At 48.6% G+C, this 57671-nt stretch carries 52 protein-coding genes, 1 tRNA gene and 4 pseudogenes (1 of these 57 running past the window's edge); 30 read left to right on the plus strand and 27 right to left on the minus strand.

The genetic code is table 11. The annotated features are described in order from the left end of the window. Positions 1–449 (plus strand): annotated as a pseudogene (locus OOJ59_RS06445) (integrase core domain-containing protein); the annotation flags it as partial. A gap of 44 nt (positions 450–493) precedes the next feature. On the opposite strand, the pseudogene OOJ59_RS06450 reads toward OOJ59_RS06445, so the two are convergent. Together OOJ59_RS06450 and OOJ59_RS06455 are read right to left on the minus strand one after the other, a co-directional pair. Next, positions 494–781 (minus strand): annotated as a pseudogene (locus tag OOJ59_RS06450) (IS3 family transposase); the annotation flags it as partial. Between the two features lie 184 nt (positions 782–965). Further along, complete coding sequence (locus OOJ59_RS06455) at positions 966–1673, minus strand: PilZ domain-containing protein (protein WP_008814940.1); 708 nt, start codon at positions 1671–1673, stop codon at positions 966–968. A 246-nt stretch (positions 1674–1919) separates the two neighbouring features. On the opposite strand from OOJ59_RS06455, the gene OOJ59_RS06460 reads away from it, so the two are divergent. Beyond that, positions 1920–3127 (plus strand): IS3 family transposase gene (locus OOJ59_RS06460; protein WP_089617520.1). Its coding sequence is split into 2 segments (ribosomal slippage): positions 1920–2241 and positions 2241–3127, totalling 1209 coding nucleotides; the frame shifts between segments, so codons are not numbered across the junction. A gap of 327 nt (positions 3128–3454) precedes the next feature. Beyond that, a pseudogene (locus OOJ59_RS06465) lies at positions 3455–3879 on the plus strand (integrase core domain-containing protein); the annotation flags it as partial. 268 nt (positions 3880–4147) lie between these two features. Here OOJ59_RS06465 and OOJ59_RS06470 read toward each other — a convergent pair. The 3 genes from OOJ59_RS06470 to OOJ59_RS06480 form a co-directional block, all read right to left on the minus strand. Next, positions 4148–5437, minus strand: coding sequence for an EAL domain-containing protein (locus OOJ59_RS06470; protein ID WP_020303466.1), 1290 nt, complete (start codon positions 5435–5437; stop codon positions 4148–4150). Next, the gene (locus OOJ59_RS06475; RefSeq protein ID WP_008814943.1) at positions 5430–6017 is read right to left on the minus strand and encodes a helix-turn-helix domain-containing protein; all 588 of its coding nucleotides are present in this window, start codon (positions 6015–6017) and stop codon (positions 5430–5432) included. Before OOJ59_RS06475 ends, OOJ59_RS06470 begins: the two co-directional genes overlap by 8 nt. Positions 6018–6313: 296 nt before the next feature. Continuing rightward, positions 6314–9613, minus strand: coding sequence for an autotransporter outer membrane beta-barrel domain-containing protein (locus tag OOJ59_RS06480; RefSeq protein ID WP_020303467.1), 3300 nt, complete (start codon positions 9611–9613; stop codon positions 6314–6316). A 313-nt stretch (positions 9614–9926) separates the two neighbouring features. On the opposite strand from OOJ59_RS06480, the pseudogene OOJ59_RS06485 reads away from it, so the two are divergent. Next, a pseudogene (locus OOJ59_RS06485) lies at positions 9927–10058 on the plus strand (IS4-like element ISEc60 family transposase); the annotation flags it as partial. Between the two features lie 70 nt (positions 10059–10128). On the opposite strand, the gene OOJ59_RS06490 reads toward OOJ59_RS06485, so the two are convergent. From OOJ59_RS06490 to OOJ59_RS06500, 3 genes are all read right to left on the minus strand, one after another. After that, positions 10129–10668, minus strand: coding sequence for a recombinase family protein (locus OOJ59_RS06490; protein ID WP_131380329.1), 540 nt, complete (start codon positions 10666–10668; stop codon positions 10129–10131). Between the two features lie 214 nt (positions 10669–10882). Then, entirely contained in the window at positions 10883–11383 is a 501-nt protein-coding gene (locus OOJ59_RS06495; RefSeq protein ID WP_108168502.1) for a hypothetical protein, read from the minus strand. A gap of 1324 nt (positions 11384–12707) precedes the next feature. After that, positions 12708–13319 carry a hypothetical protein gene (locus tag OOJ59_RS06500; protein WP_057523672.1) on the minus strand — a complete coding sequence of 204 codons (612 nt, stop codon included), beginning with the start codon at positions 13317–13319 and terminating at the stop codon, positions 12708–12710. 101 nt (positions 13320–13420) lie between these two features. Between OOJ59_RS06500 and OOJ59_RS06505 the strand changes: the two genes are divergently transcribed. Continuing rightward, positions 13421–13726 carry an NIPSNAP family protein gene (locus OOJ59_RS06505; protein ID WP_071934064.1) on the plus strand — a complete coding sequence of 102 codons (306 nt, stop codon included), beginning with the start codon at positions 13421–13423 and terminating at the stop codon, positions 13724–13726. Positions 13727–13797: 71 nt separating this feature from the next. Beyond that, positions 13798–14460, plus strand: a complete 663-nt coding sequence (locus OOJ59_RS06510) for a restriction endonuclease subunit S (RefSeq protein WP_108168504.1) — start codon at positions 13798–13800, stop codon at positions 14458–14460. On the opposite strand, the gene OOJ59_RS06515 is transcribed toward OOJ59_RS06510, so the two are convergent. Beyond that, positions 14408–14917 carry a hypothetical protein gene (locus OOJ59_RS06515; RefSeq protein WP_223374964.1) on the minus strand — a complete coding sequence of 170 codons (510 nt, stop codon included), beginning with the start codon at positions 14915–14917 and terminating at the stop codon, positions 14408–14410. The genes OOJ59_RS06510 and OOJ59_RS06515 overlap by 53 nt on opposite strands. Positions 14918–15137: 220 nt before the next feature. Here OOJ59_RS06515 and OOJ59_RS06520 point away from each other — a divergent pair, with 220 nt between their 5' ends. Beyond that, positions 15138–16103: a 5'-nucleotidase gene (locus OOJ59_RS06520; RefSeq protein WP_108168505.1), complete on the plus strand. Its 966-nt coding sequence runs from the start codon at positions 15138–15140 to the stop codon at positions 16101–16103. Between the two features lie 48 nt (positions 16104–16151). Here OOJ59_RS06520 and OOJ59_RS06525 read toward each other — a convergent pair whose 3' ends face one another. Next, a complete protein-coding gene (locus tag OOJ59_RS06525) occupies positions 16152–17366 on the minus strand; it encodes a tyrosine-type recombinase/integrase (RefSeq protein WP_039026320.1) in 1215 nt (404 codons plus the stop codon). A gap of 295 nt (positions 17367–17661) precedes the next feature. Further along, positions 17662–17756, minus strand: a tRNA-Sec gene (locus OOJ59_RS06530). A 290-nt stretch (positions 17757–18046) separates the two neighbouring features. Here OOJ59_RS06530 and OOJ59_RS06535 point away from each other — a divergent pair. The 9 genes from OOJ59_RS06535 (at position 18047) to OOJ59_RS06575 (ending at position 28119) form a co-directional block, all read left to right on the plus strand. After that, complete coding sequence (locus tag OOJ59_RS06535) at positions 18047–19429, plus strand: glycoside-pentoside-hexuronide family transporter (protein WP_038635456.1); 1383 nt, start codon at positions 18047–18049, stop codon at positions 19427–19429. 10 nt (positions 19430–19439) lie between these two features. Further along, positions 19440–21758, plus strand: a complete 2319-nt coding sequence (gene yicI, locus OOJ59_RS06540; RefSeq protein ID WP_137346638.1) for an alpha-xylosidase — start codon at positions 19440–19442, stop codon at positions 21756–21758. 321 nt (positions 21759–22079) lie between these two features. After that, positions 22080–23633, plus strand: a complete 1554-nt coding sequence (locus OOJ59_RS06545) for a BglG family transcription antiterminator (RefSeq protein ID WP_137346639.1) — start codon at positions 22080–22082, stop codon at positions 23631–23633. Positions 23634–23659: 26 nt separating this feature from the next. After that, the gene (locus OOJ59_RS06550) at positions 23660–24130 is read left to right on the plus strand and encodes a PTS sugar transporter subunit IIA (RefSeq protein WP_003024008.1); all 471 of its coding nucleotides are present in this window, start codon (positions 23660–23662) and stop codon (positions 24128–24130) included. Between the two features lie 19 nt (positions 24131–24149). Beyond that, entirely contained in the window at positions 24150–24470 is a 321-nt protein-coding gene (locus tag OOJ59_RS06555) for a PTS fructose transporter subunit IIB (RefSeq protein WP_006687645.1), read from the plus strand. Positions 24471–24496: 26 nt separating this feature from the next. Further along, positions 24497–25588 carry a PTS fructose transporter subunit IIC gene (locus OOJ59_RS06560; protein WP_006687644.1) on the plus strand — a complete coding sequence of 364 codons (1092 nt, stop codon included), beginning with the start codon at positions 24497–24499 and terminating at the stop codon, positions 25586–25588. Positions 25589–25599: 11 nt separating this feature from the next. Then, a complete protein-coding gene (locus tag OOJ59_RS06565; protein ID WP_137346640.1) occupies positions 25600–26451 on the plus strand; it encodes a class II fructose-bisphosphate aldolase in 852 nt (283 codons plus the stop codon). Positions 26452–26531: 80 nt separating this feature from the next. Further along, entirely contained in the window at positions 26532–27392 is an 861-nt protein-coding gene (locus tag OOJ59_RS06570) for a ketose-bisphosphate aldolase (protein WP_137351247.1), read from the plus strand. 49 nt (positions 27393–27441) lie between these two features. After that, on the plus strand, positions 27442–28119 hold the full coding sequence (locus tag OOJ59_RS06575) for a D-lyxose/D-mannose family sugar isomerase (protein WP_160955956.1): 678 nt from the start codon (positions 27442–27444) through the stop codon (positions 28117–28119). 38 nt (positions 28120–28157) lie between these two features. Here OOJ59_RS06575 and OOJ59_RS06580 read toward each other — a convergent pair whose 3' ends face one another. Both OOJ59_RS06580 and xanP read right to left on the minus strand, forming a co-directional pair. Then, the gene (locus OOJ59_RS06580) at positions 28158–29864 is read right to left on the minus strand and encodes an AsmA family protein (RefSeq protein ID WP_160955957.1); all 1707 of its coding nucleotides are present in this window, start codon (positions 29862–29864) and stop codon (positions 28158–28160) included. Positions 29865–29985: 121 nt separating this feature from the next. Then, the gene (xanP, locus tag OOJ59_RS06585; RefSeq protein ID WP_268063364.1) at positions 29986–31377 is read right to left on the minus strand and encodes a xanthine/proton symporter XanP; all 1392 of its coding nucleotides are present in this window, start codon (positions 31375–31377) and stop codon (positions 29986–29988) included. Between the two features lie 226 nt (positions 31378–31603). On the opposite strand from xanP, the gene gltS reads away from it, so the two are divergent. Continuing rightward, positions 31604–32809, plus strand: a complete 1206-nt coding sequence (gene gltS / locus OOJ59_RS06590; RefSeq protein ID WP_137346643.1) for a sodium/glutamate symporter — start codon at positions 31604–31606, stop codon at positions 32807–32809. A gap of 39 nt (positions 32810–32848) precedes the next feature. Here gltS and recG read toward each other — a convergent pair whose 3' ends face one another. The 5 genes from recG to gmk are packed head-to-tail and all read right to left on the minus strand — an operon-like array spanning position 32849 to position 38713. Beyond that, positions 32849–34930 (minus strand): ATP-dependent DNA helicase RecG, encoded by a 2082-nt coding sequence (gene recG / locus OOJ59_RS06595; protein WP_087857223.1) that lies wholly within the window; start codon positions 34928–34930, stop codon positions 32849–32851. A 5-nt stretch (positions 34931–34935) separates the two neighbouring features. Then, positions 34936–35625, minus strand: a complete 690-nt coding sequence (trmH, locus tag OOJ59_RS06600) for a tRNA (guanosine(18)-2'-O)-methyltransferase TrmH (RefSeq protein ID WP_042311553.1) — start codon at positions 35623–35625, stop codon at positions 34936–34938. A gap of 4 nt (positions 35626–35629) precedes the next feature. Beyond that, the gene (gene spoT / locus OOJ59_RS06605) at positions 35630–37741 is read right to left on the minus strand and encodes a bifunctional GTP diphosphokinase/guanosine-3',5'-bis pyrophosphate 3'-pyrophosphohydrolase (RefSeq protein ID WP_038635422.1); all 2112 of its coding nucleotides are present in this window, start codon (positions 37739–37741) and stop codon (positions 35630–35632) included. 18 nt (positions 37742–37759) lie between these two features. Next, the gene (gene rpoZ, locus OOJ59_RS06610; RefSeq protein WP_000135058.1) at positions 37760–38035 is read right to left on the minus strand and encodes a DNA-directed RNA polymerase subunit omega; all 276 of its coding nucleotides are present in this window, start codon (positions 38033–38035) and stop codon (positions 37760–37762) included. Between the two features lie 54 nt (positions 38036–38089). Then, positions 38090–38713, minus strand: coding sequence for a guanylate kinase (gene gmk / locus OOJ59_RS06615; RefSeq protein ID WP_151217029.1), 624 nt, complete (start codon positions 38711–38713; stop codon positions 38090–38092). Positions 38714–38976: 263 nt separating this feature from the next. On the opposite strand from gmk, the gene ligB reads away from it, so the two are divergent. Beyond that, positions 38977–40656: an NAD-dependent DNA ligase LigB gene (ligB, locus tag OOJ59_RS06620; RefSeq protein WP_160955958.1), complete on the plus strand. Its 1680-nt coding sequence runs from the start codon at positions 38977–38979 to the stop codon at positions 40654–40656. Here ligB and OOJ59_RS06625 read toward each other — a convergent pair. Next, on the minus strand, positions 40653–41270 hold the full coding sequence (locus OOJ59_RS06625; RefSeq protein ID WP_038635410.1) for a trimeric intracellular cation channel family protein: 618 nt from the start codon (positions 41268–41270) through the stop codon (positions 40653–40655). The two genes, ligB and OOJ59_RS06625, sit on opposite strands and share 4 nt — an antisense overlap. A gap of 443 nt (positions 41271–41713) precedes the next feature. Between OOJ59_RS06625 and OOJ59_RS06630 the strand changes: the two genes are divergently transcribed. Together OOJ59_RS06630 and OOJ59_RS06635 are read left to right on the plus strand one after the other, a co-directional pair. After that, positions 41714–42385, plus strand: a complete 672-nt coding sequence (locus OOJ59_RS06630) for a hypothetical protein (protein ID WP_160955959.1) — start codon at positions 41714–41716, stop codon at positions 42383–42385. A gap of 13 nt (positions 42386–42398) precedes the next feature. After that, positions 42399–42839 carry a hypothetical protein gene (locus OOJ59_RS06635; RefSeq protein WP_085049109.1) on the plus strand — a complete coding sequence of 147 codons (441 nt, stop codon included), beginning with the start codon at positions 42399–42401 and terminating at the stop codon, positions 42837–42839. Between the two features lie 101 nt (positions 42840–42940). On the opposite strand, the gene OOJ59_RS06640 is transcribed toward OOJ59_RS06635, so the two are convergent. Next, entirely contained in the window at positions 42941–43804 is an 864-nt protein-coding gene (locus tag OOJ59_RS06640) for a YicC/YloC family endoribonuclease (protein ID WP_006687630.1), read from the minus strand. Positions 43805–43929: 125 nt separating this feature from the next. Between OOJ59_RS06640 and rph the strand changes: the two genes are divergently transcribed. After that, positions 43930–44646, plus strand: coding sequence for a ribonuclease PH (rph, locus tag OOJ59_RS06645; protein ID WP_003024054.1), 717 nt, complete (start codon positions 43930–43932; stop codon positions 44644–44646). Between the two features lie 65 nt (positions 44647–44711). Then, on the plus strand, positions 44712–45353 hold the full coding sequence (gene pyrE, locus OOJ59_RS06650) for an orotate phosphoribosyltransferase (RefSeq protein ID WP_160955960.1): 642 nt from the start codon (positions 44712–44714) through the stop codon (positions 45351–45353). A gap of 89 nt (positions 45354–45442) precedes the next feature. Here pyrE and slmA read toward each other — a convergent pair whose 3' ends face one another. The 3 genes from slmA to coaBC all read right to left on the minus strand — a co-directional run bounded on the left by slmA (position 45443) and on the right by coaBC (position 47812). After that, positions 45443–46039 (minus strand): nucleoid occlusion factor SlmA, encoded by a 597-nt coding sequence (gene slmA, locus OOJ59_RS06655; protein WP_160955961.1) that lies wholly within the window; start codon positions 46037–46039, stop codon positions 45443–45445. A gap of 116 nt (positions 46040–46155) precedes the next feature. Then, complete coding sequence (gene dut / locus OOJ59_RS06660; protein WP_006687626.1) at positions 46156–46614, minus strand: dUTP diphosphatase; 459 nt, start codon at positions 46612–46614, stop codon at positions 46156–46158. After that, positions 46592–47812, minus strand: coding sequence for a bifunctional phosphopantothenoylcysteine decarboxylase/phosphopantothenate--cysteine ligase CoaBC (gene coaBC / locus OOJ59_RS06665; RefSeq protein ID WP_087857269.1), 1221 nt, complete (start codon positions 47810–47812; stop codon positions 46592–46594). Before coaBC ends, dut begins: the two co-directional genes overlap by 23 nt. Before the next feature lie 171 nt (positions 47813–47983). On the opposite strand from coaBC, the gene radC reads away from it, so the two are divergent. From radC to mutM, 4 genes are all read left to right on the plus strand, one after another. Beyond that, entirely contained in the window at positions 47984–48649 is a 666-nt protein-coding gene (radC, locus tag OOJ59_RS06670) for a RadC family protein (RefSeq protein WP_038635368.1), read from the plus strand. A gap of 218 nt (positions 48650–48867) precedes the next feature. After that, entirely contained in the window at positions 48868–49104 is a 237-nt protein-coding gene (gene rpmB, locus OOJ59_RS06675) for a 50S ribosomal protein L28 (protein WP_003024071.1), read from the plus strand. Positions 49105–49124: 20 nt separating this feature from the next. Beyond that, complete coding sequence (gene rpmG / locus OOJ59_RS06680) at positions 49125–49292, plus strand: 50S ribosomal protein L33 (RefSeq protein ID WP_003024094.1); 168 nt, start codon at positions 49125–49127, stop codon at positions 49290–49292. A gap of 98 nt (positions 49293–49390) precedes the next feature. Continuing rightward, entirely contained in the window at positions 49391–50200 is an 810-nt protein-coding gene (gene mutM / locus OOJ59_RS06685) for a bifunctional DNA-formamidopyrimidine glycosylase/DNA-(apurinic or apyrimidinic site) lyase (protein WP_160955962.1), read from the plus strand. 48 nt (positions 50201–50248) lie between these two features. Here the strand turns inward: mutM and coaD are convergent, their stop codons facing one another. Beyond that, positions 50249–50728 (minus strand): pantetheine-phosphate adenylyltransferase, encoded by a 480-nt coding sequence (gene coaD, locus OOJ59_RS06690; RefSeq protein ID WP_003024099.1) that lies wholly within the window; start codon positions 50726–50728, stop codon positions 50249–50251. Positions 50729–50736: 8 nt separating this feature from the next. Continuing rightward, a complete protein-coding gene (gene waaA, locus OOJ59_RS06695) occupies positions 50737–52014 on the minus strand; it encodes a lipid IV(A) 3-deoxy-D-manno-octulosonic acid transferase (protein ID WP_069323706.1) in 1278 nt (425 codons plus the stop codon). Positions 52015–52410: 396 nt separating this feature from the next. On the opposite strand from waaA, the gene OOJ59_RS06700 reads away from it, so the two are divergent. The 4 genes from OOJ59_RS06700 to OOJ59_RS06715 are packed head-to-tail and all read left to right on the plus strand — an operon-like array spanning position 52411 to position 56432. After that, positions 52411–53535: a glycosyltransferase family 4 protein gene (locus tag OOJ59_RS06700; protein WP_160955964.1), complete on the plus strand. Its 1125-nt coding sequence runs from the start codon at positions 52411–52413 to the stop codon at positions 53533–53535. Beyond that, on the plus strand, positions 53528–54325 hold the full coding sequence (gene rfaP / locus OOJ59_RS06705; RefSeq protein ID WP_038635354.1) for a lipopolysaccharide core heptose(I) kinase RfaP: 798 nt from the start codon (positions 53528–53530) through the stop codon (positions 54323–54325). Before OOJ59_RS06700 ends, rfaP begins: the two co-directional genes overlap by 8 nt. Before the next feature lie 30 nt (positions 54326–54355). After that, positions 54356–55375, plus strand: coding sequence for a glycosyltransferase family 8 protein (locus OOJ59_RS06710; RefSeq protein WP_087857219.1), 1020 nt, complete (start codon positions 54356–54358; stop codon positions 55373–55375). A gap of 46 nt (positions 55376–55421) precedes the next feature. Beyond that, positions 55422–56432, plus strand: coding sequence for a glycosyltransferase family 8 protein (locus OOJ59_RS06715; RefSeq protein ID WP_121529709.1), 1011 nt, complete (start codon positions 55422–55424; stop codon positions 56430–56432). A gap of 27 nt (positions 56433–56459) precedes the next feature. On the opposite strand, the gene OOJ59_RS06720 is transcribed toward OOJ59_RS06715, so the two are convergent. Both OOJ59_RS06720 and rfaQ read right to left on the minus strand, forming a co-directional pair. After that, complete coding sequence (locus OOJ59_RS06720; RefSeq protein WP_069323710.1) at positions 56460–57404, minus strand: glycosyltransferase family 8 protein; 945 nt, start codon at positions 57402–57404, stop codon at positions 56460–56462. Continuing rightward, positions 57405–57671, minus strand: the end of a protein-coding gene (rfaQ, locus tag OOJ59_RS06725; protein WP_160956537.1) for a lipopolysaccharide core heptosyltransferase RfaQ. 789 nt of this gene lie beyond the right edge of the window; the window shows 267 of its 1056 coding nt (coding positions 790–1056); its start codon lies off the right edge, out of view; the stop codon is at positions 57405–57407.

Consider the following 57671-nt stretch of genomic DNA (forward strand, 5'->3'; position numbering starts at 1 on the left):
AAGCTGAAGTCGGAACTCTTGTTCCAGGCTGTCCGTTTACCCAATGTGATTGATGACTTCAATCGTGAAGCCTTGCTATTGAGGTTGATTTTTCCCTGCCAGCTATCCTTGTCATAAGAACGCTGGAGCAGCTCATTAAATGGAAAGGAAAACCGGCTTCAATTCGTTGTGATAATAGTCTAGAGTATATAGGTAATACACTGATAACATGGGCTGAAAAGCAAGATATTCGACTCAATTTTATTCAGCCGGGCAAACCTTAGCAGAATGCCTATATTGAGCGTTATAACCGGACAATACGCTATGACTGGCTGGGACAGAGCCTGTTTTCATCATTGAATGAATTGCAGGACTATGCGACAAAATGGCAATGGTTCTATAATCACGAACGACCGAACATGGCACTGAATGGTTTTACACCGATGCAGCATATTCATTACATGAACTGATTCTACTTATCGCCTCCGCTAAAAATAGAGGAATTACCATTTCAGGCTTCGCGAAGTATGTCGCTGCCTTTTGGAGGATAGCCAGTTCCTCAGCTTGTTCCGCCAGCTGTCGCTTTAACCGGACATTTTTTGCGGCCACCTCACTTTCACGTTCTGAAGAGGTCATTTGTTGCTGTTGCTTACTACGCTAGGTATAGAGCTGCAATTCATAAAGACTGAGCTTGGCGGACAGCAGCGACGCCAATGCGTTCCGCAAGCTTTAGGGCTTCGTTGCGGTATTCAGACGTGTGCTGTTTGCGGGGCTTTTTATTTGTTGATGCTAGTTTTGTCATGAGTCACCTCTGGTTGAGAGTTTACTCACTTAATTGCGTATCCACTATTGCTGGGTAGGATCATGGAATATGCCGATCCAGAACTGGCGACTGGCAATGAGTCGTTTTATAATCGAGTTTAGTGACCGTCTGAGCCGTCACCTTTAATACAGTGACAGTTACACAAAATTACGGATAGGCTCAACTAATAGTATCTATTATGTCCCTTCCGGATATTATTGGTTAAGTCTAATATTACCTGATTTATGGTATTACGTTGATAGTCATTTTGAAAAAGAAACTCGCAAGATATTTTAGTTACGAAATTAATTATTTTATCGTCATGTATGATAGTGTTATATGAAATAGATGCTATCCTTAATGAGATATTCAAGCTTACCTTCTTTGGGAGGGAAATTACTGAATTTTTCAGGATACCTCCATCAACTAAAAATCGCATATTTGGTTGAAAACTTATTAGAGCGCATCCCCCCAATGATATATCAGAGATATCATATCTATAGCTCTCACCGTTTCTGAACTTACCATAGCAATAGAAATTGTCAATTTTTCTCAGGGTAAATCGCCGTTCTTTACGGCGTTGAGTAATAATCATTTTGATAGGTATGCTGGCTTCCATATATTCCCCTTGGGCACCATATCTTCCTATGCTCTTGGATAAAATGTTTATTTGACCTATATCACTATACAGTTTAAGTTCAATGACTTCATTTATTATAAAACTATCTTCGCAATAAAATGAGAAAGAGTCGACTCCAACACCAACGTTTGATATCCTTGCGACACCAACCTCCCCACCCTCAACTACCATTACCCCTGAAGTTTTTTTCTTCATCTCATCACGCAGAATAGCAATCTTTTCATATTTATCATTTATGTCTAATTGGTGCATAGTTAGTTTCCTTACCCACAACAATATTAGAATTATTTTTAATTAGATCAAAATATAGTCTAAGAATCATACACTGCGTACTGTTTTTTTGTATTATTTATGATCTAAAAAACATATAAATATCTAATAATAGATTGATATTTATCATTTTTTTATGATGTAGCCCCCTGAAACACCGGACAGTAGCTGTATCTCCAGATAAGAGATAGGCTTGAATATATGTCTAACACTAACGCCAATTTTGAGATGACCGGGATCCTGTTAGGGCAAGAAGTCCGTAAACGTAAAACTCCTCAGGAGAAGATCGCCATTATCCAGCAGACGATGGAGCCGGGTATGAATGTCTCCCATGTCGCCCGCCTGCATGGTATCCAGCCCAGCCTGCTGTTTAAGTGGAAGAAGCAATATCAGGAAGGCAGCCTCACCGCCGTTGCGGCTGGAGAGGAAGTCGTTCCTGCTTCTGAGCTTACTGCTGCTCTGAAGCAGGTCCGGGAGCTTCAGCGCCTTCTGGGCAAGAAAACGATGGAAGTTGAGATCCTGAAAGAAGCCGTGGAGTACGGTCAGTCGCGAAAATGGATAGCGCACGCGCCCTTGTTGCCAAAGGACGGGGAATAGCCATGGTCAGCCGGACCATGGGCGTGTCGCGTGCGCAACTGTCACTGCGGATTAACCGTTCTGCCGACTGGCAGGACAGGCGCTGTAACCGGCGTAATGAAGAAGCAGACGCAGAAATACTGTCGGCTATCCTCAACATTATCAGCGATATGCCGAGTTATGGTTATCGACGCGTGTGGGGCATCCTGCGCAAGCAACGTCGCACAGAGGGACAGCCACCTGTGAATGCCAAACGGCTTTACAGGATAATGAGCGAGCATAACCTGTTGTTGTTGCATCACAAACCAGAGCGACCGAAGCGTGAACATAAGGGCAAGATAGCGGTGGCAGAAAGCGATATGCGCTGGTGTTCAGATGGCTTCGAGTTCGGCTGCGACAACGGCGAAAAACTGCGGGTAACGTTCGCGCTGGACTGCTGCGACCGTGAGGCCATAGACTGGGCAGCAAGCACGGGAGGCTATGACAGTTCGACCGTGCAGGATGTGATGCTGAGGTCGGTGGAAAAGCGCTTCGGCGACAGGTTGCCCGACACAGCGGTGCAGTGGCTGACGGATAACGGTTCAGCGTATACCGCGTATGAAACGCGGAGGTTCGCGAGAGAGCTGAATCTGGAGCCCTGCACAACAGCGGTGAGCAGCCCGCAGAGTAATGGCATGGCCGAACGGTTCGTGAAAACGATGAAAGAAGACTATATCGCGTTCATGCCAAAACCGGATGTGAGAACAGCACTGCGAAACCTTGCAGTAGCGTTCACGCATTACAATGAAAACCACCCGCACAGCGCGCTGGGATATCACTCCCCGAGGGAATACCGGCGGCAGCGGACATCGTTAACTTAAGATACAAAAGCTGTTCGGAGATGGAGGGTCAAGATCATTTATCATTTTTTTATACATTATTAATGACAACTAAGTATCTATTTTTCCCTTGCATCAGAGCATATGCTGAGTCTTATTTGTTCCCTATCCAATATCCGTATGAAGAGCTTTTTGACCCCCTCCCGGAAATCCCCTCGAAAAATCGGTATGTTCATAAGTATAATTTTCTACTAACTTGATTTAAAAAGGATTTCTATGACCCGAAGGGCAGCTAAGCTCAACGATCACGTTTTACTGACAGTCAGATCATCGCCATTCTTAAACAAGCTGAAGTCGGAACTCTTGTTCCAGGCTGTCCGTTTACCCAATGTGATTGATGACTTCAATCGTGAAGCCTTGCTATTGAGGTTGATTTTTCCCTGCCAGCTATCCTTGTCATAAGAACGCTGGAGCAGCTCATTAAATGGAAAGGAAAACCGGCTTCAATTCGTTGTGATAATAGTCTAGAGTATATAGGTAATACACTGATAACATGGGCTGAAAAGCAAGATATTCGACTCAATTTTATTCAGCCGGGCAAACCTTAGCAGAATGCCTATATTGAGCGTTATAACCGGACAATACGCTATGACTGGCTGGGACAGAGCCTGTTTTCATCATTGAATGAATTGCAGGACTATGCGACAAAATGGCAATGGTTCTATAATCACGAACGACCGAACATGGCACTGAATGGTTTTACACCGATGCAGCATATTCATTACATGAACTGATTCTACTTATCGCCTCCGCTAAAAATAGAGGAATTACCCTTCACAACCTGCGGGGGACAGTTTCAGATTGAACCTCACGATTCACTCTTACGGATAATCCGTGGCTACGTTGTCCCCGACAGTTTGTACCCTGAAATTGTTCTCAACACACAGTCGGGTAGGGAACTGCTGATAAGACAGCAGGTTTCTTCGCACGTCTTACTGCATACTGGCTGAAACAATCACAGGAACAGCCTCATGTCGCACTGAAAAATCGTGTACAGCGTCTTTAATTTCTTAAAATCACCTCAAGTTGGGATGATAAAAACTGATTATAAACATCCACGACATGGCATGGAGCCGTTTTCATCCATCCAGCCTGAACTTCTGGCCGACTGATTAAATATCCCTGAACACCATTAGCACGCGCAGGACCAATTGCTTGATTTAATTGTTCAGATGTTTCTATCCCCTCAACTACAACCAAACCTGCATAGTTCTTGCACAGACATACGAGGTTTGCTAGTTCAGAGCTCTCTACACCGGAGCAAGATATTGAAGAACGTTGCAATACGGAACGATCAATTTTAATGATATCAGCATGGGCTATCGCTATAAACTCCAGCGTAGTCATCCCTGTGCCAACATCGTCTAAAGCAATGCGAACTCCTGTCTTTTTAAGGAGTCCCAATAGTCTTATTGCGTCGCTAATTTTACTAATCTCTGCAGTTTCCGTAATCTCGAGGATCAGGCGGCTCGCTATATCTGGCATTTCTTCTAGCTGTTCTATCAGATGATGCCAAAACGCGTTATTATTTAGTGATACCGCAGAGATATTAGCCGCAATATGTTGATTAGGCTGATAGCGCAAGAGTTGAAGAATGGTACTGACTACACTATAGTCAAGGTGAGAAATGAGTTTCAGTCTTTCTAGTGCATTTATAGCATCTTCTGGAGCATATGTAGGTTCTGCAATATGACGTAATAGAGCTTCGCTATATATACATACAGTTTCCCCATTAATAAAATGAACAATCGGCTGGAATACAAGTATTAACGATCCGTTACGTAGCCCATTCAATAGATTAGCGGCGTGTTTCATATCGGAACGAAAACGTTGACACCAAGCAGTCAATATTCCTGGTACTAGTGCTGGTCGTCGCGTGGATTGCTCAGCAAGGAATGAACTACGATCCGTAAATCCGTATTGTGTACCATTGATCCGTAGAAATTTAACTTCAACGCGTAGATAAACTTGGCCTTGAATTGTATCAATGCACTCTGCACCGACAATAGCGAAAAGAAATTGTGCAAGTTTATCCTCCTGTCGATCGGTAGAGTAGTTTTCTACATGGGTAACTTCGGATAACACATTTGTTGGCAGCATAGATAGATCTATAGTAACAACCTCATCCTGCAACTCTATAGCAACAGCTGGCAATCCGCCGTCTATTAACCTTTGCCGTACCACTGATATACATTGCAGATGGGTCTCTGGTCCAAATGCTGCAGCGATATCACCAAGATTAGAAATCCATATAATAATAAAATCAGTTGACTGAAACCGATTATTAAACATTATTTATGTCCTTCATTGTAGGGGCTTTCCTATATTTTTGTAATTTTTCAGTATTATTTAAAAAAAGGATAAGATGGTTTATTGAGCTAAATCCGAGCTTTTCCAATATATGATATTTATGTGCATAAACGGTTTTAGTCGAGCAATTAAAGTCTTTGGCTATCGTTATTATTTTTTTGCCTGAAATTAAAGATGAAAGAATACCACATTCTTTTGCAGTTAATTTTTTTATATTATGTGATCCCTTCATATTATTAAAAAAAATTTTTTGCCTCATTGAATTTAAAAGAATATGTTCCAAAGATTTTTTGAATTCATTTATCTCAGCAGAAAGAATAATTATTCTATTTCTTTCTCTACAATTTTCGTATTTCTTTATTAAAGGATGGTTAAGTATATCCCATGTCACTCTATCATTAATTATAAAGCAATCACACATTCCAAACAGTTGCTCGTCGAAGAGATCGACACCGTCACTAATACGAACTGGAACTTGCCCAATTAGTTCTTTTATCAAGAAAGATAAGCCAATCTTCAGATATGAATCCTGCGTCAAAATTAAAATCTGTAATGGAGACATTTTTACCTCAAAAATATGCGGTCTCAATGACAACCAATGTTAAAAATAACTCTCAGCGAAATTCTCAATAATGTGATAGACATCAATCTACGTCGAAAAATTGTACACACTATGTATAACGTGTAGTTTATTATAGTTTTTCCGGTTTACGATTGTGAAAATTTGCTTTTCTATGAACAATCAAATATTGCTGAATCCGCTCCTCCATCAGAAAGAATTTAATTATTCAGATGACAAAATTATATTCAAATTTTTTCAGAATGTGGCAAGGGATTCCTTTCCCTTACCATAGTTAATTAAAACTTAACGTTAATACCAATCATCCCTTGATATGAATTGAAATCCTTATTTCCTGTTACATAGGAAACATTAGCCCAAAGTCTGGTATTATCGCTAATTGTTGTTTCAACCCCTGCTTTCGTTTCGAACGAATTTTTACCACCTATAGCCGCTGCACGTTGTCCATCAAGATTTGGACTTTGTAAACGGTTTAAGTTCCTGTAGTTAAGCTCAACATACGGCTGAATGAAGGTCCCGCTTGTATGGGTCGTAGTACTGGCCCGTACACCCAGACGAGATTCAACCGCATCTTTGTTTCCTTTAATATTAGTACCTGTTTTTTCAGTGAAATCATTTGAGGTAACACCTAAATAGGTAACCTGGGCCTGTGGAGTCAGCCAGAAACTGGTTTTATCATTGCCAGCTACACGCCATGCATAACCAGATTCAAGAGAACCAGTAATGCCACGAAGCTTATAGTCCTCTTTAGATAACTGATCTCCCGAGACACTGGCATTAAAGTCATTCCAGCGTAACCAACTGTCGGTATACCATCCTGAATTATCAAGGGCATTCTCGAACCAAGTGAGATACATACCAACGCTATAGCCTGAAAGTTTCCCTTTCGATTGATAATCCGTCACTGAAGAGGTTGTCTTATTATTACTATTACCGTACCCAGCCATCAGACCCAAATGATATCGTTGTTGATTAGTATCCCAACGCGCAATATCGCCACCTAATTCAATAGTAGTGTCATAAATTCGAGTATCTAATTGACCAGAACTATTACTTTCTGTCCGTTTCCCAGTTGAGCGAATCCATAGCGACGAGGCTAATTCATCTTCAGCAGTGGTTTTCACTAATCCACTTTCACCAATACGATCATGCAACGTCATATTAAACATATGATTAGCACTCCAGGCATTCGCGGCATAGCTTGCACTCTCTGGCCGTAATACAGGGGTATGGCCGCCAGTTCCGCCCGTAGCACCGGTTTCACCTGTTGCCCCGGTTTCACCCGTAGCCCCGGTTTCACCCGTAGCCCCGGTTTCACCCGTAGCCCCGGTTTCACCCGTAGCCCCGGTTTCACCCGTAGCCCCGGTTTCACCCGTAGCCCCGGTTTCACCCGTAGCCCCGGTTTCACCTGTTGCCCCGGTTTCACCTGTTGCCCCGGTTTCACCCGTAGCCCCGGTTTCACCTGTTGCCCCGGTTTCACCCGTAGCCCCGGTTTCACCTGTTGCCCCGGTTTCACCCGTAGCCCCGGTTTCACCCGTAGCCCCGGTTTCACCTGTTGCCCCGGTTTCACCTGTTGCCCCGGTTTCACCTTTCATTGCGAAGCTTTCCAGGTACCAAGCCCCATCATCGCTATGTTTATTCAGCAGGTACTCATAATTCCCTTTTACAACCCTGCGCTGCAGCAGAAACTCGCCATCTGATTGACCATTGACCTTTATAAGTTCAAGTGATTCCTGGCCTGTTGGCTTGTTCATGTTAAGGTTGTTAATCCATACATAATCATAACCACGGTCAATAGTATCACCAGTGATTGTGACAGTATCCGTATAAGATTTACCATCCCCTCCATTATTGGTACTTACTCCTTCTCCAGTAAGGTACGAGTCCATCAGCCATGTATTACCACCAGTAGTGAAATTCCCGTCGATGGTTAGATGGTCCCCAGCTACCCCATTGGCCATATCTATTTCAGAGTTCTTCGCCAGCACATTACCCTTGAGAGTAAATGAGGAAATACTATTATTTCCCGTCGAATTCCCATTGTTAACGTCATGTGCGATCAGGGACGAATTGTTAAGATTCAAGGTAGTGAAACTAGCGGTAGTACTACTGGCATTTTTTTCTAATTGCCAAGTCGCATCGTCTGCAATATTAACATCCAATTTTGATGCATTAGATGTATTGATCAGACCTTGCATTCTCCCTTGAGAAAAATTGAAAAGAACGTTACTTGCGCTGGAGGCTGAACCAGCCACATCCAGAATATAGGCATCCTTTCCGTTATTAGAAATGAGATTGCTATCTTCCCCTCTCACACTCAACTGGTATAAATTCTGCCCACCGGCAACATTAATAAGATCGGAACCATTGTTACCTGTCTTATTCACGATGAGATTGTTAAAATTAGTGATTGTTTTAGCTGTAGCCTGACTGGCATTACCGCTAATAGTTATAGCCTCTTTGCCTGATTTTATTTCAGTACGGGATGTATTTTCATTAGCATCTAATAAAGCACCCTGCCAGATGATATCAATACTGGCATCATTAGGTGCTTCGGTTGTATCCAGGAACATTTTACCGCTGGAGTATAACTGCCCCTCTCCGGTACCTATCGCAGCACTTTTACCTAACCGTATGGCATTAGCGCGAGATGAGCTACTAACTATCTTTATATTACTGTCATGGAGGTGTACCTGAGGGGTGACGTTATTAATTTCCGAACCTGATATGTAAATCCCAATAGCATCATTCTTGCCATTCTTAATATTGAGATTAAGTGTATCGGATACACTCACATATCCTGCGGCACCGTTCCCCGAGTTACGAGATGCGCCTTGAATAGCCCTGATACCAACGACCAATGGATACGAACTAGCTAAAAACCCCGTATTGTTCGTAGAGGCCATATTGATATCTAAGTTATCAAATAGCGCACGTGAATACATTCCATTGAAGTTCTCTTGTTCACCCGCATTTACGCTTGATCCGGCTACCACTCCGTAATGTTCAAATCTCTCGCTATATGATGTCCCGTTTGGTAAAGACAGCATCGTTAGGTTCATTGTTCCTATTTTTACAGTAGCCCCATGTGATGAACCAACCCCTACCTTCGCTATATTATCACCTTCCGGTTTAGCGGCATTAGTATCAAGATTAGCTATAGTAAGATCTATTGTCTTATTTGAAGCATCAAAAGTAGAAACATAGGCTGGGCTAGTACCACCAACTGCAATCCCCGCACTGCCTTTTATCGTAAAACTTAAGTCATTTAAAATAGTGATGTTTCGGTTGACTCCCTGACTATATTGCAGGATACCGGTATTCCAAATACTAGTATTGCCTATTTCACTGCCTATAGATTCAACGCTACATCCCGCAGTATTGATCGAATTATTTACAGTGATCGTGCCGTTAGCATTCGTGCTACACTCGGCTGAAATTGCATTTTGAGATAAGAGTAAAGCACCAATAATCAATGAACTACGCAATGAGCCTAATTTTGTCTTGCGACCCAGTTCTGAGCAAACAACCCATTCTCCATGGGCCACATTCCAGACTAATTTGTATATTTTGTTCATTTATTTTTCCGAAAATAGGTTGTGACATCCATTAACATTTTTACATCATATGCAATGGTTTACTATCTCATTAAGATAGGAATTACCTATTAATATTATTTAATTATTTATTTTATTATGTTTGTAAAATCATGATGACTGTGATTTTGTAGACTTCCCTATTTTTAGTGCCCCCCATTGAGGATCTCCAGTAAGTTTTTGTCTTGTATAGATAACAGGGGGGATATCCCCTGACAAATCCACAGAAAAGGAGACATGCATAGTATGTTGCGATCTAATTGATTGTAATAACAATTTCAAGGAAATCACCACTATGTCTGCGCGTTCATTATGCCGAAATTTTTTTAAAAATATACTGGAGCCTCTGCATCTTTATCGTCAAAAAGCACTGATTGAGGCAACCAGTGCTGTAATAAATGGTGCATCTCTTACGCTTACACACGTTCAGATTGCGCATTCTGACAATCAGAGCCATCGCCGAGACTTTCCAGAGCGATTTCAACTGCACAATTTTATCAAACGTCGGAAACGCCATATTCACGCGCTAAGGCACTGACACTGGTTCCATTATTCTTTTTCTCGATAATCGCTCTACGGGCTTCTGGGGCGATTTTCGACGGTCTTCCCAGCTTCTTACCTTCAGCTTTTGCCCGCGACAAACCCGCCTGCGTCCGCTCAATCAGTAGATCACGTTCCATCTCCGCAACCGCTGCCAGCATCGACAACAGAAGCTTACCCGCTGCGGAGGTGAGATCAGTCGTGCCAAGCTGGTGGACAATAACCTTGATATTACGGTCAGCCAGCGCCCTTACCGTTTGCAGGACGTCAATCGCATCACGCCCCAGACGGTCTAGTTTTGCAACTACCAACGTTTCACCATCGCGGATTTTATTGAGCATTTCAGAAAATGCTTTACGTTGCATTGCCGGAACCTTCCCGCTAACAACATCGGTAAACCAGTAATCAATTTGCCACCCAGCCTGCCCAAGCTCCAGCCGTTGGTTCTCAGTATCCTGCTGCGATGTCGAAACACGTCCGTAGCCAAAAATCGCCATAGTCATCTCCTCATCCGGCCCCCGCCAGAAAACGAGGCCAACATTAGGATGGCCTGCCAGAAAAGCCAAGGCTATTTTTCCAACAGTGTGAAAGCGTGCGATTGGGAGGTGTCAGAAAACGGTCGTTTGTTGGCAGCAACTTTTTGAAGAATCGAAAATACTTAGCCTGAATGCGAGATAATGGCGGTATCATTAATAAACCCAAGCGCCTGAACTACTTGTCGTCAGAGTATTTATCCTGCCATTCCGATAGCCAAATAGTGCGTTCTCTCATCCAGCTAAACAGTCTCATACAAACAAATACCCCGCACAATCCGCCTACAACTAACGCAGCGCCATTGATGGTGTAGTAAAGTAATGGTGAAGTGAAAAAATATGGATTGAATGGTTCAACAACTGAAACAAACAAAAGTGCGAACATAACGGGGAAAATCCATCCCTTCTCCCTGACAAATAAAGTCAAAGAATACTTAAACCTTACTGGTCTACGTTTTTTGTCGTTTCGATATAATTCCGGGAAAGCGTTCATATGTGCACCAATACCAAAAAGCAAGGAGGCAATTCCAAGAACACCAAACATCAGGAATCCCGATATCTGCAAAAGAAAGCAAGAAAATGAATGCTCCCACGCCCTATCAACCCAGTCCAAAAACTCACAGCGGGCCCTATAGAACTTCTTATGTGTTTGGATGCTTATCCAGCGTTTATGGTTCATACGCCCCCTCAATGCCTGCCTGATCATTATGTCACTATACTGGTGAAGAATACGCGGCGAAGTATGCTCATTTCGACAGATCTCTCCAGACTCATTGAGATAGTGCCACAAATTTCGAGCCAGTAAATCCACTACCCCTGATAAAAAACACGCCACAGGGCTTCCCAGCGCGTTGAATGCGCATGTCACCGCATTTGCAACACTATGTGCTTTACCTTGAAAGTTACAGGGGAATCGAAGCACACCCTTTCCATGTAAAAATCACCTTGTTTTTATATACTTACCATGCACATAGCGACTGCGTTCAGAATACGAACGCAGTTATCTGATATATAACTTTTCTTGAAAAAAACGGTGTGTTAGCTTGTCTCCCGACACCTACCACATACGGTAAACCGGTCCGGGTTGGTGGAGCTTTACCGCGCATCTGCGGATAACGTTAGGACGGGAACTCTGCAAAACGTTGATTGTGGTAGGTAGGGCGCGAAAGCGTTTGATGCAGCCAAGCAGAGGGTGAAAGTAGCTATCGGCGGATTCTTGAGTAGCTACTTTTGCGCATAATGCATCTTTCAAGAAAGGTCGTCACACCACGAGGAAGACTTGATCTTCATCTGGCAAGGGGAACCGAGCAAACCTACAGGCTATCTTCTCAGATGGCCTTAGGGTTGATATGTCCGGCTTCCCCCCCCGAGGAAGGGTTAAACATATAAAAACAAGTTGTGTTTTAACATCTTTAAAAATTGTGGTTTTCTATGCTTTAAACCTTTCCCTTCAAAAGTAAACATGTCTCTTCTATCTCACCTTCGAGACAAACAAATCCGAACCGAACGTTGTTAACGCACAAAGTGCTCGCGGTGTAAATGCAGCCGGATAAGTTGGGCGCGGGAAAGTCGATCTCCTAGATCGGCAAGCGTCCCTCTATGGCGTTGCGTTCAAAAACTTCGGCAGAGGCAGAATCATCCTTATAGAGGCAAACAGCCTCCAAAGTTGAGTTGCGCGGCAAAGCTAAAGCTCGCCCAGATTTCTCATTGATTGCTCGATCTCCGCAACCCATTTATCAGGGCAAGGATAAACCCGGCTTTCGATGCTGATCCGATTAGGTGATACGCGACGGGTTAGCCCATGCAATGACTTAACATGCGCTATCCAGCATGTTTTGACTGTTCTCCCTGTTCGGGATTTAACATCATCAGCAATCTGCCGGTAAGTCGCCATAAACGTCCGTGCTCCTTTGGTTGATATCTTTTCTACACGATAGCAAGTGGCTATACACTAAAAGTTACTTTTAGTGTATTGTTCAATATAGGTGTTAAACATATCCACCTTACTGTTTATCAAGATTATACAACTCACATTGTGCATCAACGGCTTGCTGTAATGCTTTAATTGTTTCGCTCGATAAATTCGGAGATAAAGCCAATGTGTTTATTGCAACCTTTTCTCCATACTCTTGGCATTGAAGAACAAAAGAATCCCCAAAACTAATCCCAGAATTCGTAATCGTAGACGTAATCAAAGAGAGATCTTCTGTCGATACATCTGGCGCACTCTTTAAAAACTGCAACGCCTGTTGCTTGCGGTTAATGGCATCAATACGTAAAGAAGCATAGGCCTGAGACTGTTGTATATCCAGTTCGCTGGGTTTTGTTATATAGCTAACTAGCTTGGCACTACCATAAATTGCAACCATCACGACCAGAATTACCAAGGAATTTCTGATAACACTTTTACGACTTTTTTCTTTTTCCCTATCCTTTTCATCCATTGCGATCGATAGATCTAGGTAGCGATCCGAAAGATAAATAAAGAAATCATTATGTGAGAAACGAACATGTTCAATGTTAACCTCAATCAATTTATATACTTCAATAACTTCATCGTCGGTCAGCGATTTTCCATCCTCAACCGAAAATTTAAGAACCTTCTCCAATTCCACTTTATCCTCCACAACATTAAGTTTATTTATTTTCAATAAACATCTGACAGACGGTTATTGTCAGCTTATAGCAGAACAACATAAACCATCAATTACTCAATATCGTTTTACTTCAAAAACCTCCTCACTTATATTACAGATCCAAGTGGAATGAAAGAGTAATACACCAGCGCCACGGGATCGACATTGTTTCGTTTGGCAACTCGCTTCATGACCCGGATTGCTACTACCCGATTCGCGGCTTTGATAGCGCCGAAAGCATGGCAATGGTTCTCGGTTCTTTCTACGCAAGCGCCGACTGGCGCAACGGCCCACGCCAAGACATCGTTGGCAGCATAGAAACCAGCATGAAAACAGTGATCAGCCTACCATCAGAAAGCGTGGAAGGGCTGCGAGTGCAATCATAGGTCATATGGCTTCACCAGACGCGTTTTGAGCGTCTCCAAATGATGAAACTTTTTTATTAAATGGTTGGGAGTTGAAAGATTTAAAAGACATAGCATTTATCCAAACTGGACCATTTGGAACCCAGCTTCATAAGGAAGATTATGTTGAAAATGGTATACCACTAATTAACCCTACAAATATTAAAAATGGTATTATCATTCCCAACTTTAAACTATGCGTAGATCGCCACAAATATGACAAACTAAAAGAATATCATTTAAAAAAAGGTGACATTATAATGGGCCGAAGAGGAGAAATGGGTCGTTGTGCACTGATTAATGATAAAGAGGATGGATGGTTTTGCGGCACAGGAAGCCTTTTTATTAGATTAAAAACGCCAAATGAAATACTTTCTTTTTATTTGAACGAATATTTATCTAGCGATTCGATTAAGAACTTTTTACAGAAAGAGTCTCGTGGGGTTACGATGGCGAACCTGAATAAAGATATAGTTGGGAAGATTAAAATAAACATCCCCCCAGAAAACGTACTGACTTCTTTTATGAAGATAAAATTAAAAGTCGATAGCATTAAGAAAAAAATAAACCATAACGATTTGGAAGAATTACTGTCATCATTAAGGAAGGTGCGAATAAGTACCCTCCGCAACGAAAATGAAACTTTTAGTCAATTAAATTCAATCACTTACATAGGCGTTTTTTTGCGTTTGGTGACTTATTCGCACCTTCCTTAGGGAAAAGGCTTTCTAGAAAAACATCCCAGTTTGTGGTAATAACCCCATCAATATTTGCTTTCGCAAAAAGAGAAATTTCGTGTTTTAACTCATCATTTTCTATAATATTTTTATGTGCACTCTCAATATATTTAGATATTGACAACTTCAAAGGAGACTGTTCGTTAATGAAAATTTTCTCCTGTTCTTTTTCACTTAATGCTAATTGTCCTTCTTTAGTATCCCACCATTTCTCAGCGTATGCCGACACTAATAATTGTGCATATTCGGGTAAGTCACCATTAGATTTTGTTTTTAATTTTATATGATTTTCCCCAATCGCCTCAGCAAAATGCTTCAAAAGGTCTTGCCAACATGGCACACCAAGGTAACGACGAGACACTCCGGAGCCAACAAATAACACAGGGGATGCCTCAAACTGCTTAAAATGCTCTTCGAGTTTTTTCTTGAAATTCATATTGGTATTCCCTATCAAAAATCCTCAACTGAGACAACGGTAAGACATTGCGGTTGCCATCTCCAGTGCATGATTAAAAAATTTTGCACCTTTAAAATTCATTTATCTGTTCTGGCAATTTGGCCCATTATCTATAGATCTGTGGCCAGTATCCGCTACACAGTGCCTGCGTTATGATACGGTGGTGCAGTAATCTTGCCCCTTTACTTCAGGATAAACAATGCCTTTAGATTTAAGTAACACCTTAGTTATTGGCATCAGTGCAACTGCGCTTTTTGACATGAGTGAATGCGATCGCATGTTTCGGGAAACCTATGCGACCGATCCTGATAGCGCCATTGAAAAGTATCGCGCCTACATGCTGGAACACGAAAACCAACCTTTGCAGCCTGGTACAGGTTACCCCTTGGTCAAAGCGCTTCTGGGTCTGAACCAGTATCGTCAACCGGATGATCAATCACCGTTGGTTGAAGTCGTTGTTATGTCGCGTAACAGTCCTGATACAGGTATCCGTGTTCTAAATACCATTCGCCATGACAAACTCGATATTACACGTTCAGCTTTTACCGCAGGCGAAACCGTTGCCGATTACCTTGATGCCTTTGATGTGGATCTGTTTTTAACAACTAACGTTGAAGATGCGCAAAAGGTGATTGATTCCCGATTCTGCGCCGCTGCAATCCTCAAAGATCCTCCCTCCGACGCCTCAAATATCCCGGAAGGGCAGGTCCGCATTGCGTTTGACGGTGATGCCGTGCTTTTCTCTGATGAAAGTGAGTTAGTTTATAAGACTCAAGGCATGGCTGCTTTTCATGCGCTGGAGGATGCACAACAAGATATCCCAATGGCTGAGGGTCCATATGCCACTTTGCTAAAAAAAGTAGCCAGGCTTCAGGAGCGACTACCGACAAGAGTTGAGTATTCCCCTGTCCGTATTGCACTGGTGACCGCCAGAAACAGCCCATCGGAAATGCGCGTCATTAAAACACTGAGAAGCTGGGGGGTGTATGTCGATGAAGCTTTTTTTCTTGGCGGTGTAGAGAAAACAAAAGTTTTGAAGGCATTTAAACCGCACATTTTCTTTGACGATCAGGATGTGCATTTGAATACTGCTGCAAAGGTGGTTCCTTCCGGGAAAGTACCTTACGCCAGCAATTCAGAGCTTTTTGAAAACAAAGCGTCATGAAACCTTAAATAAATAGCCATCTTTACTGCTAGAAGGCTATTTATTAATTTATGCCGTCTTCCCAAACATCCCTTCTACCACGGCCCCAGCTCTCCCTAACTCATCGATATAATCCGCATACCACTGCATCATTTCCCTACGCCCATCAAGATACTGAGCATGGTTATACGTCCCGCGAATCGCGTTCTTATCGACGTGTGCAAGCTGCGTTTCAATCCACGCGGAGTTAAACCCCTGCTCATGCAGAATGGTGCTCATCGTGTGGCGGAAACCGTGCCCCGTCAGCCTGCCTTTATATCCCAGCAATTCTATAACCTGATTAATGCTTTCCTTGCTGATCGGCTTGCGAGGATCATTCCTGCCGATAAAAACCAGCGGGTGATGCCTTGAGATCGGTTCAAGCTGTGCAAACAGCGCAATGACCTGCTCTGAGAGCGGCACAATATGAGGCCGTTTCATCTTCATCACTTCTGCCGGGATTTCCCACAATTTCTTCTCAAAATCGATATCTTCCCAGCGAGCGAAACGCAGCTCTTGTGTACGCACGCCGGTTAACATGATGATCTGTGTGGCTGTTTTGGTGATAATACTACCGGTGTATCCGGCCAGATCTTTAAGGAAGTGTGGTAACTCTTCGACTGTGAGGAACGGGAAATGTGTTTTCTTAGGCGTTGCCAGCGCTGTAGCAAGATCTGACACGGGATTATATTCAGCTCTCCCGGTAACGATAGCGTAACGGTAGACTTCATTACAACGCTGGCGGACTTTGCGCATTTTCTCTAAAGCGCCGCGCTTTTCAAGGCGACGAAGGATCTCAAGCCAGTCCATCGGCTTAATATCGACGATAGGGCGTCTTCCCGTATGAGGGAAGATATCCTTCTCGAAGGTGTCGATGATTTCATCGCGGTAGCGTAATGACCAGCGATCGGCTTTCGTCTGATGCCATTCGCGGGCAATGGCCTCGAACGTATTCTTTTGGCTCATTTGCTGGGCGATTTTTTCTTCTTTCTTTACTTCACCCGGATCTCCTCCAGCGGAGAGAATTTTTCTGGCCTCACTGCGCTTTTCGCGTGCGTCAGCCAGGGAAACATCAGGGTATACGCCAATGGAAAGCATCTTTTCTTTACCGGCGAAGCGGTACTTCATACGCCAGTATTTGGAACCATTAGCGTTAATCAGTAGATACATGCCGCCGCCATCGGTCAGCTTATAGGGCTTTTCTTTTGGCTTTGCGGTTTTCACTTTTACATCGGTTAGCGCCATTACATCCTCCGGCTTTTGATGAATCCATCCTCCAGGGGACTTCCGCTAATGATTAACCTGATACCCCCATGTACCCCTTATATAACAAAGATGTCTTTGAAACCTGTTGTTATATATCACATTTTTACCATTATGGGGGTGCTGATATTTTAAAGGAAAATAACACCCCCTAATGTACCCCCAAAAAGGACTTGATGCCGATTACCTTCAGGCGACAATGGTGGGGTTATTTCTCTTGTTTTATCAGGTATTACAGGGGTTTTGTTGACTTCGAGGGAGTTCAGGAGAGGCAAATTGGCGGAAGATCACAGGAGTCGAACCTGCCCGGGAACGCTGGCGTCCCCAACTGGATTTGAAGTCCAGCCACCTCACCGGAGATGACGATCTTCCGCGCCTCGATTGCTACATGGAGGCGGGGCGCATTATAGCTACTTCCTGGGGTTTCCACACCCCCTCACTCACTTTTTTAACTTCCGTTTCTCCATACCATGACCCGTTTCAAATAAATCCTCGCAAAATCCATTACTTACACTTGGACACATTTTTAGACGCTACCCTGATCACAGAAAACAAGAATCGTAATTTGATAACGAGATATCGCAATACCCGCGCTCACAGGGATGGTTTACAAGAACTGTAACCGGTACCAGTGCGTGTGAAAGTGCAAACAAGGATGCGTAATGAAAAGTGAGATTCTGTCTGTTAAGGAGAAGATTGGCTATGGCATGGGCGATGCCGCCAGCCACATCATCTTCGATAATGTCATGTTATATATGATGTTCTTTTATACCGATATCTTTGGTATCCCAGCCGGATTTGTCGGCACCATGTTCTTACTGGCCCGCGCGTTGGATGCCATCTCAGACCCTTGCATGGGGCTGCTTGCTGACCGAACCCGTTCACGCTGGGGGAAATTTCGTCCGTGGGTGCTGTTTGGCGCGCTGCCGTTTGGTCTGGTTTGTGTGCTTGCCTACAGCACGCCGGACTTCAGCCTGCACGGCAAAATGATTTATGCCGTCATCACCTACACGCTGCTAACCCTGCTTTATACCGTGGTCAATATCCCTTATTGCGCGCTGGGCGGCGTGATCACCAATGACCCGACGCAGCGCATCTCCCTGCAATCGTGGCGCTTTGTGCTGGCGACGGCGGGCGGCATGCTCTCCACCGTCCTGATGATGCCGCTGGTAAAGCTGATTGGCGGCGAAAATAAGGCTCTGGGCTTCCAGGGTGGAATCGCAGTGCTCTCGGTTGTGGCGTTCCTGATGCTCGCATTTTGCTTTTTCACCACCAAAGAACGTGTTGAAGCGCCGCCAACCAACAATTCAATGCGTGAAGACCTGCGTGATATCTGGCAGAACGACCAGTGGCGCATTGTCGGCTTGCTCACCATCCTCAACATTATGGCGGTCTGCATTCGCGGCGGTGCGATGATGTATTACGTCACCTGGATTTTGGGCACACCGGAAGTATTTGTCGCTTTCCTTACCACCTATTGCGTCGGCAATCTGATTGGCTCTGCGCTGGCAAAACCGCTGACTGACTGGAAATGCAAAGTCAGCGTCTTCTGGTGGACGAATGCCCTGCTGGCCGTCATCAGCGTGGCGATGTTCTTCGTGCCGATGCATGCCAACATCACCATGTTCGTCTTTATCTTCGTGATTGGCGTCCTGCATCAGCTCGTAACGCCAATCCAGTGGGTAATGATGTCCGACACCGTTGATTACGGCGAGTGGTGTAACGGCAAACGTCTGACGGGCATCAGTTTTGCGGGAACGTTGTTCGTGCTCAAGCTGGGTCTGGCGCTTGGCGGGGCGCTGATCGGCTGGATGCTGGCAGGCGGTGGCTACGATGCCGCGGCGAAAACGCAAAACAGCGCCACCATCACCATCATCATTGCATTGTTCACCCTTATTCCGGCTATTTGCTATCTGCTGAGTGCCGTGATTGCCAAACGCTTCTACACCCTGAAAACACCGTATCTGACTGAAATTATGCGTCAGCTGGCGCAGGGTGCGCACCGTAATCAGCAAGATTTTACGACGAAAGAATTACAGAACTAAGGAACCGATTATGAAAATTAGCGACGGAAACTGGCTGATTCAGCCCGGCCTGAATGTGATTAACCCAATCCAGGTGTTCGAGGTTGAACAGCAAGGTAATGAGATGCTGGTCTACGTTGCGCCGCGTGACGTACGTGAACGGACCTGGCAACTCGATACCCCGTTGTTCACGCTGCGCCTTTTTTCGCCGCAGGAAGGCGTGGTGGGTGTCCGGATGGAACACTTCCAGGGCGCGTTGGATACCGGTCCGCATTACCCGCTGAACGTGCAGCAGGACGTAAACGTTGAGATGCAGAACACCGCTGAGTTCGCTGAGCTGAAGAGCGGTAATTTGAGCGTTCGCGTCACCAAAGGCGAGTTCTGGTCGCTGGATTTCCTGCGTAACGGTGAACGCATTACCGGCAGCCAGTTGAAAAACAACGGCTATGTACAGGACGCCAACAGCGGACGCAATTACATGTTCGAGCGCCTGGATCTGGGCGTCGGTGAAACGGTGTACGGGCTGGGCGAGCGCTTTACCGCGTTGGTGCGTAATGGGCAGACGGTAGAGACCTGGAACCGCGATGGCGGCACCAGTACCGAGCAGTCTTACAAGAACATCCCGTTCTATATCACCAACCGTGGCTACGGCGTGCTGGTGAACCATCCGCAGTGCGTATCGTTTGAAATCGGCTCTGAGAAAGTATCGAAAGTGCAGTTCAGCGTCGAAAGCGAGTATCTGGAATATTTCGTCATCGACGGCCCGACGCCGAAAGCGGTGCTGGATCGCTATACCCGCTTTACCGGTCGTCCAGCACTACCGCCCGCCTGGTCGTTCGGCCTGTGGCTAACCACCTCGTTTACCACCAACTATGACGAAGCGACGGTGAACAGCTTTATCGACGGCATGTCCGAGCGCAATCTACCGCTGCACGTTTTCCACTTCGACTGCTTCTGGATGAAGGCTTTCCAGTGGTGTGACTTCGAGTGGGACCCGGTGACCTTCCCGGACCCGAAAGGGATGATTCAGCGCCTGAAAGCGAAAGGGCTGAAAGTCTGCGTATGGATCAATCCGTACATCGGTCAGAAATCACCTGTTTTCAAGGAGCTGAAAGAGAAAGGTTATCTGCTCAAACGCCCGGACGGTTCCCTGTGGCAGTGGGATAAATGGCAGCCGGGGCTGGCAATTTATGACTTCACCAACCCGCAAGCCTGCGAATGGTATGCCAACAAGCTGAAAGGTCTGGTGGAGATGGGCGTGGACTGCTTCAAAACTGATTTCGGTGAACGCATTCCAACGGATGTGCAGTGGTTTGATGGCTCAGACCCGCAGAAAATGCACAACCATTATGCCTACATCTACAACGAACTGGTGTGGAACGTGTTGAAAGAGACCGTCGGAGAAGAAGAGGCGGTGCTGTTCGCCCGTTCCGCCTCCGTGGGCGCGCAGCAGTTTCCGGTGCACTGGGGCGGGGACTGCTACGCCAACTATGAATCCATGGCCGAAAGCTTGCGCGGCGGCTTATCCATTGGTCTCTCCGGCTTTGGCTTCTGGAGCCACGACATTGGCGGCTTCGAAAACACCGCCCCGGCGGACGTCTACAAGCGCTGGTGTGCATTCGGGCTGCTCTCCAGCCATAGCCGCCTGCACGGCAGCAAATCCTACCGCGTGCCATGGGCGTACGATGAAGAGTCCTGCGATGTGGTGCGTTATTTCACCGAAATGAAGTGCCGCCTGATGCCGTATTTGTATCGTCAGGCCGCGCTGGCGAACGAACACGGCACGCCGATGCTGCGCGCCATGATGCTGGAGTTCCCGGACGATCCTGCATGCGACTATCTCGATCGCCAGTATATGCTGGGTGATTCGGTAATGGTGGCGCCAGTCTTCTCCGAAGCCGGTAACGTGCAGTTTTATCTGCCGGAAGGCCGCTGGACGCATCTGTGGCACAACGACGAAGTACAGGGCTGCCGCTGGTACAAACAGCAGCATGACTTCCTCAGTCTGCCGGTGTACGTGCGCGACAACACCCTGCTGGCGCTGGGCAGTAATAACCAGAAGCCGGACTATGCCTGGCATGAAGGGACCGCATTCCAGTTGTTCCATTTGCAAGAGGATAGGGAAGCGGTCTGTGAGGTCCCGGCTGCTGACGGGTCGGTTATCTTCACGCTGAAGGCGATACGTACGGGTAAAACCATCACCGTACAAGGTCGCGGTGAAGCGCGTAACTGGACGTTGTGCCTGCGTAATATCCCGCAAATTAGCGGCGTGAAGGGCGGTTCATATGCCGGCAGTGAGCAGGGCGTAGTGGTAACGCCTGAAGGTGATACTCTGACGATAACCCTGTAAATTCAGTCTACGTGGTGCCGGATGTGTTTTATCCGGCCCACGCTGCGAGCAGCGTTCCAGATCTGAAAATCAAAAATATTCTGACTTAAAATTTTACCTACCCATATTTGCGAGCGCTATCACTCTAATTCCCGTAAAAATTGTGATCTGCGCCGTAAATATCTCACTATTTCCCCGTTTTGTCTTATTTCTGTCCGGAATACAGGACACGATTTAGTATTGTTGGCGCATCGTAGTCCTCTTATATTTATCATCACGGATTACACGTGGAGCATAAACGCTTCTTTAGATATTTAATCTGGTGTGTGATAAGGGTAAATAATGCAAATGATTACCTCGCGACAAAACAGATTATTAAAATTCCTCCTGTCCCGGAAGGAATATGTCACGCTGCTGAAAATTGCCGAATATTTATCGGTTTCAGAGAAAACCGTGCAGCGCGATCTGCGGTTACTGGAACCATGGTTAGCGGAATGGAAAATAGCCATCGATAAACGTACTGGCGCAGGCGTAATATTAAGTGCCGATAATATTACAGACCTTTTGTATCTGGACCAGTTATTAGGGAACGAGGGTGATGATACTGACGGTATGATGAGTAATTCGCGGCGCGTTAAGATAGCATCGCAATTATTAAGCGAAACGCCGCATGAAACGTCGATCAGTAAATTATCTGAGCGTTATTTTATTAGTAGCGCATCGATTGTTAACGATCTGAAAGTGATTGAATCCTGGATAACGCCATTGGGGTTATCGCTTATCCGCAGTCAAAGCGGCACGCACATTGAAGGTAGTGAGAGCAGCGTGCGCCAGGCGATGGCATCGCTGATTAACGGTGTGATTAACCATAATGAACCCGGCAGCATGGTGTATTCGCGTCTTGATCCCGGCAGCTATAAAGCGTTGGTGCATTACTTCGGCGAGGAAGACGTTTTATTTGTCCAGATGCTGCTGCAGGAAATGGAGAACGACCTGTGTTGGTCATTGGGGGAGCCTTATTACGTCAATATCTTCACCCATATTTTGATCATGATGTACCGCATCACACGCGGAAATGCGCTGCCGAGAAAAGATGAAAACATCACCTCATGCGACGAGAATATTTTTTCTATTGCCAGTCGTATGATTCAGCATATCGAAAAACGTATCGCTCACCCGCTGCCGGAAGACGAGGTCTGGTTTATCTATCAATACATTATCTCGTCCGGCGTGGTGATTGAGGAACATAATGATGTGAGCGTGATTGGTCATATGCACTCCAGCGACGAAGCGCGCTTGATTACCCATCGACTGATTGCCATCTTCGCCGAGATGGTCGACAGCGATCTCAGCCAGGATACTGCACTGTATGACGGGTTGCTGATCCATATTAAGCCGCTGATTAACCGCCTGAACTACCAGATCCGCATTCGTAATCCGCTACTGGAGGATATCAAAGGCGAGTTGCAGGACGTCTGGCGTCTGACCCAATGTGCGGTGAATCGGGTATTTTGCGGTTGGGGCGAGCGGGCCGTTTCGGAAGATGAGGTGGGATACTTAACCGTCCATTTTCAGGCAGCAATGGAGCGCCAGATAGCGCGTAAGCGGGTGTTGTTAGTCTGCTCAACCGGGATTGGCACTTCGCATTTACTCAAGAGCCGCATTCTGCGCGCCTTTCCGGACTGGACAATTGTCGGCGTGGTGTCAGCTGGCAGTTTGCCCTCCGTACTGACGGACGATATTGAGCTGGTGGTATCGACCATTAATTTACCCGCCATTGCCATGCCGGTCGTCTATGTCACCGCCTTTTTCAATGATGCGGATATTAAGCGGGTAACGGAAACGGTTATTACGGAAAAATTACATCGGGCGACGTCGCTGGTCGTTGAAAATTAATGTCTGAACTCCATGAGGTATGATTGATGGACATCACGAAAATTCTCAATACAAATCGCGTTATTTTGGATATGAAGGCTACGAACAAAACGGAGGCTATTGAGGAACTTACTGATATTCTGCAAAAGGATGGGGCAATTAGCTGCCGGGAAACGTTTATTCAGGATGTCTGGCAGCGTGAATCCGAAGGCTCGACCGGCTTCGAAAATCATATTGCGATCCCCCACGGGAAATCCTCGGCGGTGGTTAATACCACCCTGGCGATTGGTCGTACCCGTCAGGATATTCCCTGGGAAACCCTGGACGGCAGCAATGTGCGCTGCATCATTCTGTTTGCCGTACGTCTTGAAGATCAAAACACTACTCATATTCGTCTGCTCTCGCAGGTTGCCGGCGCGCTAGCGGATGATGACATTATTGAACAACTCTTAGTTGAAAGTAGTCCACAGAAAATTATTGAGCTGTTTAGCCAATATGCTGAATCCAACGTCTGCTAAATAAAATGTGGAGCATGTTATGAATATTGTTTGTGTTGCCGCCTGTACGGCGGGTATTGCGCACACCTATATTGCCCGTGAAAAATTAATAAAAGGTGCTAAAGCGCTTGGGCATAATATAAAAGTTGAAACCCAGGGCACCATCGGTACGGAAAACGAACTGCTGGCAGATGATATTTCTGCCGCGGATGTCGTGATTCTTGCCGTCGATGTCAAAATAAAAGGGGAGGAACGCTTCTCAAACAAACGTATTGTGCGAGTAAAAACCGAAATTGTCATAAAATCGCCCATTCAGTTTCTTGAAAAGGTCGAAAAATCATTAGTTAATAATAACCAGTAGCGATCCTCATTCTGGAGGGATTTCACATGAGTGAAAATAAAATTCCGCTATCTCAGGAAATAAAAAAACATTTATTAACGGGGATCTCGTGGATGATCCCGTTAATTGTAGCCGCCGGGATCTGTATTGCCCTCGGACAAATACTTGGCGGTACTAACGTGGGCGAAAAAACAGGAACTATCCCCTGGATGCTCAATCAGATTGGCGGCTGGGGGATGGGGTTAATCGTGCCGCTGATTAGCGCGGCGATTGCGTACTCCATTGCCGATCGCCCCGGATTTGCGCCGGGTCTGATTGTCGGCTTTGTCTGCGGCGAAATTCATACCGGTTTTATTGGCGGGATGCTGGGCGGCTTTCTGGTTGGCTATACCGTCCTGCTGCTCAAACGCTATATCCGTTTACCGCAGTCGATGCAGGGTCTGATGCCCATCATGGTGCTGCCCGTATTGAGCACCATCATCGGCGGGTTGCTGATGATGACGCTGATTGGCAAGCCGATAGCCTGGCTGCAGGACGCGCTAATTCATCTGCTGGAGTCCATGCAAGGCGGGTCACGCTTCCTGATGGGGGCCATTCTCGGCGCAATGGCGACATTCGACTTCGGCGGTCCGGTGAATAAAACCATGTCACTGTTCGCTGACGGCATGCTGGTCAGCGGCGTGTATGGCCCCGAAGCGGTGAAGTTTGTCGGTTCGATAATCCCTCCGTTCGGCATTACGCTCTCCTTCCTGCTCACGCGTCACAAGTACACCCGTGCGGAACGTGAGGCGCTGAAAGCGGCATTCCCGATGGGGATCTGCATGATAACCGAAGGGGTTATTCCGATTGCGGCGCGTGATCTGCTGCGCGTGGTGGGCTCCTGCGTGGTGGCCTCGGCGATAGCGGGTGGCCTGATTATGGTATGGGGCGTCGAAAGCCCGGTACCGCACGGCGGCATGTTTGTGGTTCCACTCTTTACGCATCCGCTGCTGTTTTGCCTGGCGCTGGGGATCGGGACGGTGATTTGCGGCGTCATGCTATCGCTGTGGAAGAAACCGGTGACCGAGCGTGACGAAGAGTTTGATGAGCTCAGCGATCAAAAGCTGAAAGACGAAGAGATCACCTTCACCCTGGAATAACCGGAGGCCGTATGTTTGCCGATATGAAAAGCATGGTGACGAAAGCCTGGCGCGGGCGGTATGCGCTGCTGGCTATCAACTGTATGAACCTGGAAAGCGCCCGTGCGGCGGTGCGGGTGGCAGAGAAACACCGTGCGCCCATTATTCTGAATCTGTATCAGGGGCATCTGGACCATTTTCCGGCACCGATAGCGGTGGCGGTGGTCAAAGCGCTGGCAGAGGAAGCTTCGGTGCCGATCGCGCTGGCGTTAGATCATGGAAAGGATCCTGTACGCATTCGCCAGGCTTTTCGCGCCGGATTCAGCGGGTTAATGATCGACGCCTCCGCCTTTGCGCTGGAAGAAAACATTCGCCAGACCCGGGCGGTGGTCGAGCTCGCAGCCAGCGTTTCTCTGTGCGTGGAAGGCGAGCTGGGCCACCTGGCCGACGCCCCGCGCTATGACCATGCCGCTAACGCTGATTTGATGACTCAGGCCGCTGACGTGGAGCCATTTATCCAACAGACCGGGATTGATTTACTGGCGGTGTCGGTCGGTACGGCGCACGGTATGTACGCGCCGGGCGTAACGCCAGCCATTGATTTTCAACGGCTGGAGGAAATTGCCCGTTTATCAACGGTGCCGCTGGCGCTGCATGGCGGTAGCGGGACGCCGTTTGACCAGCTACAGCGTTGCCCGACGTTTGGCGTCGCCAAGATTAATGTTGGCGCGGCGGTCTTCGAAGCCGGAAAGGCCGCGCTATTGCACACCTTGTGTCGCGACACATCCTGCGAACTTGTTGATGCCCTGGCCCTGATGGAGCAGGCCTGCGAGGAAGCCATTATTCCATATCTACAGGCCAGCGGCGCTATCGACCAGGCCTGATTCATTTTCTGTAACGCCTTTTATGCCTCTGCGATGACGCATTGGCAGGGCTTTCTACACCCTGAAACTGGAGAATTAACATGTTAGTTTCGATGAAAGAATTACTGCAACCGACCCGTCAGCACGGTTTTGCCATCGGCGCATTCAACGTAGCAGATAGCTGCTTTGTGCGTGCGGTGGTGGAAGAAGCGGAAGCGACCAACACCCCAGCGATTATCTCCATTCACCCCAGCGAACATGATTTCCTCGGCGATGCGTTCTTTAGCTATGTGCGAGATATCACCCTGCGTAGCCCGGTCCCCTTTACTTTGCATCTGGATCACGGCGCTTCGGTAGAGCATGTCCTGCGGGCAATTCAGTGTGGATTTACCTCGGTGATGATTGATGGCTCGCTGCTGCCGTATGAAGAGAACGTGGAGTTGACCCGTGAAGTGGTCAAGCTGGCGCATGCGGTAGGCGTTTCGGTTGAAGGCGAGCTGGGTACGATTGGTCAGACCGGAACGTCCGTGGAAGGCGGTGTGTCGAAGGTTACTTACACCGATCCCGCCCAGGCGCAGGATTTTATCGCCCGTACCGGGGCCGATACGCTGGCAGTGGCGATTGGTACCGCGCACGGGATCTACCCGAAAGGGATGCAGCCAGAGCTGCAAATGAACATCCTGCGCGATATCGCCGGGCGGGTGGACATTCCGCTGGTGCTGCACGGTGGTTCCGCGAACCCGGATGTGGAAATCGCTGAATCCGTTACGCTCGGCGTGGGCAAAATCAACATTTCCAGCGATATGAAATACGCCTACTTCCAGAAAGTCCGCGAAATCCTGGCAAAAGAGACCTGGTGGGACCCGAACGTCATCTACCCGGAAGCCATCAGCGCCGCGCGGGACGTGATTCGCCACAAAATGAAACTGTTTGGCTCAACCGGCAAAGCGTCACTTTACTAACGGCATGCAGGCGGGGTGACCCGCCTCTTTCGCAACAAGGAAAAGTGCAATGAAGCGTTCACATATTAATTATGTCATCGATAAAGCGCATGCCATCGCCGAGACCTTTCGGGTCTGTCTGCCTGATTTTGCGTATTTAACGGTCGACGCCTGGCGACAACAGGACCACTCTTTGTGGCGTGAAGTGCGCGATCTCCAGCTGGGCTGGGACGTTACCGACTTTGGGCGCGGGAATTTTGCGCAAACGGGGCTGACGTTACTGACATTGCGCAATGGTCTGATGGGGTCAGCCGATTACCCCAAACCGTATGCCGAAAAGATGCTGCAAATTCAGCAGGATCAACAAACACCGTGGCATTTTCATCGCCATAAGATGGAAGATATCGTTAACCGCGGCGGCGGCGATTTGTGTATGCAGCTGGCATGGTCCACGCCCGATGACGGGTATGATCCTCAGCGCATTGTTGATGTTAGCGTCGATGGTCAGCGGCGTACCGTTAAATCTGGTGATACGTTGGTGCTAAAACCAGGGCAGGGTGTGTGTCTGCCGCCGCGACTGTATCATCGTTTCTGGGCTGAGAAAGCCTTTGTTCTGGGCTGGGAAATCTCGATGGTCAATGACGACCAGCATGACAATCACTTCCTTGAACCGGGCGGTCGTTTCCCGACGATAGAAGAAGACGAGCCGGTGAAGTGGTTGTTATGCAGTGAATATAAGCGTTTATGAGCGGTAGGCCCGGTAAGCGAAGCGCCACCGGGCAATAATCACTGCGTAACGGGTGAGGCAACGTTACTACCTGATACCACACCCGCCTGCATGGTCTGCGTGACCTGCTGTTTCTCCGCATTCATCGCATGTAACTGACCGTTGACTGTGGGCTTGAGCGGCGTATCGGCCTGAATGTTGCCGCTGGCGGTGAGTTGAATGTTACCGTCGCCGGAAAGCGGCAGTGCTGGCCAGCCCCACTGTTGCAGGATGGTCATTGGCACGCCGCGCCCGTTCAGGCTGACCTGTGCCTGACGCTGAGGCAGTTGCGAAATGCTGGCGGTGGCCTCCAGCAGCCCTTTTTCTGTATAGGCGCTTAGTTCACTGATATTGATGGTACTGCCGTTCGCCGTTAGCGCCAGCGAAGGACGGCGCACGTCGGTGCGATTAAAGGTGGCAGCAGCGGCGTTGAGCGTGGTGTTACCGCTCCAGATCCCCCACTGGTTGTTCTGTACCAGCCCGAGGTTAGCGCCGTAACCGTCCAGTGCGGTGAGTTGCCACGGGAAGGCCGGGTCAATGTCGATCACCAGATTACGGCTGGCGCTGAATTTCTTCAGCGTCAGGCTGTTTAGCCAGGCTGGCAGAGGCTTCATCCATAGCTGTTTCCAGTTTTCCGGTAGCGTATATTCCAGGCCGGCAATCGCGGCATCGTCGAGAACCAGCGCTTTGTTGTTACGCATCCAGTTTCCGGATGTTCTGAGCATTCCCCCTTCCCAGCGGGTCGTGAACTGGCGCAGCGCAATGCCCTGCGGCGAGAACTCGGCGTTCAGAATCGGATCGAAGAAATGCAGTGAACCGTAGATAAACTCGCTGGCGTTCATCGACAGTTTTCCTTCCTGTGTTTGCCAGTCATCTTTGCTAAACGTCATGTTGCGCAAGCTCAGATCAAGGTCCGTGACCGCCCAGTCAGGACCTTGCAGACGGGCATCCGTCACTTCCAGACGACCAATTTGCAAGGATGGAATAGTGGTTAGCGGCGCAAAAAAGTCGGCCAGCGATTTGTCACTTTGCAGCCGGATATCGTTCAGGCGCAGATTCTCTACCACCCAGCTACCGTCGGTATTGCGCTGCGCCACGCCGGTTAATGCGCCACGCGCGACGTCTGCGCCAATATTACTTAGCGTCACCCGACCATGGTCAATGCTGCCTTCAATCAATACGTTGGTGGTTGGGACATCGTTCAGCGTCAATGAGCTGGCGCTGAGCTGAATTTGTGCTTTGCTGCCGAGAATTTTACCTGCCTCAGGGCTCCAGGGAATCACGCCGCCGTTCACGCGCTGGGCGCTCAGGTTCCACTCGCTACCGGGGCTGTTGAGCGCCATATCCTGTAACTGCAGGCGATCGGCCTGGAACGGTAGCGGTGCGGTTTGCTGGGAAAGATTCAGCGTGCCGTTTTGCAAGAGGATAGTGTCTACGTGCCGCGGGTCGGTGATTTGGCGACTGCTCAGCCCAATATCGACCGTTTTAGCGACCAGCGTTGCGGGCTGACCATCGCGACCAAAGGTGACGTTTTCCAGCAGAATATGGGAAGGGGAAGAAAACCGGTGATCGATAGCATCAAATGCCAGATGATAGCTGCTGTTCTCTGAGACCCAGGCGCTGACGTGCTCTGCGCCCCAACGGGTTTGCAGTAGAAAATAAAGGCCGAGAATCGCCACTGCACAGGCGATCAGCACGTAAAGAAGCAGCTTTCCAATAAATTTCATGGTCTTCCATCCCGCGAAGTGCACATAGTCAAGTTATGCACGATTTAGAGGCAATGCTCAAGGCAGGAATGGTGAAAGAGCGTTACAGCGGCGTTGATTCAGAACCAACGCCGCATTTTGCTTATTGCTTCTCTGGTGGGAACACCAGATTCAGAACGATAGCGGTGATACCGCCTGCGGCAATGCCTGAGGAGAGCAGATTTTTCACCCAATCCGGGGAAAATTGCAGAATCAGCGGCTGCTGGGAGACGCCCAGGCCAACGGCCAGCGACAGCGCAATAATTAAAATAGCGCGGCGGTTCAGCGGCTCGCGAGAGACAATACGCACGCCAGATGCGGCGATAGTACCGAACATTACCAAGGTTGCGCCGCCCAATACCGGTTCAGGAATATGCTGTACAAAACCGCTAACTGCCGGGAACAGGCCCAATGCTATCAGCATCAGTGCCACCACAAAACCGACGTAACGACTGGCTACGCCCGTTAACTGAATGACCCCATTGTTCTGACCAAAACAAGAGTTCGGGAAGGTATTGAACACGGCGGAAACAAACGAGTTTAGACCGTTCGCCAGCACGCCGCCTTTCAGGCGTTTCATATACAGCGGACCAGAAACCGGCTGTTCGGAAACATCGGAGGTCGCCGTAATATCACCGATGGTTTCCAGCGACGTAATCATAAAGACCAGCATCAGCGGCAGCAGTAAGCTCCAGTCGATACCGAGGCCATAATACAGCGGCGTTGGCACCATGATCAGGTCCTGGCTTACCGGTGCGGTATTTTGCGGCAGCATGTCCATAAACCATGCCAGCAGGTAGCCTGCCGCCATCGCAATCACCAGGGACGCAACGCGCAGGTACGGGTTGCGTTGGCGGTTAAGCAGGATGATCAGCGCCAGCACAACGCCAGCCAGCAGTAAATTCTTCGGTGCGCCAAAGGTGTTATCGCTCATTGCGGCATAACCACCGCCAATCGACGTCAGACCCACCTGAATCAGCGACAGGCCGATAATCATCACCACCACGCCTGAGACCAACGGGGTAATAATACGCCGCGCCAGGTGCAGTACACGCGAGATAACCATTTCAGTGCAGCTCGCTAACATCAGCGTACCAAACAGGGCCGCCATCATGGTTGGGACATCTGCGCCACCGGTTTTTAGCGCCGTGCCACCCATAATCAGCGGCGCAACAAAATTAAAGCTGGTGCCCTGAATAGATAACAGCCCGGAACCAACCGGCCCCCAGGCTTTGATCTGAATGATAGAAGCTACGCCGGAAGCGAACAGCGACATACTGATAATGTGTTGAGTATCCTGAGCCGGCAAACCGAGCGCCTGGCAAATTAACAGCGCCGGGGTGATCACCGCGACGAACATGGCCAGCAGGTGCTGACAGGCGGCAAACAGGGTCTGGGCTAACGGGGGGCGATCTTCAAGACGGTAAATCAGTTCACTGTTGTGAGTCTGCGCAACCGGTTGCGCATTTGTTGACTCTACGGCGTTAACGGACATCAGAGGCAATCCCATGGTGGAAAAGCGGTGATTTTATCTGACCAGGGCGGAAAAGCAAACGTTTGCCAGCAGTTATTCTTAATATTTAAAACGGATAAACAAACTTTTTTATATAACTTTTCATCATTTTCTGCTTAAAATCCACCCCGAAAACTCAATAAGAGCTAAAAAATCGGTCTGGAATGCATCGTGCGTGATTGTGCTAAACGCACTAATGGAGCTGTAAATGTTTTATCTCGATACGTTATCTACTCTGGTTGCGGCAACCCTTGTATTGCTGCTGGGACGTAAGCTCGTCCAGTCTGTCTCCTTCCTGAAAAAATACACCATTCCCGAACCTGTAGCCGGTGGATTGCTGGTGGCGATTGCGTTGCTGGTGCTGAAAAAAAGCATGGGCTGGGAAGTAAACTTCGATATGACCCTGCGCGATCCGCTGATGCTGGCGTTCTTCGCTACCATCGGCCTGAACGCTAATATCGCCAGCCTGCGCGCCGGTGGCCGCGTGGTGGGTGTTTTTCTGATTGTCGTTGTGGGACTGCTGTTGATGCAGAACGCCATCGGTATCGGTATGGCGAGCCTGCTGGGCCTGGATCCGTTGATGGGCCTGATTGCCGGTTCGATCACGCTCTCTGGCGGACACGGAACCGGGGCTGCGTGGAGCAAGTTGTTTATTGAGCGCTACGGTTTTACCAATGCGACTGAAGTTGCAATGGCTTGCGCAACCTTTGGTCTGGTGTTGGGGGGGCTGATTGGCGGCCCGGTGGCGCGCTATCTGGTTAAACACTCCACCACGCCTGACGGTATGCCGGACGATCAGGCTGTACCGACCGCGTTTGAAAAGCCGGACGTTGGACGCATAATCACCTCGCTGGTGCTGATTGAAACTATCGCGCTGATCGCTATCTGTCTGACGGTAGGTAAAATCGTTGCGCAAATGCTGGTCGGAACGGTGCTCGAACTGCCGACCTTCGTCTGCGTGCTGTTTGTTGGTGTGATCCTCAGTAATGGCCTGGCGCTCATGGGCTTTTATCGGGTGTTCGAACGGGCGGTTTCAGTGCTGGGCAACGTGAGCCTGTCGCTGTTCCTGGCGATGGCGCTGATGAGCCTGAAACTGTGGGAGCTGGCATCTCTGGCGCTGCCGATGCTGGCGATACTGGTTGTGCAGACGATTTTTATGGCGTTGTACGCGGTATTTGTTACCTGGCGCATGATGGGCAAAAACTACGATGCCGCTGTACTGGCAGCCGGCCACTGCGGTTTTGGGCTCGGCGCGACGCCAACGGCGATTGCTAACATGCAGGCAATTACCGAACGTTTCGGGCCATCCCATATGGCGTTTCTGGTGGTGCCGATGGTGGGGGCGTTCTTTATCGATATCGTCAACGCGTTAGTGATTAAGCTGTATCTGCTGCTGCCGATTTTTGCGCAATAACGGCTGTGCGGCGGAGTAACATCCGCCGCGATAAATCGATTATGCGTTGGAGTAACGTTCGGTTTCCGGCATCCAGCGCTCTATCAGCGCGGCAGCCTGTTGCGGATAACGTTCGTGAATATGGCGGGCTATACGCTGAACTTCCGGAATCATGGCCTGATCGCGCAATAAATCCGCTACTTTGAATTCTGCCGTTCCGGTCTGGCGCGTACCTAACAGCTCGCCGGGTCCGCGGATCTCTAAATCTTTTTGTGCAATCACGAACCCGTCATTGCTGTCCCGCAGAACCTGCAGGCGTTTCTGCGCCGTTTTTGACAGCGGCGATTTGTAGAGCAGGACGCAGTGGGAAGCCACGGCGCCGCGGCCTACGCGGCCACGCAACTGGTGCAACTGCGCCAGGCCTAATCGCTCCGGGTTTTCAATGATCATCAGGCTGGCGTTCGGCACGTCCACACCCACTTCAATCACCGTGGTGGCGACCAGCAGATGTAATTCACCCTGCTTAAAGGCGGCCATCACAGACTGCTTCTCGGCGGGCTTCATGCGCCCATGCACCAGGCCAATATTCAGCTCTGGTAAGGCAAGCTTAAGTTCTTCCCACGTGGCTTCTGCCGCCTGCGCTTCTAATAAATCAGACTCTTCGATTAGTGTACAAACCCAGTACGCCTGACGCCCTTCGTGGGTGCAGGCGTTGCGCACACGGTCAATGATATCGCTACGGCGGGTGTCGGGAATCGCCACTGTGGTGACCGGCGTACGCCCCGGCGGCAGTTCGTCAATGACGGACGTGTCGAGATCGGCATAGGCGGTCATGGCCAGCGTACGCGGGATCGGGGTGGCGGTCATAATGAGCTGGTGTGGGTGGAAACCCTGCTGCTGGCCTTTCTCCCACAGCGCCAGACGCTGATGCACGCCAAAACGGTGCTGTTCGTCGATAATCACCAGCGCCAGCCCGTTGAACTGAACTTGTTCCTGGAAAATTGCGTGTGTGCCGACAATCATCTGCACCTGACCGCTGGTGATGGCTTCCTGCTGTGCCTGGCGTGCTTTACCTTTTTGCTTACCCGCCAGCCAACCCACTTCAACGCCCAAAGGTTCGAACCAGTTGCGGAAATTATTTGCGTGCTGTTCAGCCAGTAATTCAGTGGGGGCCATCAGCGCCACCTGCTTACCATGCGCAATCGCACGCAGGGCGGCAAGTGCTGCAACCAGCGTTTTACCGGAACCGACATCGCCCTGCACCAGGCGCATCATTGGGACATCCAGCGCCATATCGCGTTCAATTTCGGCAGTGACCCGGGCCTGTGCGCCGGTTGGTTTAAAGGGGAGCGCCGCCAGCAGTTGATCTTTCAGCCGATTGTCAGGGCTCAGCGGTTGGGCGTGAAAACGTTGCGCCCCGGCGCGAAGCGCCAGCATGCTGAGATTGTGCGCCAGGAGTTCTTCCAGAATCAGGCGTCGCTGAGCCGGGTGTTGTCCGGTTTCAAGGTCGCTAAGCTGTAACGTCGGCGGCGGACGGTGTAATGTGCGCAACGCTTCCGGCAGGCTCATCATGCCTTGTAGTAACTCCGGAGGGAGCAACTCGGCAATGGCGCAGGTATCGAGCAGATCCAGCGCCTGATCGGTCAACTTGCGCAGCGTTGCCTGCTTAACGCCTTCCGTGGTCGGATACACCGGCGTGAGCGTTTCCTGCAGTTCCGGCGTGCTGAGATCGCCCTGTACGCGGTATTCCGGGTGGATCATTTCTGCGCCGTACTTGCCACGCTTCGCCTCGCCATAGGCCAGTACCCGACGCCCGGTGGCGAGGCTGTTTTTCATTGCTGCGCTGAAGTTGAAGAAGCGCATAGTGAGAATGCCGGAGCCATCGCTTATCTGGCAGGTCATCATCCGGCGACCGCCGAAAGTGATATTGCAGTTCAGCACTTCGCCTTCAACGGTGGCATAGACGCCCGGCAGCAGTTCGCCAATGGGGTACAGATGAGTACGGTCTTCGTAGCGCAGAGGGAGGTGGAGCAGGAGGTCCTGCACGGTGTGCAAGCCAATTTTCGCCAGTTTACTGCTTTGTGCTGCGCCAACGCCCGTCAGAGAGTTGAGCGGGATGGCATCCAGTAAACGGCCTTTCATCGCGATTATTTCGCAGACTGCATAGTGGCCCACCACGTTGCATCGGCTTCAATTTCGCCCTGCGTGTTTACGTGAGGGTAGGGAAGTCCTTTGCGCTTAGCGACATTCGCCAGCACCGGATAACCGCCTTCAAACAGCAAGCGCTGCTGTTCATCTTCCGGCAACATGCTGTTTTCTCGTCGGTACATGCCAGCATTTTGTCGCTGGCGCTGTGCTTCGTACAGAATCAGCGCAGAGGCAACTGAAACGTTCAGTGACTGCACCATGCCAATCATCGGAATGATGATGTCCTGGTCCGCCAGAGCGAGTGCTTCCTGAGTAATGCCGGTTTTTTCCTGGCCCATCAGGATGCAGGTCGGTCGCGTGTAATCAATCTCGCGGAAATCGACGGCTTTATCAGAGAGGTGGGTCGCCAGAACTTGCATGCCCTGACTTTTTAACTGCGTAACCGCATCGCTAATGGTCGGGTGGGTTTTAACCTGCACCCAACTGTTACTGCCCGCGGCAGAAGAAGCCATGGTACGCATACGGCTACCCGGCCAGACGGCGTGGACTTCATGTACGCCGACGGCGTCTGCGGTACGAATGATCGCAGAAACGTTATGAGGTTTATGGACCTGCTCCATGCAGACGGTCAGATCGGGCTGACGCCTGGCAAGCATTTCGCAAATGCGCTCATAGCGTTTTGAGTTCATATCTCTAGTTTCGGTTGCGGGTGACTTTAATCACGTCCGGCATGACGCGGATTTTGCGCATGATATTCGCCAGATGCACGCGATCGCGTGCGGTCAGGCGAATAAAGGCGCTATACACGCGACCGTCTTTTTCTTCAGTATTCAGACTTTGAATATTGGAGGTCGTCGTGTTGATTGCCGCCGTCAGGTTCGCCAGAGCACCCTGGTGGTTAAACATGTCCACCTTAATTTCGGTGATGAACTCTTGCTCTGTCTCTTTATCCCATTCCACCGCCATAAACTTCTCTGGCTCTTTCTGGTAGCCACGAATATTACGGCAGGACTCATGGTGAATTACCAGACCTTTACCCGGACTGACGTGGGCAATGATCGGATCGCCAGGGATTGGACGACAGCATTTTGCAAAGGTGATCAGTACGCCGTCTGCGCCTTTGATCGGCAGATGACCATGACCAGATTGCGCAGGAACGTTCGCCGATGCTTCGCCCTGCTGGAGGTTTTTCGCTACCACCACGCTCATGGCGTTACCCAGGCCGATTTCTGCGAGCAGATCGTCAAGCGTGGCGAGCTTCATGCGCTCAAGCTCACGCTGGATGCTTTCCTGCGGGATCTCAGCCAGTTTACGGCTGCCGCCTAAGGCATGGTTGAGCAGTCGACGACCCAGACTGACGGAATCATCGCGCTTGAGATTTTTCAACAGTTGGCGAATTTTGGCGCGTGCTTTCGAACTGACGACGAAGTTGAGCCATGCCGCATTCGGCCGGGCGCCCGGCGCGGTAATGATTTCAACGGTCTGACCGCTAAACAGCGGTTGGGAAAGCGGATAAGGCTGTCTGTCGACACGTGCGCCAACGCAGGCATGACCGATATCGGTATGTACCGCGTAGGCGAAGTCGACAGGCGTCGCACCGGCAGGCAGCTCGACAATACGCCCTTCCGGTGTGAAAACATAAATCTCATCCGGGAAGAGATCAGATTTAACGCTTTCAATAAATTCAAACGAGCTACCGGCGCTTTGCTGCAGTTCCAGCAGGCTTTGCATCCAGCGTTGTGCGCGGATTTGTGCCGTGGTGCTGGTTTCGCCATGCTCTTTGTACGCCCAGTGTGCCGCGACCCCCATCTCCGCCATCTGGTCCATGTCTTCGGTACGAATTTGTACTTCAACAGGCACGCCGTGCGGGCCGATCATTGAGGTATGCAAAGACTGATATCCGTTCGCTTTGGGAATGGCGATATAGTCTTTCACGCGACCAGGGCGCGGTTTGTACAGGCTGTGCATCTGGCCGAGTACGCGATAGCAGGTATCGGAGTCATGAACGATGACGCGGAAAGCGTAAATGTCCATGATCGAGTGAAAACGCTGCTCTTTGAGTACCATTTTGCAGTAGATCGAGTACAGGTGTTTCTCACGACCGCTTACGCGACACGGAATGCCTGCTTCCTGCAAACGCCCCTCGATCTCCGAGAGGATTTTTTGAATCATCTCTTTGCGGTTGCCGCGGGCGGCTTTTACCACTTCTTTAATCACGCGATAGCGGTTCGGGTACAGCGCTTCAAAACCCAGTTCTTCCAGCTCGGTTTTAATGTGATGAATACCTAAACGATGTGCCAGCGGACTGTAGATTTCGAGGGTTTCACGGGCGATGCGGCGGCGCTTATCGGGACGTAATGAGCCCAGCGTGCGCATATTGTGGGTACGGTCGGCAAGTTTGATGAGAATGACGCGGATATCCTGCACCATCGCCATAATCATCTTGCGAAAGTTTTCAGCTTGCGCCTCTTTCTTATCGCGAAACTTAAGCTTATCAAGCTTAGATACCCCTTCTACCAGCTCTGCAACGCTTTTACCAAAAAGCTGTTCCATGTCCTGGTAGGTGGCTGGGGTATCTTCAATCACGTCATGTAGCAGCGCAGCCATCAGCGTTTCGTAGTCGAGTTTCATCTCGGCCAGAATGCAGGCTACCGCTACCGGGTGCGTGATATAAGGTTCACCGCTTGAACGTGTCTGGCCCTCGTGAGCGTCACGTGCAACGAGATACGCCTGCCGAAGACGCTTAATCTGGTCTTCCGGCAGGTAGTTTTGAATCAGCTGATTCAGGCTTTCAAACAGATACAAGGGCGACCCGCTTTGTGATTAACGACGACCTTCAGCAATAGCGGTAACGGCTTGTAATTCAGCGGCTTCCTGCTCTTGCTGTTCCTGGCGCTCACGTACGTCGAGGATCTGGTTGTTGATCAGACCTTCTTCGATTTCGCGCAGCGCGATAACGGTAGTTTTATCGTTTTCTTCCGGTACGAGCGGATCCTTTCCGCCTACCTGCATCTGACGAGCGCGACGCGCGGCGACCAGTACCAGGTCAAAACGGTTACCAATTTTCTCTACAGCGTCCTGAACAGTTACGCGTGCCATACTTAAAATGCTCCACAGGTGAAGAAATGACTGGGCATGATACTGAATGTGGGTTCAGTCTGCCAACAGTTTGCTGATTAAAGCGTCATGACGCTGCTTTTGGCGGCTCATGCGCAGACGTTCGGCGCGAATGATGGTTTTCAAATCGCCCAGGGCGGTATCGAAATCATCGTTCACAATAAGATAATCATATTCGGCGTAATGGCTCATTTCTGCAACAGCTTGCGCCATACGTTTTGCGATCACGTCTTCGCTATCCTGACCTCGACCACGAAGACGGCGGTCCAGCTCAATCTTAGAGGGCGGCAAAATAAAAATACTGCGCGCATGCGGCATTTTTTCACGAATTTGCTGCGCACCTTGCCAGTCGATATCTAAAAAGACGTCTACGCCGGATGCTAATACTTGCTCAATGGTCTCACGCGAAGTGCCGTAGTAATTACCGAAAACCTCAGCGTGTTCCAGAAACGCGTCTCTGCCAATCATGGCTCTGAATTCGTCATGGTTCACAAAGAAATAGTGTTCACCGTGCACTTCCCCCGGGCGCGGTGCGCGCGTGGTGTGCGAAACAGAAACCTGGGTGTCATACAACGGTTGGGTCTTTAATAAAGCCTGAATCAGGCTGGATTTACCCGCGCCACTGGGGGCAGAAACAATATAAAGCGTGCCTTGAGCCATGAGTATCTTAATGTATGTGATTGTCGAAAGAGAGCCTACATACGGGCTTATTATACACGTAGCCGCTATGTGACGTAGCCTTTGTCACACTTTTTGCGCATGTTTATTGCGTTTTGCGTACCCGTTTCCTGTTTTATCGGTGATTTGCAGCAATATGTGAAAAGGTCAGGAATGCTGTTCGCACAATCAATTTTTGTCGCTCTGTTTCCATTGCGCTTCGCGCTATATCTGAGCCGGGAAGCACATTGCTCAGCGGAGGCAGCATGAGGCTATGGAAATGCCTTGGCATGGTTTTACTGGTCTGGAATTTGCCGGTCTGGGCGGTATGCCCAGCCTGGTCTTCTGCCCGGGCAAACGAGGAAATTTCACGGTTACGGCAGCAGATGACGCGGTGGAATGACAGTTACTGGAAACAGGGTGTCAGCGCCGTTGATGACGGGGTTTATGATCAGCTCAATGCACAATTAACGCAATGGCAGCGCTGTTTTGGCGATGATTCCTCGTCAGACCTGTCCACCCCGCCGATCAACGGGACGATAGCGCATCCTGTCCCTCACACGGGTGTCCGTAAGCTGGCAGATAAGCAAGCGTTACAGCAATGGATGCGTGTTCGCAGCGATCTCTGGGTACAACCAAAGGTCGACGGCGTGGCGGTCACGCTGGTCTATCGCAATGGCAATCTGGTAAGAGCGATTAGCCGAGGTAATGGCCTGAAAGGTGAAGACTGGACGCAAAAGGTGCTGCGGATACCTTCCGTACCACACACGACCAAAGGTCTGCTGGCAAACAGTACGTTGCAGGGCGAGATATTTTTACAGCAGGAAGGGCATATCCAGCAACAGAGCGGGGGAATGAACGCCCGCTCAAAGGTCGCTGGAATGATGATGCGCCAGAGCAACCCGGAATTGTTACGTTCGTTGGCTATTTTCATCTGGGCCTGGCCTGATGGTCCGGCGGTCATGTCGGAAAGGCTGGAACAACTCACTGCCGCTGGGTTCAGTTTCACGCAACGCTATACCCAGCCCGTGAAAAATGCGGACGATGTCGAGCATGCCCGTACCCGTTGGTGGACTTCGGCACTCCCTTTTGTGACGGATGGCGTCGTGGTGCGATCGGGGAAAGAACCGCAGGCGCGATACTGGTTACCTGGGCAGGGAGAGTGGCTGGCGGCATGGAAATATCCGCCCGTGGCTCAGGTATCCGAGGTCACAGATATTCAGTTTTCAGTCGGTAAAAGTGGGAAAATTGCCGTAGTCGCGCTGCTGGCACCCGTCATGCTGGATGATAAACGCGTGCAACGCGTCAATATTGGCTCTGTACGCCGCTGGAATGAATGGGATATCGCGCCTGGAGATCGGATCCTGATAAGCCTGGCCGGACAGGGGATCCCGCGTATCGACGAAGTGGTCTGGCGTAGCACTCAACGCACTAAGCCAACGCCGCCTGTGGGACATTTCAATTCAATGACCTGCTTTTATGCCACGCCGGCGTGTTATGAGCAGTTTATTGCCAGACTGGTTTGGCTGGGCGCGAAAGAAGTGCTGGAATTAGAAGGTATTGGTGAAGCAGGATGGCGTAACCTTCATCAGACGTATCACTTTGAACATATCTTTTCCTGGCTCGGATTAACTCAGGAGCAGCTCCGGTCCACATTAGGCGTAAGCAAAGGGGAGAAGATGTGGCATCAGTTCAACCTGTCGCGCCATCTTCCGTTCACACGTTGGGTTATAGCCATGGGAATACCGTTAACACAGGCAACGCTGAATGCCTGTCGGGATGCTTCGTGGCAACAATTGCAGGACCGTGATGAACAAAGCTGGCGACAACTCCCTTTAATGGGGGAGCGCCGGGCACGACAGATTATTCAGTGGCTGGAGGCCAGGGAGGTCATAGCGCTGAGCAACTGGCTGGCTGCTCAGCGTATTACGGGCTTTATGCCTTAATGGCCTTCATGGCGATAATAAAATACTGGCAGGCCCAACTTCAGGCGTAGCGCCAGTAAGCGGGCGGTAAAACCGAAGAGTAGGGTAGAGATAACCACCACATCGTGGCTGGAGACGTAATGTTGCAGCACGATGTAAAGCACGGCAGCGGCAAAAGAAACACCAGCATACAGCTCTTTCTGGAACACCAACGGAATGCGTTTGCAGAACATGTCGCGTAACACGCCACCGAAGACGCCGGTAGTGACCGCAGCGACCACGGCGATAATCGGCCCGTGACCCATATCCAGCGCCACCTGTGCGCCAATAATAGAAAAGACGACCAGGCCCAGCGCATCCAGTACAAGGAATATTTTACGCAGGTAGGGCATGACAGGAGCAATAATGGTGGTGAGTACCGCAGCGGCCGCCACAATAATGACGTATTCAGGATGCTTTACCCAGCCAAGCGGATAGTGGCCGAGAAGAATGTCGCGTACTGAACCACCGCCAATGGCGGTCGCAGTGGCAATAATAATGACGCCAAATGTATCCATACGGCGACGTCCTGCCGCAAGCGCGCCGGTCATGGCTTCGGCAGTAATACCAATTAAATATAAAACGTGTAACAGCATGTATTCCCCCTGTTGTGCTGGGGGCTAAGGTTATCGATTTGTGCTCATTGTCACGATTGAGATTTTCTAAGGTGAAACGATTTTAATAACTACAGCTAATGTGAATTTGTCAGAAATGCGTTATGGCATGCTGTCTAAAGTGTTGAGTGTAATAATAAACGATGAGAAAATGTAATTCGAAGTGAAGGGGCGGAAGCGAAACGCCGGGAAAAACACGTAGTCCCGCCGTTTACTGGCGGGCTACGTATGATATTTCATTAAGCTATTACTCCTCGACCATAGGACAAGTTGACACGCCAGAAGCCATTAGGGAAGTCATCATGAGTAAACTCTGATATTCAGCGGCCTCTATTCTGAAAAATGGCCCCCTCAGCTATCGCTTCTATGTGTGTAGGGGCATTTACAGCAAAATCTTCAGCATTTAGTCAGTCGGAGTGGTAGATATGAGCGCCAGAGAAGAAATTCAGGATGGCAGAGAGGCTGGAATTTTAAGAAGTGGGATAATCTACACGGAAGTTTTGGGGTGGATAGATATGGGACATGCTCGAGGAGATGATGTTAGAAAGTTACTCTCGGATATGCACCAAGGCGAGCATTCAGGAAAGGATTATTACGATGTAAAATACACTCAAAGTATGGGAAGAGGAGGGCTTATAATTGGGAAGTTCATCAGATGGAGAATTAGAAAAGGGCGTAGCTTATTTGAACGATATAGTATAGCGCTTTCCATGATGATGGCGCTTGCTCATCGTTTTGAGGGTTTACAGTCAAATTTCCCCTTTTATCTTTACACCGACAGCGGTTTCAGTGGTGAGGATTTAGTATCCAATTTGCTGGGGTTCTACCGCGTAGTCTCATATAGTAACCCATTCCCGCTATTGCAACCCGTCAGCAAAGAGGAAGCCCTCAGACGTTGGGATTATTATGGTCCAATCGGCTCTTTTAAAAACACCTCATTCCAACCGATTTTATTTCCCGAACCTATAAAATCAGCTTTAGCTCTTCCTGTAAAAGGTGTTTTACCCTCATTCATGAGAACAGTGATACCTTACAGCGACTTTAGGTCTGGTAACGTTAAAATAGTTTCCAGAGATGGAACGGTCGTTAACTGGTAAAAAAGAGAAACATATGAAACAGGCAGTCATAATAGTGCTGATGGTAATAGCTATATGCAGCTCTTATTTCTGGCCTAATATTAAAATGAGACTTGCATGTAATGCACAATATACAGAGTTTGATAAAGCCAAATATGATTATTACACTCCCCAAGTTTTTAAAAAAATGCCGAGAATATCCCAAGTATATGACTTTAATTATACGAACATTTCTGGCCCTAAGGCTGATGTATGGAGTGTGACGTTCCATGATACCAGGGATACGTGGAAAATTAGTGAATATCTCTCAATGGTGGGCTATGAAAAACAGGAAAAATGCGATATAGAGGCAGAATGCTGGCGCCTCAGGGGATCTGATGAAGTACTGACAGTCGTGAAGATGAACAGCAGCAACGCTGTTCGGGTTGATATTCTGAAGAGTCTTTATAACGACAAATATATGCCAGATAAATAAGTATTCAATTTTATATAAGCCAGTACTTACTGGAGGTACGGATAGCCTGCATTGAGCAGGCTATCTAGTACGTTACGATAGCATAGGCATGGTACGCAAAATTACTCGATATTCTGAATTTGCTCGCGCATTTGCTCGATCAAGACTTTCAGTTCAATTGCGGAGTTAGTCACTTCGGCATTGATAGACTTGGATGCCAGAGTGTTCGACTCACGGTTGAATTCCTGCATCATGAAGTCCAGGCGACGGCCAACCGCCTCTTTTTTCTTCAGAATGTTGTAGGTTTCTTTGACGTGAGCTTCCAGGCGATCCAGTTCTTCAGCCACGTCGATACGTTGTGCCATCAGCACCAGCTCTTGCTCAAGGCGGTTATTTTCCAGTTGCACCTGTGCGTCTTCCAGTTTGGCTACCAGACGCTCACGTTGCCATTGCAGAATTTCCGGCATATGCGCACGTACCTTCGTCACTTCAGCGCTGACGCCTTCCAGACGCTGCTCGATCAGCGCCTTCAGCGCCTGACCTTCGGTTTCACGCGCAACGATAAAGTCATCCAGCGTACCGTCAAGCGCAGCGAGGATTTCGGCGGCAATGGCGTCCAGATCTTGCTCCTGGGCTGCCATTACGCCAGGCCAACGCAGGATATCAACCGGGTTAATTTCACCTTCATCACTCTGCATCTTGACCCAGTTAGCAGCACTCACGAGCTGTTTAGCGAGCTTTTCATTCAGAATCAGCTCGCCCTGAGCGCTGGCATCCGGCTCAAAACGCAGCGTACATTCGATCTTACCGCGCGTCAGACGCGTGCGGATGCGTTCGCGAACCACGGGTTCGAGACTACGGAACTGTTCCGGCAGGCGAAAATAAGTTTCCAGATAACGCTGGTTTACCGAGCGCATCTCCCAGGTTGCGCTACCCCATTCACCCTTGATTTCACGCCGGGCGTAGGCGGTCATGCTGCGGATCATAGACGTTCCTGTTTTTAAAGATGAGATGGGAGGATTATAGCCATCCACGTCTTGTCAGGATAGGAATAACCGTCGGAAGTCCGTATAATGCGCAGCCACATTCGTTTCAAGCCGGAGATTTTATCATGCGTCCAGCAGGTCGTAGTGCCAATCAGGTGCGTCCCGTCACCCTGACCCGTAATTATACAAAACACGCTGAAGGCTCCGTGCTGGTCGAATTTGGTGATACCAAAGTGCTGTGTACCGCTTCTATTGATGAAGGCGTCCCACGTTTTCTGAAAGGTCAGGGCCAGGGCTGGATCACCGCAGAATATGGCATGCTGCCACGCGCCACGCACACCCGTAACGCCCGTGAAGCGGCGAAAGGTAAGCAGGGCGGTCGTACCATGGAAATCCAGCGTTTGATCGCCCGCGCACTTCGCGCTGCTGTTGACCTGAAGACGCTCGGTGAATTCACTATTACGCTGGACTGTGATGTTATTCAGGCTGATGGCGGTACGCGTACTGCATCGATTACTGGCGCATGCGTTGCGTTGGCGGATGCGCTGAACAAACTGGTGGCGAGCGGTAAGCTGAAAACTAACCCGATGAAAGGGATGGTTGCCGCGGTTTCCGTGGGCATTGTCAACGGTGAAGCGCTCTGTGACCTCGAGTACGTTGAGGACTCCGCCGCAGAAACTGACATGAACGTGGTGATGACTGAAGATGGTCGCATTATTGAAGTGCAGGGCACGGCGGAAGGTGAGCCGTTCAGCCATGAAGAACTTCTCACCCTACTGGCATTGGCCCGAGGGGGAATCGAATCCATTGTAGCGACGCAGAAGGCGGCGTTAGAAAATTGATTTTAAAGGCGACTGAAGAGTCGCCTTTTTTTTGTCTGTAATAAAGTGAGATGAGGAGCGAATCCATGAAACCGTATCAGCGCCAGTTTATTGAGTTTGCGCTTAGCAAGCAGGTACTAAAGTTTGGCGAATTTACGCTGAAATCCGGGCGCAAAAGCCCCTATTTCTTCAACGCCGGGCTATTTAATACCGGGCGCGATCTGGCACTGCTAGGCCGTTTTTATGCCGAAGCGCTGGTGGATTCCGGCATCGAGTTCGATTTGCTGTTTGGCCCAGCCTACAAAGGTATTCCGATTGCGACCACCACCGCCGTTGCGCTGGCGGAACACCACGATAAAGATTTACCGTACTGCTTTAACCGTAAAGAGGCGAAGACCCATGGTGAATGCGGTAATCTGGTAGGTAGCGCACTTGAGGGGCGTGTCATGCTGGTGGATGATGTTATCACCGCGGGAACAGCAATTCGTGAGTCGATGGAGATTATTCAGGCTAATGGCGCTACGCTTGCTGGGGTACTGATTTCTCTTGATCGTCAGGAACGCGGTCGTGGCGAGATTTCAGCGATTCAGGAAGTGGAACGTGATTATGGTTGCAAGGTAATTTCGATCATTACCCTGAAAGACCTGATTGCGTATCTGGAAGAGAAGCCTGAGATGGCAGAACATTTGGCAGCAGTGCGGGCATACCGAGAAGAGTTTGGGGTTTAATCGTCGCTGAATTGCCCGGTGGCGTTAAGCTTACCGGGCCTACGGGTTGCACAGGCCGGATAAGACAAAGTCGCCATCCGGCAATCGTGTTACTGCAATTGAGCGGCAACCAGCGGCCAGCGGGTGTCAAAATCATCCGTTGGTCGATACTTAAATTCGCTACGTACAAACCGGGACAACATTCCTTCGCAGAAAGCCAGTAACTGGCTGGCCAGCAGCGTTTCATCCACGGTGTAACCTTCGCCTTCACGCATTCTTTTTTCGCGCAGAACCTGGCGTAACTGGGTCTCAATACGTTCGAAAAGCTGATTAATGCGGCCTTGCAGACGATCCTGTTCAAACATGAGCGCATGCCCGGTCAGAATGCGCGTCAGACCGGGGTTACGTTCACCGAAGCCTAAAATCAGCAGAACGATCAGACGCAGACGTGCGCTGGTGTCCTTTTCATCTTTTAAGATCAGATTGATACGGGTAATCAGACTATCTTCGATAAACTCAATCAGACTATCGAACATGCGAGTCTTGCTGGGAAAATGGCGATACAACGCCGCTTCGGAAACGCCTACAGAGGCTGCCAGTTTCGCTGTCGTGATGCGTTGGCTTCCATCGCTGGACTCAAGCATCAGTGCCAGAGACTGAAGTATTTCTTCGCGACGATTCCTTTTCGCAGTTTGCTTTTCTACCATGTTACAAAATACCCCTGAAAATAAGCTCTTGCCAGGCAGGCATCCACACAGCGACCGCAAACGGCTGTTTGCGGTGTGTTATTGCGTTATTACGCTGTGGGATACTTTTCTGCGGGTTACTTGCGCCCGGAATGGCCGAAGCCACCTTCGCCACGATCGGTGGCTTCAAACTCTTCCACCAGATTAAATTCAGCCTGCACGACCGGTACAAATACCATCTGCGCGATACGTTCGCCCGGTTCAATCGTGAAGCTGTCCTGACCACGGTTCCAGATAGATACCATCAATTGTCCTTGATAGTCGGAATCAATCAGACCGACCAGGTTGCCCAGTACGATGCCGTGCTTATGGCCCAGCCCGGAACGTGGCAACATCACCGCCGCCAGAGAGGGATCGGCAATGTGGATGGCTAACCCGGTTGGCACCAGCGTAGTTGCACCTGGCGCCAGCTCTACGGCGTCATCAAGACAAGCACGCAGGTCAAGTCCGGCAGAGCCAGAAGTGGCGTACGTCGGGAGCGGAAATTGTTGCCCTACGCGCGGGTCCAGAATCTTAACGTCGATTTTTTTCATCATAACGGGTCACGATCTCGTCGAGTAATAATTGGCCCAGGAGTTCTTTACGCTCAAGCGGTAAGATTTTATCTCCATCCTGCCAAAAAAGGTGTAATGCGTTGCTGTCGCTGTTAAACCCTTGATTTGATAGCGAAACGTCGTTAGCACAGATCACATCAAGGTTTTTGCGGATGCGTTTTTGCCGGGCATATTCTTCCACATTATTTGTTTCGGCGGCAAACCCAACGACAAAAGGACGATTAGCATCCAGTGCGGCAACACCGGCGATAATATCCGGGTTTTTGACCATTTTTACTGTTAATTCATCACCCTGCGTCGCCTGTTTTTTGATTTTTTCGGGGGCGACGGTCTCGGCGCGATAATCAGCGACTGCGGCGCAGCCGATAAAAATATGCTGTTGTTGCACCACAGATTGCACGGCGGCTTGCATCTCCAGTGCGGTCATCACATCAATGCGCTGCACAAATGGCGGTGTGGGTAACGAAACAGGTCCCGACACCAGCGTGACGTTTGCCCCGCGTTTTGCGGCAGCGGCTGCGATAGCAAATCCCATTTTTCCGGAGCTGTGATTGGAAATGTAACGCACGGGATCCAGCGGTTCACGCGTCGGGCCCGCCGTAATCATGATATTGAGATGTTGCAGATCGTTGACAGGCGAGAAATGTTCTGCGGCCATATCGACAATCGTCAACGGATCCAGCATGCGTCCAGGACCGACATCGCCACATGCCTGGCTACCACTGTCAGGACCCCAAATGAGCAAACCTCGCGAGGCAAGAATGCTCAGATTGTGCTGGGTCGCGGCAGCGCGGTACATCTGCTGGTTCATGGCTGGCAGCACAGCAACAGGAGCAGGCGTTGCCAGACAAATCGTTGAAACCAGATCGTTAGCCATCCCCGCGGCGACGCGGGCAATCAGGTCTGCCGTAGCAGGCGCCAAAATAACCAGGTCGGCCCATTTCCCCAGCTCAATGTGGCCCATCGCGGCTTCGGCGGCGGGGTCAAGCAGGCTGTCGGAAACGGGATAACCCGAAACCGCTTGTAAGCTCAGGGGAGTAATAAACGCTTTTGCCGCTTCGGTCATCGCCACGCGGACGTCAGCGCCGCGTTCCCGTAAACGACGCACCAGTTCAGGGGTTTTGTACGCAGCAATGCCGCCACTGACGCCAAGTACGATTTTTTTACCGGCCAGGCTCATCATGATCTTTCCTGTTGGGTTTCACCAGAAGGCGGATATTTTATCACAATCCGCAATGAGTCGTGCTTTTGCCCGCGCTTCAGTTTGCGAGCCGCTACGAAGAAGTGATAACAGAGCGTCGATTCGCGACAAGCGTTATGCCACTATGCGGACGCGAAAGGAGGGGAAAGCATGGAAAATACAGGACGTATGATGCCCCGGGAAAAGCTGTTGGCGCAGGGGGCTGGTTCACTTAGCGATGTTGAGCTACTGGCGCTTTTTTTACGCACCGGGATTCTGGGTAAAGATGTGCTGACGTTGGCAAAAGAGTTGATCCAGCATTTTGGTTCGCTGTATGGCCTGTTATCAGCAGACTATATGGCGTTTAGCCACGTTCATGGCATTGGCCTGGCGAAGTATGCGCAGCTTAAAGGGATTGCCGAACTGGCAAGGCGCTACCATAACGTGCGAGTGATGGAAGAGCGCGCGTTACTTAGCCCGGAAATGGCGCGAGAATTTCTGCAAAGCCAGCTCGCGCAAGAGGAACGCGAGATCTTTCTGGTGATCTTTATGGATTCTCAACATCGTGTGATTAAACACAGCAAACTTTTTTCCGGCACGCTTAGCCATGTTGAGGTGCATCCACGAGAAATTGTGCGTGAAGCGATAAAAATGAATGCGTCAGCGGTGATCCTTGCCCATAATCACCCTTCGGGTTGTGCAGAGCCGAGTAAAGCAGATAAACTCATCACCGAGCGTGTTGTGAAATGCTGTCAGTTCATGGATATCCGGGTGCTTGATCATCTGGTCATTGGGCGCGGAGAGTACGTTTCTTTTGCGGAACGCGGTTGGATTTAACGCACTTTACGCGATCCATCGGGATCTTTGTCTGTTCGGGACTTGAGCATAACGCCGGGTCAGCGTATACTACGCCACCTTTGAGAATCTCGGGTTTGGCATTTGGGCCTGGCAATCGAGAGTTCACTTAGAACTACGCGATGACCGGGCTGTAAAGCCTGACGAGGCGCCGATACCCCATACGAAGCTCGAGCTAATTTGATTTTTGGAGAATAGACATGTCCCGAGTCTGCCAAGTTACTGGCAAGCGTCCGGTGACCGGTAACAACCGTTCCCACGCACTGAACGCGACTAAACGCCGTTTCCTGCCTAACCTGCACTCTCACCGTTTCTGGGTTGAGAGCGAAAAGCGTTTTGTCACCCTGCGTGTATCTGCTAAAGGTATGCGTGTTATTGATAAGAAAGGCATCGAAACAGTTCTGTCTGAACTGCGTGCCCGTGGCGAAAAGTACTAAGTACTAAGAGGAAATAAATCATGGCTAAAGGTATTCGTGAGAAAATCAAGCTGGTTTCTTCTGCTGGTACTGGTCACTTCTATACCACTACGAAGAACAAACGTACTAAGCCGGAAAAACTGGAACTGAAAAAATTCGATCCAGTTGTCCGTCAGCACGTTCTCTACAAAGAAGCGAAAATCAAGTAATTCTCGCTTTGATGTAATAAAAAACCTCGCTTCGGCGGGGTTTTTTGTTTTCTGGCCGTCCCCATATTAATGTGACCTGATACATCGCCGGAGATACTATGCCTGAATTACCTGAAGTCGAAACCAGCCGCCGTGGTATTGAGCCGTATCTGGTTGGGGCAACGATTATGCACGCGACTGTGCGTAACGGTCGTTTGCGTTGGCCGGTATCCGAGGAAATCTACCGGTTGAGTGATAAACCCGTTCTCAGCGTACAGCGGCGCGCGAAATACCTGTTGCTGGAACTGTCGGATGGTTGGATTATCATTCATCTGGGGATGTCGGGTAGTTTGCGTATCCTTCCTGAAGAGCTTCCGGCAGAAAAGCATGACCACGTCGACTTAGTGATGAGTAACGGCAAAGTCCTGCGCTATACCGATCCTCGCCGTTTTGGCGCCTGGCTGTGGACGACAGAGCTCGATGGGCATAATGTTCTCGCTCATCTTGGACCAGAGCCACTGAGCGACGATTTCAACGCCAGTTATCTGCAGCAGAAATGCGCGAAGAAGAAAACCGCGATTAAACCCTGGCTGATGGATAACAAGCTGGTGGTGGGGGTAGGTAATATCTATGCCAGCGAGTCGCTGTTTGCAGCGGGTATCCATCCTGACCGTCTGGCGTCATCTTTGTCGCAGGATGAGTGCGAACTACTGGTGCGCGTCATTAAGGCGGTTTTGCTGCGTTCGATCGAACAGGGTGGAACGACGCTGAAGGACTTCCTGCAAAGCGACGGTAAGCCGGGCTATTTTGCCCAGGAGCTGCAGGTCTATGGGAGAGAAGGCGAACCCTGTCGCGTATGCGGCGCGCCGATCATTGCGACAAAACACGCCCAGCGTACGACGTTCTACTGCCGTCGCTGTCAGAAATAACATTCGTTGCTGGCCGGATAAGCTTTATGTCTTATCCGGGCAGACGTATTACTTTAGTTTACTCATTAACGCCTGATGGACGTTTTCCGGCAGAAAGTGCGTCACATCTCCCTGGTGGCGGGCGACTTCTTTCACCAATGACGATGAGATAAATGACCACTCTTTAGACGGCATCAGAAAGACGCTTTCCAGTTGCGGCATCAGGTGGCGGTTCATGTGGGCCAACTGCATTTCATACTCAAAATCTGCTACCGCGCGCAGGCCACGGATCAGAATGTTAGCCTGATTATCACGGGCAAAGTTTGCCATTAAGTCGCTGAATCCCAGAACTTCCACATTGCCGAGATGCGCCGTTGCCTGTTGCGCCAGCTCGACGCGTTCTTCAAGGGTAAACATCGGTTTTTTACTGGGACTTGCGGCAATCGCCAGGATCACGTGATCGAACATGCTGGTCGCACGCGTCACGATATCAAGATGGCCGTTAGTTATGGGATCGAAGGTTCCTGGATAAATCGCCCGTTTTTGCATGATTTGCCTCAATGCGTTTTGGGTGGCAGATAAGGTTCCAGCAGCTGCAGCAGGCGCTGTAGCGCGCCCTGATTTTGATACAGGACTTCAACTGCATGACGGCCATAAAAATTACGATAATCGGCATCGGTCAGTAAAGAAGAGACCTCTTTCACCAGCGTGGTTGCGTCGGTGACGGTGATCAATCCGCTTGCCTGTTCGAGACGAGCACAAATATCTTTAAAATTAAAGGTATGTGGCCCCATCAGTACCGGAATGGCGTGTGCCGCGGCTTCCAGTGGGTTGTGTCCGCCACGTTCAACCAGTGAACCACCGACAAAAGCAAGGTCAGCAATGCCGTAAAGCAACATCAGCTCGCCCATGGTGTCGCCGATAACGACCTGAGTATCTGAGGATGGAACTTCGCCAGAAGAGCGTGTGGTATAGCTTAGCCCAGCCTGGCGTACGAGGTTAATGGCATCCGGGAATCGCTCAGGATGTCTGGGAACCAGGATCAGCAAAAGATTAGGAAACTGATTTAATAACGCCTGGTGGGCTGCAATGATAATGCTTTCTTCACCATCGTGCGTGCTGGTTGCAATCCACACCGGGCGATGAGGCGCCCATTGACGACGCAACGTAATCGCTTTGGCGGCCAACTGTGGCGTGACGGAAATATCAAACTTCAGGCTGCCGGTGACGGTGACCTGATTGCTCCTGGCGCCAAGCGTAATAAAACGAGCGCCATCTTCTTCGTTCTGTGCGGCAATCAACGTAATTCGACGCAGTAGCTTACCAACAAATTTGCCTAATTTTGCGTAGCCAGCGGCTGAACGCGCAGAAAGCCGTGCGTTGGCGATGACCAGAGGAATACCGCGTTTATGGAGTGCCGCGATCAGATTTGGCCACAGCTCGGTTTCCATGATTAACACCAGCTTGGGGTCAACTTTATTCAGGAAACGGTTCAAAGCATCCGGTAAATCGTATGGCAGATAAATGTGCTGAACGTCAGTACCAAACGCGGATTGTACGCGCTCAGAGCCGGTTGGCGTCATGGTGGTTACCGTGATCGGCAAGTCGGGATAACGATGTCGCAGAGCACGGACTAATGGAATAGCTGCCAGCGTTTCGCCCACAGAAACTGAGTGAAGCATGATGCCGCCTGGTTTTAGCGGACGGCGGTAAAAACCGTAGCGTTCACCCCAGCGTTTACGGTAGGCCGGAGCCTTACGTCCGCGCACCCAAAGCCGTATCCAGATCAAAGGCTGAATAAGGTAGAAAAGGGCGGTGTAAAGCAATTCGAGCATAATGGTAGCTAACTTATGAATGTGCTGGGGATTCTATGTATTTAACTATGGCTTTACCATCATTTTTATCCAGGTCGCAGCAAAACGATGGAATCGTCGCGGCACTGTTTTAATCGGCGGCATTTTTAAAAATGCCTATGAACGTACTGACGCGGCTTAACGTCTTGTGCGGCGCGTGTTTTAAGGTGAATGCGTTAATTTTATATCTTTTTGTTTTTAATGATTTATTTCTTTATTTTGTTCAAAAAATATTCGTTTCGGAATGCGTGGTAATAAATGATATACTACTGCGCAATTTCAGGTAGCTAGCCGGCAGAAACGTTTCGAAAACATGGGCGGTAAACTTTGGATGTATCAGACCTGCTATGCCTGGCGACGCGATGCGGATATTAATGCATGAATATTGCTTTTTGTTTGTACAAGTATTTCCCCTATGGTGGGCTACAGCGTGATTTTCTGCGAGTAGCGCTCACGGTTGCTGCGCGAGGTCATCATGTTCAGGTGTTTACCCAGTCATGGCAGGGCGAACGTCCGGAAAGACTCGAAATTATACTCGTACCCGTCACAGCCAGAACTAATCATGGGAAAAACGAGCAATATTATCAGTGGGTTCAGAATTATTTAAGTCAGCATCCCGTCGATCGTATCGTTGGTTTTAATAAAATGCCTGGGTTGGATGTGTATTACGCCGCCGACGTTTGCTATGCGGAAAAGGTCGCCCGCGAGAAGGGCTTCTTCTATAAGTTGACGCGTCGGTATCGGCACTACTCTGCATTTGAAAAAGCGACGTTTCAACAAGGTTCCGGTACCACGCTTTTGATGTTAACCGATAAGCAAATCGGTGATTTCAAACAGCATTATCATACCGAGAGCCAGCGTTTTCGTATTCTGCCGCCAGGTATCTACCCAGACAGAAAATACAGCCTGCAACCTGAAAACAGCAGGCAGATTGTCAGAGAAAAGAATGGTATTGCTCTCGATCAGTTCCTGCTTCTGCAGGTCGGATCAGATTTCAAGCGTAAAGGTGTGCCAAGAAGCTTACAGGCGTTGGCTTCTTTACCTGAGACTATACGTCACCGTACTCAGTTGATGGTTGTTGGTCAGGATAAGGCCGATCGTTATCGTGCTCTGGCCCGCCAATTGGGTATTGAAAAGCATGTGCAATTCTTCTCGGGGCGAGATGATGTCGCTGAATTGATGTCCGCTGCTGATTTATTGCTTCACCCGGCAGTTCAGGAAGCCGCTGGTATTGTCTTGCTAGAAGCCGTAGTTGCCGGGCTGCCAGTATTAACTACTGAGGTATGCGGCTACGCAGGTTATATCACTGCCGCCCGATGCGGCGTGGTGATTCCTGAACCTTTTGCGCAGGAAAATTTGAATACAGCGCTTTTCGATGCGCTGCAAAATAATGAGCAGAGAAGTCGTTGGGCTGGAAATGCGCGACATTTTGCTGATACAGAAGATCTCTACAGTCTGGCAGATAAAGCTGCAGATATCATTTTAGGTCTCGAAAATGATTGAATTGAAAGAACCATTTGCCACCCAATGGCAAGGAAAAGACCCGTTCACGGAAGTCACTAAGCTGGATGGCGAGGTTTTTCGCGCTCTGGAAACTCGGCGTACCCTGCGTTTTGAGATGATGGGAAAAGGTTACTTTCTTAAATATCATCATGGGACCACGCTTAAAGAAGTGGTGAAAAACCTGATTTCTCTGCGCATGCCTGTGCTTGGCGCGGACCGGGAGTGGCTGGCGATTCACCGTTTGCAAGCACTGAATGTGGATACAATGACGGGGGTTGCTTTTGGACAGAAAGGGCTGAATCCGTTAGAACGAACCTCATTTATTATCACCGAGGATCTTTCTCCTGCCATCAGTCTTGAAGATTTTTGCGCCAATTGGGGAGTTGAACGGCCCGATTTTGTATTAAAACGGACCATTATTACCCGCGTGGCGGAAATGGTGGGTAAAATGCATCGAGGTGGGGTAAATCATCGGGATTGTTATATTTGCCACTTCCTGCTCCAACAGCCGATGCCAGCAGATGTTGCGGATATCAAACTCTCTGTGATTGATCTACATCGTGCTCAAATACGTCAGCAGGTACCACGCCGCTGGCGGGATAAGGATTTGATCGGGCTCTATTTCTCCTCACTGGAAATTGGTCTAACGTCCAGAGATATCTACCGTTTTTTACGTGTCTATTTTTCGATGCCATTACGTGAAATCTTTCGTCAGGAAGTCAGGTTGTTTGAACAGGCTGTCACAAAAGCGCAAAAAATAAGACAAAGAACAATAAGAAAAGCGCTATAAATTACACATGAAGTTTGAGGCTATTTTATTATGAACATCGATTTCCAGAAGTTGATCATTCAAAAACATATCATCGACAGCTCTACGCATGACAAGAGTAAAAAACTAAGCGTTGCGTATGGTGTTGATCGTAATTTTTTGTTTGGATCTGGCATTTCTATGACCTCAGTATTAGTGAATAATCCTGATATTGATATCCATTTTTATATCGCCACTGACTATATTGATGACGACTATCTGGAAAGCATAAAACGACTGACACAAATGTACAGTACGACCGTGACTGTCCTTGTTTTCGATAATGCGGCATTTCGTGAACTGCCGAGCACGAAAGCCTGGACTTATGCAATGTACTATCGTTACTTTGCATTTGAATATTTAAGCACCGAATTAAGCTCGGTACTGTATCTGGATGCCGATGTCATTTGTAAAGGTTCTCTACGGGAACTTACTGAGATTAATTTCTGTGGGGAATATGGTGCTGTCATTAATGATGTTGATGAAGTGCGAATTAAATCCGGTACCAGACTCGGTATCCCTGAACTGAGTAATGGGTATTTTAATTCTGGTGTTGTATTTGCGAATCTCGAAGTATGGCGTGAGCAGCAGTTGTTAACTAAAGCATTTTCTATATTAGACAAACGCCAAAAAGAATTGCTTTATTTCGATCAGGACGTACTCAATATTTTGTTTGTTGGGAATGTTATTTTTCTGAGAAGAGACTTTAACTGCATTTATGGCGTTGATCAGGAGCTCAAAAATAAAAACGATAAGATTTATCAGGATTTTATTACCGATGATACGGTATTAATTCACTATGTGGGCGTCACTAAACCATGGCATTCATGGGCTAAATACCCGGTGGCTAAGTTTTTTATTGATGCATATCAGAAATCCGCATGGGCGGAAAAGTCTCTGTTAAACGCAAACACAGCCAAGTTGTATAAACGTAAGTCACGACATGAAAGAGTGCAGCGAAAATATATCCGTTCTGTGCTAAGTCATGTTATGTATATAAAAAATAAACTACATAATGCACGGTCGCACTAGTCTGTTGTGCAGATAATTTTCAGATAGCATAAAAAAGGTGTAGTACATGAATTTTGATTGTCATCAGTCTATCAAGGATACCATTGAGATCTTTGGTGCTCCAGCAGATCATACCCCGCAGCTGAATATTGCATGGGGGGTTGATCAGAATTTTATGTTCGGAGCGGCAGTTTCGATGTCGTCCGTTTTACTACATAATCAAGATATCAGCATTCATTTTCACCTTTTTACTGATTATATTGATTCAGATTATCGACAACGGCTTGAAAAACTAGCAAAAATTTTTGCTACTAATATAACTGTCTATGTAATGAATGCTGAAGGACTAAAGGTCTTGCCATGTGGAAATGCCTGGTCTCATGCGACTTATTTTAGATTTATTGCATTTGAATATCTTAGTGAAAAAATCGATAGTTTGCTCTATATTGATGCCGATGTGGTATGTAAGGGTTCGTTGATTGATTTAACGAATATCAAATTTGAGCATCATGTTGCTGCTGTTATCCAGGATGTTGATGATAGTCGCTCATATGCCGCTACTCGTCTTAACGTTCCAGAGTTTAATGAGCAATATTTTAATGCTGGGGTTATTTTTGCTAATTTAAAGGAATGGAAGGAACAACAATTTTTCTCTAAAGCATTTTCTACTCTGTTAGATAAAACTAAGAAATTTGCGTTTCTTGACCAGGATGTTTTGAATATCATGTTTTTGGGGAAAACTATTTTCTTACCACGAATTTATGATGCAATATATGGTATTAAACAAGAGCTTAAGAGCAAAGATATTTCAAAATATAAAGAGTTTATAACGCCTGAAACCATTTTGATTCATTATATAGGCGTTACCAAGCCATGGAATTCATGGGCTAACTATCCTTCAGCACAGTATTTTGTTGAAGCGTGGAAGTCTTCTCCATGGGCTGATGTTCCTTTGTTACCAGCCAGAACACCAAAGCAATACAAAAAGAAATCACGGCATGAAAGGCTACAAGGAAAGTATTTCGCTTCAGTAATTAGCTATATCGGCTATTTACGTGCAAAGTTACAAAGTAAGTAAAAAAACTCCCGAAAGGGAGTTTTTTATTTAGCGTAGTTTTGTCTTGAGATATTTCAGATACCATTTGATAGAAGCGCAGTAATTTCCCCTTTTGGCTTCCTGGCGTGAGTAAACCCGATAATCAGTAGGTCTCATTCGTGGAGCATAAGAGCGCATTTCTGTGTTCTGCCATGGTGTGAAATGATGGTAGAAAAGATACAGTTGCTGTGAAAGCCCAGTGTGTTCTTTATACCATGGCTTTCGTCCACCGGTGAAATGGATAATGCGTGGCAGGATATCTTTTTGATAGAAGAAACTCTCTTTTTGTTGGTCGTTAAACCAGTTAAACAAAAAATTCCATCGATTATCAATAAATTTTACGTTGCCATCCATTGCAATATTCAGAGCATCTTGATCAAAGTAAGGTAGAGTTTTTCCTTGTTCAAATAGAACAGTATTTGCTTTGTTTTCGATGTCGAATTTAATCCAATTTGCGATATTAATATACAAAAAACCAGCATTGAAGTAATGACCCGTACTGAGACCCAAGCGTTTGGCATTTTTTGTATCATGGATATCGAGCGAGTCGTGGCTGACTGCGCAAATGACGTTACTGATATCAATACTGTTAATATCATTGAGTTTATCGAAACACAGAGTGTCTGCATCTAAATAGATAAAGTACTCAACTTTATCTTTTAGTAAGCGCGGAACGGCAAGGCGCATATAGGTTGAACGGTTCAGGTGTTTGATTGCAAAGTCATTGTTATATTTCTCAATCTCTTCTTTATCAATATTGATAACCTGAATTTTATCGCTGGTTGCGCGCAGTTTATTGATTTCGTCGTCTGAGACGTCATAGACAAAAACGAAAAATGACAAGTCTTGTCCAGGGTTGTTCATTATGACAGACATAATGGACACTGCTACATATTCCAGATAATTGGCATCTGTACAGTAAGCAATATTAATAACGTTTTTTTTGTTGTCCATCTATGCTTTCTCATTGCCTTTATTATTGCCACTATCATGAAGTACCCTATCGATAGCGTCAATCACGGCTTGCTCCGGTATCCATGTTAAATATTTTTTTGACCTGTCGAGTTCATCTCTGGGAGGCATGGGATGGTAATCGCCAGCCCAAATCAATACAGCATTATCTGACCATGGTCTCCATTGCTGATAATTGGTTGCCCCAAACAGGCAAACCTGTGGTGTTCCTAATGCTGCCGCCATATGCATAGGCGCAGAATCGACCCC

It is taken from the genome of Citrobacter sp. W9 (assembly GCF_026719375.1).
Classification (GTDB): domain Bacteria; phylum Pseudomonadota; class Gammaproteobacteria; order Enterobacterales; family Enterobacteriaceae; genus Citrobacter; species Citrobacter werkmanii.

Coding starts and splice junctions, on each gene's coding strand:
- yicI (WP_137346638.1), top strand. CDS start 19,440: ATGAAAATTAGCGACGGAAACTGGCTGATTCAGCCCGGCCTGAATGTG.
- xanP (WP_268063364.1), bottom strand. CDS start 31,377: ATGTCCGTTAACGCCGTAGAGTCAACAAATGCGCAACCGGTTGCGCAG.
- OOJ59_RS06570 (WP_137351247.1), top strand. CDS start 26,532: ATGTTAGTTTCGATGAAAGAATTACTGCAACCGACCCGTCAGCACGGT.
- OOJ59_RS06565 (WP_137346640.1), top strand. CDS start 25,600: ATGTTTGCCGATATGAAAAGCATGGTGACGAAAGCCTGGCGCGGGCGG.
- OOJ59_RS06495 (WP_108168502.1), bottom strand. CDS start 11,383: ATGAACCATAAACGCTGGATAAGCATCCAAACACATAAGAAGTTCTAT.
- OOJ59_RS06715 (WP_121529709.1), top strand. CDS start 55,422: ATGAATTTTGATTGTCATCAGTCTATCAAGGATACCATTGAGATCTTT.
- coaD (WP_003024099.1), bottom strand. CDS start 50,728: ATGCAAAAACGGGCGATTTATCCAGGAACCTTCGATCCCATAACTAAC.
- mutM (WP_160955962.1), top strand. CDS start 49,391: ATGCCTGAATTACCTGAAGTCGAAACCAGCCGCCGTGGTATTGAGCCG.
- OOJ59_RS06475 (WP_008814943.1), bottom strand. CDS start 6,017: ATGTCTCCATTACAGATTTTAATTTTGACGCAGGATTCATATCTGAAG.
- OOJ59_RS06480 (WP_020303467.1), bottom strand. CDS start 9,613: ATGAACAAAATATACAAATTAGTCTGGAATGTGGCCCATGGAGAATGG.
- OOJ59_RS06545 (WP_137346639.1), top strand. CDS start 22,080: ATGCAAATGATTACCTCGCGACAAAACAGATTATTAAAATTCCTCCTG.
- OOJ59_RS06470 (WP_020303466.1), bottom strand. CDS start 5,437: ATGTTTAATAATCGGTTTCAGTCAACTGATTTTATTATTATATGGATT.
- waaA (WP_069323706.1), bottom strand. CDS start 52,014: ATGCTCGAATTGCTTTACACCGCCCTTTTCTACCTTATTCAGCCTTTG.
- pyrE (WP_160955960.1), top strand. CDS start 44,712: ATGAAACCGTATCAGCGCCAGTTTATTGAGTTTGCGCTTAGCAAGCAG.
- OOJ59_RS06455 (WP_008814940.1), bottom strand. CDS start 1,673: ATGCACCAATTAGACATAAATGATAAATATGAAAAGATTGCTATTCTG.
- OOJ59_RS06535 (WP_038635456.1), top strand. CDS start 18,047: ATGAAAAGTGAGATTCTGTCTGTTAAGGAGAAGATTGGCTATGGCATG.
- OOJ59_RS06635 (WP_085049109.1), top strand. CDS start 42,399: ATGAAACAGGCAGTCATAATAGTGCTGATGGTAATAGCTATATGCAGC.
- slmA (WP_160955961.1), bottom strand. CDS start 46,039: ATGGTAGAAAAGCAAACTGCGAAAAGGAATCGTCGCGAAGAAATACTT.
- OOJ59_RS06625 (WP_038635410.1), bottom strand. CDS start 41,270: ATGCTGTTACACGTTTTATATTTAATTGGTATTACTGCCGAAGCCATG.
- OOJ59_RS06560 (WP_006687644.1), top strand. CDS start 24,497: ATGAGTGAAAATAAAATTCCGCTATCTCAGGAAATAAAAAAACATTTA.
- coaBC (WP_087857269.1), bottom strand. CDS start 47,812: ATGAGCCTGGCCGGTAAAAAAATCGTACTTGGCGTCAGTGGCGGCATT.
- dut (WP_006687626.1), bottom strand. CDS start 46,614: ATGATGAAAAAAATCGACGTTAAGATTCTGGACCCGCGCGTAGGGCAA.
- rpoZ (WP_000135058.1), bottom strand. CDS start 38,035: ATGGCACGCGTAACTGTTCAGGACGCTGTAGAGAAAATTGGTAACCGT.
- gmk (WP_151217029.1), bottom strand. CDS start 38,713: ATGGCTCAAGGCACGCTTTATATTGTTTCTGCCCCCAGTGGCGCGGGT.
- rpmG (WP_003024094.1), top strand. CDS start 49,125: ATGGCTAAAGGTATTCGTGAGAAAATCAAGCTGGTTTCTTCTGCTGGT.
- rpmB (WP_003024071.1), top strand. CDS start 48,868: ATGTCCCGAGTCTGCCAAGTTACTGGCAAGCGTCCGGTGACCGGTAAC.
- gltS (WP_137346643.1), top strand. CDS start 31,604: ATGTTTTATCTCGATACGTTATCTACTCTGGTTGCGGCAACCCTTGTA.
- rph (WP_003024054.1), top strand. CDS start 43,930: ATGCGTCCAGCAGGTCGTAGTGCCAATCAGGTGCGTCCCGTCACCCTG.
- rfaP (WP_038635354.1), top strand. CDS start 53,528: ATGATTGAATTGAAAGAACCATTTGCCACCCAATGGCAAGGAAAAGAC.
- OOJ59_RS06630 (WP_160955959.1), top strand. CDS start 41,714: ATGAGCGCCAGAGAAGAAATTCAGGATGGCAGAGAGGCTGGAATTTTA.
- OOJ59_RS06580 (WP_160955957.1), bottom strand. CDS start 29,864: ATGAAATTTATTGGAAAGCTGCTTCTTTACGTGCTGATCGCCTGTGCA.
- OOJ59_RS06525 (WP_039026320.1), bottom strand. CDS start 17,366: ATGGCGCTAACCGATGTAAAAGTGAAAACCGCAAAGCCAAAAGAAAAG.
- ligB (WP_160955958.1), top strand. CDS start 38,977: ATGAGGCTATGGAAATGCCTTGGCATGGTTTTACTGGTCTGGAATTTG.
- OOJ59_RS06700 (WP_160955964.1), top strand. CDS start 52,411: ATGAATATTGCTTTTTGTTTGTACAAGTATTTCCCCTATGGTGGGCTA.
- OOJ59_RS06710 (WP_087857219.1), top strand. CDS start 54,356: ATGAACATCGATTTCCAGAAGTTGATCATTCAAAAACATATCATCGAC.
- OOJ59_RS06520 (WP_108168505.1), top strand. CDS start 15,138: ATGCCTTTAGATTTAAGTAACACCTTAGTTATTGGCATCAGTGCAACT.
- OOJ59_RS06490 (WP_131380329.1), bottom strand. CDS start 10,668: ATGGCGATTTTTGGCTACGGACGTGTTTCGACATCGCAGCAGGATACT.
- OOJ59_RS06550 (WP_003024008.1), top strand. CDS start 23,660: ATGGACATCACGAAAATTCTCAATACAAATCGCGTTATTTTGGATATG.
- OOJ59_RS06575 (WP_160955956.1), top strand. CDS start 27,442: ATGAAGCGTTCACATATTAATTATGTCATCGATAAAGCGCATGCCATC.
- OOJ59_RS06555 (WP_006687645.1), top strand. CDS start 24,150: ATGAATATTGTTTGTGTTGCCGCCTGTACGGCGGGTATTGCGCACACC.
- radC (WP_038635368.1), top strand. CDS start 47,984: ATGGAAAATACAGGACGTATGATGCCCCGGGAAAAGCTGTTGGCGCAG.
- OOJ59_RS06515 (WP_223374964.1), bottom strand. CDS start 14,917: ATGAATTTCAAGAAAAAACTCGAAGAGCATTTTAAGCAGTTTGAGGCA.
- OOJ59_RS06720 (WP_069323710.1), bottom strand. CDS start 57,404: ATGGACAACAAAAAAAACGTTATTAATATTGCTTACTGTACAGATGCC.
- OOJ59_RS06640 (WP_006687630.1), bottom strand. CDS start 43,804: ATGATCCGCAGCATGACCGCCTACGCCCGGCGTGAAATCAAGGGTGAA.
- trmH (WP_042311553.1), bottom strand. CDS start 35,625: ATGAACTCAAAACGCTATGAGCGCATTTGCGAAATGCTTGCCAGGCGT.
- recG (WP_087857223.1), bottom strand. CDS start 34,930: ATGAAAGGCCGTTTACTGGATGCCATCCCGCTCAACTCTCTGACGGGC.